Origin of the sequence: Caulobacter vibrioides OR37, from assembly GCF_000372645.1 — a bacterium.
Lineage (GTDB): Bacteria > Pseudomonadota > Alphaproteobacteria > Caulobacterales > Caulobacteraceae > Caulobacter > Caulobacter vibrioides_E.
In genome coordinates this window covers 1-57,671 of sequence record NZ_APMP01000017.1, presented here as the reverse complement: position 1 = coordinate 57,671, position 57,671 = coordinate 1, and the positions used below count along the sequence as shown (strand labels likewise).

Sequence of the window (57,671 nt, the reverse complement as noted above, 5' to 3'; positions counted from 1 at the left end):
GAGCGCGAGAGCCATCAGGGACAGCCGCCAGGTGCGCATGGAATCTCCCGCCACGATCTAGAGCAACGTGGCGGGAAGCTATTCCTCTACTTGAGCACGCCGCAAGCGGCGCGCGCGCCAGCGCCGCCGATCGGCTGGCTCTTGTAGTCGTCGGCGTTGGCGTGGACCACGATGGCCGAGCCGTCGGCGTCCAGCAGGGCGGGGCGGCCGCCCGCGCCTTTCAGCGACACCAGGGTCGAGAAGGCTTCGGCCGTGGCCGAGCCATCGGCGCCGGCGAAGACGTTGGGCAGATCGCCGGCGTCATTGGCGTCGGGATTGAGCAGACCGTGAACCGTCGTCGCGGCGGTGTGCACGTGAGCGCCGGCCGACTTGAAGTCCGGCGCCGAGCAGTCGCCCTTCTCGTGGAAATGGACCGCGTGCCAGCCCGGCGTCAGGCCTTTCAGCTCAAGTTTCAGCAGCACGCCATGCGGGGCTTCGGTGACGGTGACCGTTCCCGCGTCCTTGCCGTCGCTGGTCTTCATGGCCGCCGTCGCGGCGGTTTGGGCGAGCGCTGGAGACGCCGCCAGCAGGGCAACGAGGCTCAGGGCCGTCGTGACGGTGAGCTTACGCATGGGTTTTCCTTCTGAAACAGCCGGGTGATGGGACGCTGGCCGCTGGAAAGGTGGCGCCGTCCCTGTCGGAATGCTAACAGTTTCCGGGAGTTCCGTGTTCGATTCTGACGGCGAAAAATCCCCTTGAGCGACGATCAAAACACCGTTCCCCCTGACGCTTCGGGCGGGGATGTCGCCCCTATCAATATCGAGGACGAACTGCGTCGTTCGTATCTCGACTATGCGATGAGCGTCATCGTCAGCCGCGCCCTGCCGGACGCGCGCGACGGTCTCAAGCCGGTGCACCGCCGCGTGCTGTTCTCGATGCACGAGCAGGGGCAGACGCCGGAGCGTCCCTACGTGAAGTCGGCCCGCGTGGTCGGTGACGTGATGGGTAAGTACCACCCGCACGGCGACGCCTCGATCTACTTCACCCTGGTGCGGATGACCCAGTCGTTCTCGATGGGGCTGGTGCTGATCGACGGTCAGGGCAATTTCGGTTCGGTCGACGGCGATATGCCGGCCGCCATGCGTTACACCGAGTGCCGCATGGCTCCGCCGGCCATGGCGCTGCTGGCCGACCTGGACAAGGACACGGTCGACTTCCAGGACAACTACGACGGCAAGGAGCAGGAACCGACCGTCCTGCCGTCGCGCATCCCCAATCTGCTGGTCAACGGCGCCGGCGGCATCGCCGTCGGCATGGCCACCAATATTCCGCCACACAATCTGGGCGAAGTCATCGACGCCTGCCTGCTGCTGATCGATCAGCCGGATGTCACCACCGACCAGCTGCTGGATCTGGTGCCGGGGCCCGACTTCCCGACCGGCGGCGAGATCATCGGCCGCGCGGGTCCGCGTCAGGCGCTGCTGACGGGCCGTGGCTCGGTGGTGATGCGCGGCGTCGCCTCCGTCGAGGAACTGCGCGCCGGCCGCGAGGCCATCATCGTCACCGAGATCCCGTATCAGGTGAACAAGGCCACCCTGGTCGAGCACATCGCCGAACTGGTTCGCGAAAAGAAGATCGAGGGCGTCGCCGATATCCGCGACGAGTCGAACCGCGACGGCATGCGCATCGTGGTCGAGCTGAAGCGCGACGCCTCGGGCGAGGTGATCCTGAACCAGCTGTACCGCTTCACCGCGCTGCAGACCTCGTTCGGGGTCAACATGCTGGCCCTGAACCGTGGGCGGCCGGAGCAGATGGGCCTGCACCAGCTGATCCAGCTATTCGTCGAGTTCCGCGAGGAAGTCGTCGTCCGCCGGACCAAGTTCGAGCTGGGCAAGGCTCGCGATCGCGGCCACGTGCTGGTCGGTCTGACCATCGCCGTCGCCAATATCGACGAGTTCATCCACATTATCCGCTCGTCGAAGGACCCCACCGAGGCCCGCGAGCGCCTGGTGGCCAAGGCCTGGCCGGCCGGCGACATGCTGCCGCTGGTCGAGCTGATCGCCGACCCGCGCACCGTGCAGGAAGACGGCGGCTTCATCCGCCTGACCGACGAGCAGGCCCGCGCCATCCTGGCCCTGACGCTGTCGCGCCTGACCGGCCTGGGCCGTGACGAGATCGGCAACGAAGCCGCCGCCCTGGCCGACGCCATCCGCGGCTATCTGGAGCTGCTGTCCGACCGCGCCAATATCATGGCGGTGGTTCGCGAAGAGCTGGTCGAGGTCCGTGAGAAATTCGCCATTCCGCGTCGCAGCCAGATCGTCGACGGCGACGCCGACGTGGAGGACGAGGACCTGATCGTCCGCGAGGACATGGTGATCACCGTCACCCTGGGCGGCTATGTCAAGCGCACGCCGCTGGCCAATTACCGCACCCAGCATCGGGGCGGGAAGGGCAAGTCGGGCATGGCGACCAAGAGCGAGGACGCCGTCACCCGCGTCTTCTCGGCCTCGACCCACGCGCCGCTGCTGTTCTTCACCTCGGGCGGCAAGGTCTACAAGATGAAGGTGTGGCGCCTGCCGCTGGGCGCCGCCAACTCGCGCGGCAAGGCGTTCGTGAACCTGCTGCCGATCGAGCCGGGCGAAACCATCACCTCGATCCTGACCCTGCCGGAGGATGAGGCCACCTGGGGCGGGCTGGACGTGATGTTCGCCACCCGCTCGGGCAGCGTTCGTCGCAACAAGCTCAGCGACTTCGTGGACGTCCGCCGCAACGGCAAGATCGCCATGAAGCTGGATGAAGGCGACGGCATCGTCGGCGTCGCCGTCTGCAGCGCCGACCAGGACGTGTTGCTGACCACCGCGGCCGGCCGCTGCATCCGCTTCTCGGTCGACGAGGTGCGCGTGTTCGCCAGCCGTGACTCGACCGGCGTGCGCGGCGTCAAGCTGGCGGACGGCGACGAGGTCATCTCGATGGCGGTGCTGCGCAGCGTCGACGCCACGCCGGCCGAGCGCGCGGCCTACCTCAAGCACCAGCGCGCCATGCTGCGCGCCGCCGATGGCGAGGGCGAGGACATCCCCGTCGCGGCCGAAGAGGACGAAGAGGGCGGCGACGAAACCACGCTGACGCCCGAGCGGATCGCCGAATTGGGCGCGGCCGAGGAAATCCTGCTGACCGTGTCGTCGGAAGGCTTCGGCAAGCGCACCAGCGCCTACGACTTCCGGCGCACCGGTCGGGGCGGCCAGGGCTTGGCGGCGCAGGACCTCAGCAAGCGCGGCGGCCGTCTGGTGGGCTCGTTCCCGGTCGAGGAAAGCGACCAGATCCTGCTCGTCACCGACGCTGGCCAGCTGATCCGAGTGCCTGTTTCGCAAATTCGTGTTGCGGCGCGGAATACTCAGGGCGTAACCATCTTCCGCACCGCGCAGGACGAGCATGTCGTCAGCGTCGAACGTCTCGCCGATTCCGGCGGCGACGATAATCAGGGCGAGGACAGTGGGGCGGACGAGACCCCGTAACCCTCGACGCCAGAAGCAGGGGGTTGCATGCGGGTTGGGCTTTATCCGGGGACCTTCGACCCCGTCACCAACGGTCACCTCGATATCATCGGGCGGGCCGTCAAGCTGGTCGACAAGCTGGTGATCGGCGTGGCGGTGAACATCGGCAAGGGGCCGCTGTTCTCGCTGGAGGAGCGGGTCGAGATCCTGGAGCGCGAGACGGAGCATCTGACCAAGATCGCGCAGATCGAGGTCCGTCCGTTCGAAAGCTTGCTGATGCATTTCGCCCGACAGGTGAACGCGCAGATGATCGTGCGCGGACTGCGGGCCGTGGCCGACTTCGAATACGAATTCCAGATGACGGCGATGAACCAGCAGCTGGATCGCGAGATCGAAACCGTCTTCCTGATGGCCGATCCGCGCCACCAGGCGATCGCCTCGCGCCTGGTGAAGGAAATCGCCACCCTGGGCGGGGACATCGGCAAGTTCGTCCCGGCCGGCGTGGCTCAGCAACTGCTGGCCAAGGTGGGCAGGGGCTAGTTCCTTCGCCGTTATCCGGCCGGAATCGTGCGCTTCAACATTCGCCGCACTTGTCGGGGAGGCCGTGTCGTTCTACGCCCGGCCGCGACTGTTCTGTTCGGGGAATTCGATGAAGCTCGCCACCACCGCCGCCGCGCTGGCGCTCGCCGCCGCCGCGACCTCTTTTGGGGCGGCTTCGGCCCAGACTGTTCCGGCCGCCTCCGATTGGCGGACGCCCGACCCGAACAACGTCATCGTCGTCGAGACCAACAAGGGCCGCATCATCGCCGAACTCTACCCGGAGGCCGCGCCAAACCACGTCGAACGCGTGCGGTCGCTGGTCAAGAGCGGCTTTTATAACGGCCTGACCTTCTTCCGCGTGATTGGCGACTTCATGGCCCAGACGGGCGATCCGCAGAACACCGGCATGGGCGGTTCGGATCAGCCGAACCTGACGGCCGAGTTCACCTTCCGCCGCGGGGCCGACATGCCGCTGGCCGAGGGCTTCAAGGTCGGAACCAACGAGGCGGGATGGTGGAAGTCGCTGCCGGTGACCAGCCAGAACTCGGCGCTCGCCGTGATGACCGCCGACCGCAAGGTGGCGACCTGGGGCAATTTCTGCTCGGGCGTCCTGGGTATGGCCCGCGCCGGGGATCCCGATAGCGCCAATAGCCAGTTCTTCTTCATGCGCCAGGCCAACGCTTCGCTGGACAAGACCTACACCGCCTTTGGCCGGGTGCTTTCGGGTCTGGACGTCGTGCGCGCCATCAAGACCGGCGAGCCGGTGCCTGATCCGCAGGACAAGATGATCAGCGTCAAGCTGCTGGCCGACCTGCCGGCCGACAAGCGCCCCTCGATCCAGGTGATGGACACCCGTTCGGCCGCCTTCAAGGCCCTGGTTGTCAAACGTCAGGGCGAGATGGGCGGCGGCTTCACCAACTGCGATGTCGACGTTCCCGTACAGGTGAAATGATGACCCGTTCGCGCGCGCTTCTGGCCGGGCTTTGCCTGGCGGTCCTGGCCACGCCGGCCCTCGCGGCCAAGCCGACCCCGCCGGCCAAGCCCTCCACGCCGGCCAAACCGTCGGAACAGGACTGGCGAACCCCCGCGCCCGAGACGGTGATGGTGATCGACACCAACAAGGGGCGCGTGCTGGTCGAACTGATTCCGGAGGTCGCGCCCAACCATGCCCAGCGCCTGCGAGATCTGACCCGCGCCGGATTTTATGACGGCCGCACCTTCTTTCGAGTCATCGACCGGTTCATGGCCCAGACCGGCGATCCTCAGAACACCGGCGAAGGCGGCTCGACCAAGCCCAACCTGAAGGCGGAGTTCACGTTCCGGCGCGCCGCCGACACCGGCTTCGTGCCGATGGCCGCGCCGGCTGGCCTTGAAGTGGGCTACCTGAAATCCCTGCCCGTCGTCAGCCAGGCCTGGAGCTGGAGCGAGATGACCAGCGACAAGAAGGTCTCGGCGTGGGGAACCTACTGCCCCGGCGTGCTGGGCATGGCCCGCGACGAGGACAACAACTCGGCCAACAGCCAGTTCTTCCTGATGCGCCAGCCCTATCCGTCTCTGGACAAGCGCTACACCGCGTTCGGGCGGGTGATCAGCGGCCTGGACGTCGTCCGCGCCATCAAGGTCGGCGAACCCGTGCCGCCGCCCCAGGACGTCATGCAGAAGGCGCGCCTGCTGTCGGACATTCCCGAGAGTCAGCGCCCCAAGGTCCGCGTGATCGATCCCAAGGGGCCGTGGTTCGCCGCCGAGACCAAGCGCCTGCGCGCTCTGAAGGGCGCCGATTTCTCGGTCTGCGACATCGACCTGCCGGTCGAGGTCCGTTGACGGAGCCTTGGCGTCCCGTTCCGCCCAGCGCCGTGCGTTTCACACTTTTGGGAAAATGCTCTAGAAGCGCGGGCACATCTTTTTCACCCAAGGGAAGACCATGTCGGCCGACCTCGAAAACACCCTGATCCTGACCCTGGATACCGGTCCGGTCACCATCAAGCTGCGTCCGGATCTGGCGCCGGGCCACGTGGCGCGGATCAAGGAACTGGTGCGGGAAGGCTTCTATGACGGCGTCGTCTTCCACCGCGTGATCCCGGGCTTCATGGCGCAGGGCGGCGATCCGACGGGCACCGGCCGCGGTGGGTCGGATAAGCCGGACCTGAAGGCCGAGTTCAACGACGAGCCGCACGTGCGCGGCGTCTGCTCGATGGCCCGCACGCCGAACCCGGATTCGGCCAACAGCCAGTTCTTCATCTGCTTCGACGACGCCACCTTCCTGGACAAGCAGTACACGGTCTGGGGGCAGGTGACCGAAGGCATGGAAAACGTCGACGCCCTGCCCAAGGGCGAGCCGCCGCGCGCGCCGGGCAAGATCATCAGCGCCCAGATCGCCGCCGACGCTTAAGGCCAGGCATCATCGCGACCATCAAGACGGCCTCGGACCATGGTCCGAGGCCGTTTTCTTACGGGAGCCGCCTGAGGGTCACCACGACGGGGCGGTGATCCGAGCCCACGGCGGGGCCGCGTTCGATCTTCACGGCCCGCCACTGGCTTCCGGCATAGACATGGTCGATCGGCAGGAACGGAGCGGGGGCGGCCGCCAGACGCGAGAACTGGCCGGCCGGCCAGGAGGCCAGGGCGCGGGTCCAGCGACGCAGGCCCAAGGCCTTGTCCTGCCGCTTCAGCGAGAACGACCACGGCGTCGAGTTGAAGTCGCCGGTCAGGATCGTGTCGCGCTTGTCGAACCCGCTCAGAAACTGAACGAGCTTGCGGCTCTGCGCTTGCTGCGGGCCGGCGGGTATCGGCCAGGTATAGTGAACGGCCATCACGGTGAAGGGGCCCTTGGCGTCGGCGAGAGTCGCCCAGGCCCCGGCGAGAAAAGGCTTGTCGGTGGGGACGCCGCCGCGCGCCAGCATCGTCTTGCGCGAAAAGATCCAGGTCTCGCACTCGGCGACCCGGTCGCAGGATGAGTACGGGTACTGGGCCTTCAGAGCCTTCACGATCGGCGCGGCGCCGCCGGCGCCTTCTTCGATCAGCACGACGTCGGCGTTCTGGGCCTCGACCCAGGCCAACCCCGTTTCCGGAGAGCGGTTGTCGTGCCAGGCGTTGAATTGGACGAGCTTCAGGTCGCTCTCGACCGGCATGGCTGGCTTGAAGCGCCAGGTCGCCCAGTATTCCGGCAGCATCATCACGGCGCAGGCGAGGATGGTCGCGCCGCCCAGACCGACGATCGCCCAGCGCTCGCCGCCGCGCGCGAAGATCGCGCCCAGCGCGACCGCGCCCATGCCCATCAACAGCCACAGCGGCGCGGCGTGGGTCAGGGCGTCGAGTCGATCGCTCCAGGCGCCGCCCAGGCTGGCCAGCGCCAGGCCAAGACCCGCTAGCCCCAGCATCAAGCCGGCGCCACGAACAAGAAGGCTCAGAAGCTGGACGATCAACCGCATGGTCGGCCCTTAGCACAGGTCCTTAAAGGATGCGTCGCTGTCTCTCCCGCCCGGCGAAACCGGGGCTGACCGCATGGAAACGGCGGGGCGCGGGGCGCCATCAGCACACGGATAGGGCAGGCGTGTCTTGACCTGAGCGGCCCGTCGTGCGCTTGAAGCCCGCCCATGCGCCTTTCCGATTTCGATTTCGACCTCCCCGAGGACCGCATCGCCCTTAGGCCCGCCGAGCCGCGCGACGCCGCGCGCCTGCTCGTCGTGCGTCCGGGACACCCCCTGGCCGATCAGGTGGTCCGCCAGTTGCCGGACTTCCTAAGGCCCGGCGACGCCCTAGTCTTCAATGACACCCGCGTCATCCCCGCGCGCCTTTCAGGTCTGCGCGAGGGGCGCGCGACCGGCGGGGGCGATGGCGCGCCGGTGGCGGTCGAAGCGACCCTGCACCGCCGCCTCGCCCCGGACCGCTGGAGCGCCTTCATGCGCCCGGGCAAGCGGCTGAAGATCGGTGACCGCGTGAGCTTCGGGGCGCGCGAGGATCGCGTCCGCGCGCTCGACAGCCTGGACGCCACGATCGCCGAAAAGCACGAGGGGGGCGAGGTCGTGCTGGCCTTCGACCTGTCGGGCCCCGACCTCGATATCGGCATCGCCCGCCACGGCGACATGCCGCTGCCGCCCTATATCGCCGCCAAGCGGGGCGAGGACGAGCGCGACAGATCCGATTATCAGACCGTCTATGCGCGGGAGGACGGCTCCGTGGCCGCTCCGACGGCCGGTCTGCACTTCACGCCCGACTTGCTCGAGGCGCTGAAGCAAAAGGGCGTCTCCCTGCATTTCGTGACCTTGCACGTGGGGGCGGGCACCTTTCTGCCGGTCAAGACCGACGACGTGTCCGAGCATCGGATGCACGCCGAGTTCGGCCAGGTGACGGCCGAGGTCGCCGACGCGCTGAACGCCGTCCGCGCCGCGGGCGGGCGCATCGTCTGCGTCGGCACGACCTCGCTGCGCCTGCTGGAAAGCGCGACCGGCGAGGACGGCGTCGTGCGGCCGTTCGCGGACGAGACGGCGATCTTCATCACGCCCGGTTACCGCTTCCGCGCCGCCGATGTGCTGATGACCAACTTCCATCTGCCCAAGTCGACGCTGTTCATGCTGGTCAGCGCCTTCGCCGGCTCGGCGACCATGCGGGCGGCCTATCAGCACGCGATCGCCACCGGCTATCGCTTCTACTCCTACGGCGACGGCAGCCTGCTGTTCAAAGACGAGACCTCCTGATGGCCGCGTTCCCCTTCGAGATCAAAGCCGTCGAGGGCAAGGCGCGCACGGGCGTGCTGAAGACGCCGCGCGGCGACATCCGCACGCCGGCCTTCATGCCGGTCGGGACGGCCGCGACCGTCAAGGCCATGACCGTCGATCAGGTCAAGGCCACCGGCGCCGACATCATCCTGGGCAACACCTACCACCTGATGCTGCGGCCGTCGGCCGAGCGGGTGGCGCGCCTGGGCGGACTGCACAAGTTCATGCGCTGGGATAAGCCGATCCTCACCGACAGCGGCGGGTTCCAGGTGATGAGCCTGTCGGGGATCAGCAAGCTGACCGAGGAGGCCGTGACCTTCTCCAGCCACGTGGACGGCTCCAAGCACGTGCTGACCCCCGAGCGGTCGATCGAGATCCAGGCCGACCTGCTGGGCAGCGACATTGTCATGCAGCTGGACGAATGCGTCGCCTGGCCGGCGGAGGAGGCGAGGGCGCGGAAGGGCATGGAGCTCTCGGCCCGCTGGGCGCGGCGCTCAAAGGACGCCTTTGGGACGCGCGACACCCAGGCCCTGTTCGGCATCCAGCAGGGCTCGACCTTCGAGGCCCTGCGTCGCGAGTCGTCCGACCGCCTGCGCGAGATCGGCTTCGACGGCTACGCGATTGGCGGTCTGGCGGTGGGCGAGGGGCACGAGGCGATGTGCGAGGTTCTGGACTACGCGCCGGGCCTGCTGCCCGAGGACCGTCCGCGCTACCTGATGGGCGTGGGCAAGCCGATCGATCTGGTCGAGGCCGTGGCGCGCGGCGTCGACATGTTCGACTGCGTCCTACCCACCCGCTCGGGCCGTCACGGCCAGGCCTGGACGTGGGATGGACCCATAAACCTGAAGAACGCCAAGTATGCCGAGGACGAATCGCCGCTGGATCCCGACAGCGATTGCCCGGCCAGCCGCGACTATTCGAAGGCTTATCTGCGTCACCTCTTCAAGGCCGAGGAGATCCTGGGGCAGGTTCTCTTGTCCTGGCATAACATCGCCTTCTTCCAGGCGCTGACGGCGGCGATGCGCGCGGCGATCGCCGAAGGCCGCTTCGAGCGGTTCCGCCGCGAGTTCCGCGCCCGCCACCTGTCTCAGTAGGACGGCCCCTGGGGCAGGGCCGGCGCCTCCTCCTTGTGGATCGGAAAGCGCGGTCGGCGCGGACCGTAGGGATCGGGCGGCGGCGGCATGCCCGGATCGACGACCGGCGGCTCGGCGGGCGGCTTATGCTGGGGCGTGGCGGGGGGATTGCAGCCTCGCGCCTCGCCCAGGCCCTTCAGATAGGCGCGGCGCACGTTGCCCGAGGCGACGGCGCTCTGCACCAGACGATCGTGGCGTTCCGCGCCGGTGAGCTTGCGAACCCAGCTGCGCATCGGGATCAGATCCTGCGCCGTGCTGGCGACCGCGCCGAGCGCGGCTTCGCCAGCGGCCTTGCGCCCTCGGTCCATGAGGTCTTCGTTCGGCGCGGGCGGGTGGCGGTCGATGTCCTCGCCCAGGGCGGTGTCCAGCGGCGTGACCAGGGCGATCAGCGATTTGCAGTCGGCCTTGGCCGGTCGCTGGTACGGATCCTCCATGGCTTCGAGCAGCACACGCGGAATCTTGGTGCGCACCACGTTCACATCCCGCAGCGGCGCGGTCATCGCGCCGGCGATTCCCTCCCGATTGGCCTGGTCGGTCGACTGGATCTTTTCGTCGGGAGGCGGAACGTCCTGCTGGCGCGCGGCCGCCGCGCTGGCCAGCGCGACGCCGCAAGAGGCCCATAGAAGCAAGGTTCTACGCATGACTCACTCAGACTCGCCCACAGCTTTACCTTTATCCTACGCAAAAACGGCGAAACCGTGCTTGCGACCGGGGCGCCCCCCGACTATGGTCCGCGCCGCTTCCACCGGCCCCCGCCGGATCGAGAGCGGGCCGGTAGCTCAGTGGTAGAGCATTCGACTTTTAATCGAATGGTCCTGGGTTCGAGTCCCAGCCGGCCTACCATTCACATGCAAAACACGCATGTTTTCAAAGCCTTGCGAAAGGTTTGACAGCGAGGTTTGACACTTGCTGTTCGATAACTGTTCTCTAGCTGAACAAGAACGGCTCGGGGAGATGATCATGGCCGGTGCGGCAACCTGGTCACATTCTGACTACATCGCTTTGGCGAACGTCATTGGCTCGATCGCTGTTGGCGCGGCTGTGATCTTCGCGACGTTCTTCGGGCCGATCAAAGCGGCACGAGGAGCCGATGCGAGAGCGGCGGCTGCCGCCAGGCGAGAGGATCGCATGAGGGTATTTCGAATGCTCATGGCGCATAGGTACGACGTCACGCACCGGGATTTCGTCATGGGGCTCAACATGGTGCCCATCGAATTTCAGGACTCTGCCGACTGCAAGGCGGCGTTCTCAGCATATCTCGATGCCTATCATGCGCGTAACACCGACCGCGAGGATTGCGCCCTTATCCGCAAGAACGCCACGATCCGCCTGCTCACCGCTGTCGGTTCCGAGCTTGGCTACGAGCTAGAGCAGCTCGATTTGATGGAGCAGGTTTACGCTCCTAAGGGCTGGTCTGACGATGTCGAGAAGGGTGCGAAGATCGCCAGCCTGCTGACGGACATCGCTGACGGGAAGCGGGCGTTTCCTGTGTTCACAGTCGTTGCGCCAAACCTCCTTCAACAAGGCGCAGAGGGCGCGTTGGCGCTACGCGTCACGGCTGTTGAAAACGGCTGACGCTAGAGCTTCTGGCTCGCTGAGCCCGCGAGTTTGGCTTGTGCGGCGGACCGCGTGTAGCGCTCCACCGCCTTTAAGGACCGATAACCAGTTACGGCTGCGATTTAGTGCGGGTTGCATTGTGCTGGCGACGCCGCTGTTCGACGCGGCCCGTTTTGCCCAAGGGCTGGTCCGGGCGCTTCGGGAGATCGCCGCTTGAGCGATGCGGCGCGCTTCGCCAGTTTTTCTCCCAGGCCGACTCCGGTTTTCTCATTTGCCCCATAATTGGAGTAGGGATTTAAGCGGCTCAGGTTTCATAGCGTCGCGGGAGCCGGTCTCGGTTCCGCACGTTCAAGTTTCACTAGAGCCATGTGGCGAGCCCGGACCCAGGACGACGATCAGCCGATGACCGCCGACACCGCCGCCAGCCGGCCGTCGCCACCGCCGCCTCGACCACCGGGCAGGCGGCCCTTCTTCCGTCGCCGCTCGGCCATACCGGGCTTCGGTCTCAGCATGGGCGTCACCCTGACGATCCTGTCGCTGATCGTGTTGATCCCTTTGACCGCCGTGGCTTTGAAGGCCGCGCACCAGTCGCCGGAGGCCTTCTGGGCCGCCGCCTTCAATGATCGCAGCCTGGCGGCCTATCGCCTGACCTTCGGCGCCGCTTTCGTGGCGGCGGCGGTCAATGGCGTGTTTGGCGTTCTGACCGCCTGGGCGCTGGTCCGCTACGAGTTTCCGGGCAAGACGATCGTCAACGCCCTGGTCGACCTGCCGTTCGCCCTCCCGACCGCGGTGGCGGGTATAGCCCTGGCCACCCTTTACGCGCCGAAGGGCTGGGTGGGTCAATTTCTGACGCCGCTTGGGATAAAGGCGGCCTATAATCCGATCGGCGTGGTCATCGCCCTGACCTTCATCGGCCTTCCGTTCGTCGTCCGCACCATCGAGCCGGTGCTGCGCGACGCCGCCGAGGATGTGGAGGAGGCCGCCGCCAGTTTGGGCGCGGACCGTTTGCAGACCATCGCCCGCGTGGTGTTGCCCGCCCTGGCGCCGGCTTGGCTGACCGGCTTCGCCATGGCCTTCGCCCGCGGGGTGGGCGAGTACGGCTCGGTGATCTTCATCGCCGGCAACATGCCCTACAAGTCCGAGATCGCGCCGCTGCTGATCATCATCCAGCTGGAACAGTTCGAGTATGAGCGGGCGGCGACGATCGCGGTAGTCATGCTGGCGGTGTCCTTCACGATGCTGCTGGTCATCAACGCCATCCAGGCCTGGTCGCGGAGGTTCGACTGATGCGCGCCGTTGGTACCCATCGCCGCGCCACGGATGATCCGGCCTGGACCAAGGCGGTGATCATAGGCGTGGTGATGCTGTTCCTGGCCCTGGTGCTGGTGCTGCCCCTGGTCGCGGTGTTCGTCGAGGCGCTGCGCAAGGGCGTGGGGGCGGCCCTGGCGGCGATCAGCAACCCGGACGCCCTGGCGGCGGTGAAGCTCACCCTGCTGACCGCCTTGATCGCCGTTCCGTTCAACGCCGTGTTCGGCCTTTGCGCCGCCTGGGCGATCGCCAAGCACGACTTCCCGGGCAAGGCGTTCCTGATCACCCTGATCGACCTGCCGTTCTCGGTCTCGCCCGTGGTGGCCGGCCTGATCTACGTGCTGGTGTTCGGCCTGCAGGGCTGGTTCGGGGAATGGCTGCTTGATCATGACCTGAAGATCATCTTCGCCGTGCCGGGGATCGTGCTGGCCACGATCTTCGTGACCTTCCCGTTCGTCGCCCGCGAACTGATCCCGCTGATGCAGGAGCAGGGAACGAGCGAGGAGGAGGCGGCGGTTTCGATGGGGGCTGGCGGCCTGACGACCTTCTGGCGCGTGACCGCGCCGAACGTGCGCTGGGGCCTGCTGTATGGCGTTCTGCTGTGCAACGCCCGGGCCATGGGCGAGTTCGGCGCGGTGTCGGTGGTCAGCGGCCATATTCGCGGCCTGACCAACACCATGCCGCTGCACGTCGAGATCCTCTACAACGAGTACGATTTCGTCGGCGCCTTCGCCGTCGCGGCACTGCTTTGCCTTCTGGCCGTGGTGACGCTGGTTCTGAAGACGGCGCTGGAAGTCGCCCAGCCCGGCGTGCGCGGCCGCGGCGGACACTGAACGGACCGAAGACCATGACCATCTCCATCCGCTCGATCGAAAAGAAGTTCGGCCGCTATCCGGCCCTGAACAAGGTGGATCTCGAGATCGCCGACGGCGAGCTTCTGGCGCTGCTGGGGCCGTCGGGCTCGGGCAAGACGACCCTGCTGCGCACGATCGCTGGCCTGGAGTTCCCGGACGCGGGGCAGGTCCTGTTCGACGGCGAGGATGTCACCTTCGCCTCGGCCGCCGCGCGGCGCGTGGGCTTCGTGTTTCAGCAGTACGCGCTGTTCAAGCATATGACCGTGGCCAAGAACATCGCGTTCGGTCTGGACGTGCGTAAGGGCAAGGACAAGCCCGACAAGGCCGAGATCGCTCGCCGGGTCGAGGCGCTGCTTAAGCTGGTTGAGCTGGAGGGCTTGGGCAAGCGTTATCCCTCGCAGCTGTCGGGCGGTCAGCGCCAGCGCGTGGCCCTGTCGCGCGCCCTGGCCGTTCAGCCCAGCGTGCTGTTGCTGGACGAGCCTTTCGGCGCCCTGGACGCCACGGTTCGCAAGTCGTTGCGCAAGGAGCTGCGGCGCGTGCACGACGCCACGGGCGTCACCACGATCTTCGTCACCCATGATCAGGAGGAGGCCCTGGAGCTTGCCGATCGGGTGGCCATCCTCAACAAGGGCCAGATCGAGCAGGTTGGCACGCCCGACCAGGTGCACGAAGAGCCCGAGACGGCCTTCGTCTGCGGCTTCGTGGGGGAGGCCAACTGCTTCGACGGGCGGGTCGGCGATGGCCGTTTCAGCGCCGGAGCCTTGCAATTGCCGGCTTCGGGTCTGCGCGACGGTTCCGCGACGGCCTATGTGCGTCCGCATGACTTCGTGCTTGACGACGCGGGCTTCGAGGTGCGGGTCGATCGCGCTCACGTGCAGGGCGCCTTGACCACGGTCAACGCCACGACCTTGGACGGCAGGCCGCTGGAGATCAGCGCTTCGCGCGCCGAGGCCGCCCGTTTCGCGGGCACGGTCAGGATCAGCGCGCGTAAGGCGCACGTTTACGCCGCTTAAGGAACTTCTGCCGTTAAGCTCGCCGCGAAGGCTATCGCGGTTCGATCCCAGCACGGGGCGCGGTCGCGGCGCGGTCTTCGGTCGGCGGGAGCTCTAAAGGTCGCATGGTGATGGTCGAGCCTTCGGGCGCGGAACGCCGCGCGCATCCCCGTATGCCGGCGGCGCGCAAGATCTACGTCGTCGATGATCCGCGCTCCTGGAAATGCTCGTTGCTGGACGTGGCCGAGAAGGGCGCGCGCCTGTCGACCGCCGGAAGCGCCTCGCCGCCGGATCAGTTCGTTTTCGTCGACGCGGGCGGACGTCGCGTGCACCTGGCTCAAGTGGTGTGGCGGTCCGGCGCCGAGGTCGGCGTGCAGTTTCTGCGAACCGAGCGTATTGGTCCTCGAGCCGGCGGCGCGGCGGGAGCGCTTGAGATCGCGCGCAAGTTCGCCGCCAGCCCGGCGTCGGACGGTCCTCGGTAGGAACTACTGTTGTTGCTGTTGTTGCTGCTGATGCAGGTCTTCGCGTAGCGCCGCGTCGGGGCGACGCCGGCCGCCGGCGAAGTTGGGGCGAGCCATGCGCATGAATTCCGGCTCGGCCACGGCGGCCCTGGCGCGCCGCACCGACACGCCGACCGCCAGCTGGCTTTCGGAGTCGCCCTTGTAAACACCGCGCGACGGCGTAACGTCGGCATAGTCGCGTCCCACCGCCACGGCCACGTGGCGCTCGCCGGCCATCATGTTGTTGGTCGGGTCGAAACCGACCCAACGCAGGCTGGGCAGGAACACCTCGACCCAGGCGTGGGTCGCATCGGGATCGGAGCGGTCACCCTGGTCGCGGTCCGTGAACAGATAGCCCGAGACGTATCGGGCCGGCACGCCCCAATCGCGGCAGATGGCCAGCATGATGTGGGCGAAGTCCTGACAGACGCCGCGTCCCACGCCCAACGCCAGGTCGATCGGGCTGTCGGCGTCGGTGACGCCCGGCTGGTACTCGAACGCGCCGTAGATGGTTTCCGAAAGGACGCGGACGGCGGTCAGCGGGTCTTTCCGCTTTAAAGCGTCGAGGTCGTGGTTGGCGACGAAGGCGCGCAGGGCGTCGGTCGTCTCGACAAAGCCGTGCGGCCGCAGGAAGTCGAAGCACTCGCCCCGCACGAACTCGCTGCGCAGGCGGTCCCACTCACCCATGTCCAGATGCGCGGGCCGTTCGGGCGGCGCCTCGGTTTCAACCGCCGAGCGGGCGATGATGGTCAGCTTGTCATGCGGTTGCGGGACGTCGAAATGATAGACGGCGTTGCCGAAGCTGTCGGCGTAAGAGAACAGCTGCGCGGCCGGCTCGATGTCCAGCTCGAAGCTCACCAGGCGCTGGCGCGCGGTCTTCTGGGGCTGCATCCACAGCTCCATCAAGCTTTCCCGAACGGGACGCTCATAGTGATACTGGGTGACGTGGCGGATTTCCAAGAGCACGGGCGTATACCTTAGGCGGGCAGGCGCATTTCGAGCGGATAGGCCACGAAGGTCTCGTAGATCGCTTCGTGGATACGCGCGCATTCGTTGACGACGGTGGTCAGCAGCGGACCGGCGCCGACGGCTTCCAGCTCGTCGACATCCGCATATTCCAGGCGGGCCTTCAGGCGGCCGGCCAGGCGTTCGGGCCCGGCGCGCTCGCCGGCGGAGACCCGGCGGGCCAGCGCCGCCAGGTGCTGTTCGATCTGCGCGGTGGCGAAGCGGATCGAGCGAGGGAAGTCCTCGTCGAAGACCAGGAATTCCAGGATGTGCCGGGGCTCGATCTCGGCGGTGTAGACCCGCAGATACGGTTCCAGGGCGCAGGCCATCCGCAGCACGCTGACCAGGGCAACGTGGTCGTCGACCTGGCGGTCGGCGGGGGTCTTGGCGAAACAGACCTCCAGCAGGCGCGAGACCAGCTGCGCGCGTTCCATATGGATGCCCAGCATCATGAACCGCCAGCTTTCGCCGTGGCTCATGGTGGTGTCGGCCGCGCCCTTGAACAGATGCAGGTCGGCGATCACGTCGTGCAGGAAGGTGCTGGACGCGTCCTTGAACTCCTTGCCCGCCTGGGGATCGGTGACCTTGAGGTAAAGCAGGTTCAGCCGCTCCCAGGCCTCCGTCGTGATCTGGTCGCGGACCTGTCGGGCGTTCTCACGCGCGCGGGCCAGGGACGAGACCACCGAATTCGGGTCCTGGCGGTTCAGCACCAGAGCCCGAGCGGCCTCGTAGGAGGCCACGCCCGCGCCATCGCCCGGCTCGCCCACCGCGGCCAAGGCGATCAGCACGGCCTGCGCGCCGGACTCGGTCTGGTCCAGGGTGGCGTTCAACATCACCGAGGACAGGCGCGAGAGGTGCTCGGCGCGTTCGATGTACCGGCCCAGCCAGTAAAGGCTGTCGGCGACTCGAGCCAACATCATGAGCGCGCGCTCCCCTGACCGACGCCATTTCCGTGGGCGTGACCATTTTCCTCGGCCAGCACCCAGGTGTCCTTGCTGCCGCCGCCTTGGCTGGAATTGACGACCAGCGAGCCGCGCTTCAGCGCGACTCGGGTGAGGGCGCCGGGGGTGACGATGGTCTTTTCGCCGGACAGGATGAAGGGACGCAGGTCGACGTGGCGTGGTTCGATCCGGCCGTCGATCAGGCATGGGGCTGTCGACAGCTGGATGGTCGGCTGGGCGATGTAGTTCTCCGGATCGGCCTTGATCGCCTTGGCGAAGTCGTCGCGCTCCTTCTGGCTGGCGTGTGGCCCCACCAGCATCCCATAGCCGCCCGAGGCGCCGACGGCCTTGACCACGTACTTGTCCAGGTTGCCGAGCACGTGCTGCAGCTGCCTCGGCTCGCGGCAGAGGAAGGTCTCGATGTTGGGCAGGATCGGATCCTGGTCGAGATAGTAGCGGATGATGTCGGGGACATAGGCGTAAACGGCCTTGTCGTCGGCGACGCCCGTGCCCGGCGCGTTGCAGATGACCACGTTGCCGGCCCGATAGGCGTTGAACAGGCCCGCCGCGCCCAGGGAGCTGTCACGCCGGAAGGTGAGGGGATCGATGAAATCGTCGTCGACCCGGCGATAGATCACGTCCACCCGGCGCAGGCCCGTGGTTGTGCGCATGTGGACCATGTTCTCGTGCACCACCAGATCGCGGCCCTCGACCAGCGGTACGCCCATCAAGCGGGCGAGATAGGCGTGCTCGTAATAGGCGCTGTTATAGACACCAGGGGTCAGCACCACGACCTGAGGCTCGGCGCGCCAGCCGGCGGCCATGCTCTTAAGCGTCGACAGCAGAAGGTCCGGATAGCGTTCGACCGGCCGCACCCCGGCGGCGCGATAGGTGCCCGGGAAGGTACGCTTGGCCGCGTCGCGATTGGCCAGCATGTAGGAAACGCCGGACGGGACCCGCAGATTGTCCTCCAGCACCGCGAACTCGCCGTTCTGCTGGCGGATAAGATCGCTGCCGCAGACGTTGGCGTAGGCCTTGTGCGGCACATAGAGGTGCTGCATTTCGCGCCGGTATGATGGCGCGCCCAGGACAAGCTCGCGCGGCACGACGCCGTCCATCAGGATCTGTTGGTCGCCATAGATGTCGGCCAGGAACAGGTTCAGCGCCTGCAGCCGCTGGGTGAGGCCCGCCTCGATCTTCGACCATTCCGCGGCCGGAATGATGCGGGGAAAAAGATCCGTCGGAATGATCCGCTCGGTGGTGTTTTCCGCCCCATAGACCGTGAAGGTTATGCCTTGCAGCAGGAACGAGCGCTCCAGCGTCCGCTGGCGCCCCGCCAGTTCCTCGGCGCCCAGCGTCGACATGCGCGCGTGCAGCGGATCGTAGTGTCGCCGGACCTCCCCTTGGGGCGTGAACATTTCGTCATAGGCCACCCCCGGCAGGTAGGCCGCTTCGGTCATCGGCAGGGTCGGTGCGCCCTCTAGGGTCTGGGTCTTCGCCGCCACGTTTCTTTCCGTGTTGTCTTCGCCTTGGGCTCGTTCCGGGAGGATCGAGCCGATTCGACACTAAACGTCGCATGTTTCGGGCGCGGCGGGATTCGACCTCCGCCGCGCGGATGCGCACGACTGCCTATCATTTGGGCGCCAATCGCCCCGTTTGAGAAGCGTCGGCGTCCGTCCGCTCGTTGCATTTCCGATCGTGACACAGCGCCGACCCCGGACTACAGCAGGAACGGGGGCGCTTAGCGCGGGGAACGTGATTTGGTGCTTGGGCGGTACTCCCTGGCTTTGACGGCTGTGACTTGGCTTCTGGCGACCAGCGCCTTCGCCGACGAGCCGATGGCCCAGATCCAGGGCGTCGAGGACAAGAGCCTGCGCGAGGCGATCCAGCGCGCCCTGACGCAATCCAAGCATCCCGCTCAAAGCCGCGCCGAGGCTCGGCGTCGCGCTCGCCAGGCCGGCGAGGACGCCATCGCCGTGCTCCGCGCGGAGGGCTATTACGGCTATACCGTCGAGCCCGACGTGCTGGACGGCGATCCGCCGCGCGGCGTGGTCCGCATCACGCCCGGCCCGCTGTTCGTCATCGCCGACCCCCGCATCGATTGGGCGGGCAAGGCGCCCGACGAGGGCAGCGCCCAGCGCGCCGTTCTGGCCATGCACCTGGGCGACGGCGAGCCGGGACGTTCCGCCGACGTGGTCGGCGCCGAGGGGCGGGTGGTCGCCCAGATCCAGAAGCTGGGCTATGCGGACGCGGTCGCCCAACCGCGCGAAGTCATCGTCGACCACGCGGATCACACGGTTCGTCCAGCCTTCAAGATCGACGCCGGTCCGCTGGTCCATCTGGACGGTATCGACGTCGTGACCAAGGGGCGCACAAATCCGGCCTGGGTCAGCCATCTGGCCACCTGGCGCGCGGGCGATATCTATGATCCCGAGGACGTGGCCGAGCTGGAGCGACGCCTTCGCGACACCGGCGTCTACGACTCGATCGCGGTCTCCGTCGCCGGCGAGGACAAGGCCACGGCGGACGGCTTCCGCCCTGTGGTCGTGACCCTGGCCGATCGCAAGTCGCGGACCGTCGAACTGGGCGCGGGCTACTCGACTAGCGAGGGCGCGGGCGTCGACGCCCGATGGATTCGCTATAATCGGCTGCGCCGCGCCGACACCACGACCTACATCGCCCGGCTGGCCAAGCTGGAGCAGCGGCTGGAAGCCGACCTATCGCTGCCCCATTGGCGGCGGCCGCAACAGACGCTGAAGCTGACCAGCGCCGTCTTCCGCACCGACACGTCCGCGTATAACGAAACCGGCGCCACGATCGGGGTCGACGTGACCAAGCGTCAACAGATCACCTCCTATCGAACCTTTGGCGTTTCGCTGGATCTCTCGCAGACCAAGGAGAAGGTTAACGCCGCCGGGACCGTGGCTGGACGCAGCCTCAACCTGGCCACCTTCGCGGGTCTGGCGGCTTATGCCCTGGATTTCTCCGACAGCATCCTCGACCCCAAGCGCGGCTGGCGTCTCGAAGCCCGGGCCGAGCCCATCTATGTGGTCGGCGACACGAACCTGCCGTTCCTGAAGCTGACCACCCAGGGGACGGCCTATATCCCGTTCGGATCCCAGGCCAGCACGGTGCTGGCCTCGCGGGTGAAGCTGGGCGCCATTCTGGGCGGCGGCATTCCCGACGTGCCGGCCGCGCGGCGCTTCTACGCCGGCGGCGGCGGATCGGTGCGCGGCTATGCCTATCAGGCCATTGGTCCGCGTCTGGCCGACAACACCCCGCAAGGCGGCATCTCGCTGGTCGAGACCTCGGTCGAGTTGCGCCAGAAGGTCACGCAGCGCTGGAGCGGCGTGGTGTTCGTCGACGCCGGGGCCATCGGCACCCACACGACGCCTCAAAGAGAGGATTTCAAGGCCGGCGCCGGCTTCGGCGTGCGCTATGACCTGGGCTTCGGCCCGATCCGCGCCGACATCGCCGCCCCGCTGGGCCGCCGCAAGGGCGACCCGACCTTCCAGATCTATCTCAGCATCGGGCAAAGCTTTTGAGCCGGGAACACGACAAGCCCGATCTGACGGACACGGTCGTTCACGCCGCCGAGGCGGCGGGCGAGGCCGCGGCCGAGGTCGCTCAAGCCGCGGTGAAGAAGCTGGGCTGGGGCGGGATCGCCCTCATTGTTTCGGCCATCTTCGCGGGCGTTCTGATCATCATGGCCGGCGGTCTTCGCTACGCCCCGATCACGCCGCAGGGCCGGATGTTCCTGGAGGCCCGCGTCTCGGGTTTGAAACTGGGGCGTATCGGCGTCCTGCGCATCGAAGGCCTGTCGGGGGATATCTGGAAGGACTTCGGCGTCCGGCGCCTGACTATCTCCGATCCCAGAGGCGTCTGGTTGGAGGCGCACGATCTGCGCGTGGCCTGGCGACCGACCGAGCTGTTCGGCCGTCGGTTCCACGCCGAACAAATCGCCGCGCGCGACGTCTCGATCCTGCGGCGCCCCGTCATGGGCCCGGCGGGCAAGTCCAGCGCCGCGCCGCTCTCGATCGACCTCGACGCCTTCGCCTTCCGCCTGCTCACGCGACCGGAGTTCAGCGGTCAAGCAGGCGATTTCGATGTCTCCGGCGCCTATGACATGGCGAGGCTGGGTGGGCAGAAGGGGCAGTTGGCGGTGTCGTCGCGCCTGCACGCCGGCGATCACCTGAATCTCGACTTCGATTTGGGCCGCGGCGATACGCTGCATCTGAAGGCGGACGCTCAGGAGGCCAACGGCGGAGCGATCGCCGGCGCCCTGGGCTTGCCCGCCAATCGTCCATTCGATCTGAAGGCCAAGGCGGACGGAAAGACCAATCGCGCGACCTTCGATGTCGTCGCGCGGTCCGGCGGCGCGACGCCGCTCGAGGCTCAAGGCGCCTGGACGCCGCAAGGCGGGTCCGCGCGCGGTCGCGTGGACCTGAGCGCTTCCAGCCTGACCCAGCGTCTGCAGCGCATGTTCGGCGCCGAGGCGAACTTCACGATCGACGGCCAGAAGGCGACCGCGGACGGCCTCTCGGCCTTGGTCTTGCGGGTTCGGGCCGAGAACCTGACGCTGGACGCCCATGGCCTGGCCGATCTGGCCAAGCGTCGCACGGGACCGCAGGGGCTGGCCTTCAACGCCCGCATCGGCGCGCTAAAGCGCATCGTCTCCATTCCGCAAATGGGCCAGGGCCTGGCCGACGGCGTCTTCCGGTTGGAGGACGGCGGCTTCTCGGTGGAGGGGACCGCCGATGTCGCCGACCTGGAACTGTTGGGCTATCACCTCAAGCGCGCCAAGGGGCCGGCCAAGGTCCGTTGGGCCAAGGGCGAACTGGAGATCAAGGCCGAGGCCGCGACCTCGGGCGGCGGCGGCACGGGCCTTTTGGCCCTGCTGGGGCCCAGTCCAAAGGCCACGTTCGAGGGCGCGCGGATCAAGGGCGGCCGTTTCCTGATCAAGGCCGCGCGGATCGATGCGCCGAACCTGATCGTCACCGGCAAGGGCGAGCGCGCCATCCTGGGCGGCCTGACCTTCGACGGCGAGATGCGCGTGGCCAGCATGGGGCCGGTCCGGCCCGGCGCGAAGGGCTCTCTGCTCGCCAAGTGGACCGCGTCCAGCTTCGCCGGGCGGCCGTGGGGCTTCACGGTGGACAGCCAGGCCGCGGGCTTCGCCACCGGCTATGCCGAGATCGATCGGTTGCTGGGCGCCGCGCCGCGCTTCAACGGCAAGGCGAGCTGGAACGACGGCGTGCTGACGGTCTCGGACGCGAGACTGGACGGGACCAACGCCTCGGTGAAGTCGTCCGGCAAGCTGACGGCCCAGGGCTTGGGTTTGGACTTCAAGCTGGACTGGACCGCGGCGGGGCCGTTCGTCGCTGGTCCGGTCGAGATCGCCGGTAAGGCGGCGGGCGACGGCAAGGTCGGCGGCGCCCTGTCGACGCCCAAGGTCGATCTGAACGCCGATTTCGACTCCATCGACCTGCCGCGCCTGCCGCTGAAGAAGGCGCATCTGACCCTGACCTTCGCGCACGGCCCCAACGCCACGGACGGCGCGGCCGCGCTGCAGGCGACCAGCGACTATGGTCCGGCCCGAGGACGCGCGTCCTTCCGCTTTTCGCCAGGCGGCATCGAGCTCAGCGATGTGGATGTCGACGCCGGCGGGGCCAAGGCCAAGGGCGCGGTCTCGCTTCGCAACGCCATGCCGGCGACGGCCGATCTGACGGTGGCCATCGGGCCGGGGGCCTTTATCCCGCAAGGTCAGGTCAAGGGCTCGGCCAAGCTGGTCGACGCGCCGGGAGGCGGCGGTCCGGTCGCGACCCTGGATCTCACCGCTCAGGATGTCGCGGCGGGCGAATGGAAGCTGCGTCAGGCGCGCATCCGCGCCGATGGGCCGTTGGCGCGTCTGCCGCTGTCGATCGACGCGCGGGGCGAGGCGCCCGGCGGCTTCTGGAAGCTGGGCGGCGCGGGCGAGCTGGCGCAGAATCCCGGCGGCAAGATCTATGACCTGACCCTGAACGCCTCGGGCAAGATGGGGCGAACCGAGGTCAAGACCCGCGAGGCCGCCAAGATCCGGTTCGGCGACGGCCCGACCCAGGCCCGTCTGCGCCTGGCCATCGACAAGGGCCGCGCGGACATCGACGCCGACCTGGGCGGCGCGGTGGCCATGCTGAAGGCCGAACTGAGCGGCGTGACCCTGACGGCCTTCGATCCCGACCTGGATGGCGATATCGACGGTTCGTTCAACCTGCATGGTCAGGGAGACGTGCTCGGCGGCGACTTCACCATGCGTCTGTCCAACGCTCGCGAGCGGGGCGCCAGGATCGACCAGTCCCTGAACGCCAAGGTCCACGGTGAACTGGCCGACCGCCGGCTGACCATCGGCTTCGACGGCGACAACCGCCAGGGCTTGAAGGCCGAGGCCAATCTGGTGCTGCCGGTCGAGGCGTCGGCCAAGCCGCTGACCCTGATGATCGACAAGAAGCGCGGGGTGCAGGGGCGTTTCATGGCCCAGGGCGAGATCAAGCCGCTCTGGGACCTCTTGATGGGACCCGAACGGTCGCTGTCGGGGCGGATCAATCTGCAGGCCAGCCTGGGCGGCACCCTGGCCGACCCGCGCCTGATCGGTTCGGCGACGCTGGACAGCGGCGGCTTCGAGGATGGCCAGTCGGGTCTGCGCCTGCGCAATGTCACCTTGCGCGCGGCCCTCGCCGACAACGCCATCGATGTCAGTCAGGCCATCGGCGAGGACGGGCAGGGCGGCACGGTCTCGGGCGCGGGACGGATCAGCCTGGCCCGCGACGGCGTCGGCAGCTTCAAGCTGGACATGAAGAGCTTCCGTTTGATCGACAACGACCTGGCCTCGGCGGTCGCCACGGGCCAGGCCAGCGTCAATCGCTCCGCCGACGGCAAGATCAAGCTGACCGGGGCGGTGACGCTGGACCGCGCCGACGTCTCGGCCCAGACCAGGACGCCGGCCGGCGTCGTTGCCATGGATGTCGTCGAGCGCAACCGCCCGCTGGACCTGGACCAGGGCCTGCAGCGTCGCCCGACGACGGGCGGCATGATCCTCGATCTCGACTTGAAGGCGCCGCGCCGGGTGTTCGTGCGCGGGCGCGGTCTGGACGTGGAGTTGTCGCTCGACGCCCATGTCGGCGGCACCTCTCTCGCGCCCGCCCTGACCGGCGTGTCGCGGATGGTGCGCGGCGAATACGACTTCGCCGGCAAGCGGTTCGAGTTCGACGACGACGGGGTGGTCTATCTGTCCACCCAGCTGGATCATATTCGCCTGAACCTGTCGGCCACCCGTCAGGACACGGCGCTGACGGCGGTGGTCAAGATCCAGGGCACCGCGGCCAAGCCCGAGATCACCCTGACCTCCAAGCCCGAGCTGCCCAGCGACGAGGTGCTAAGCCAGGTGCTCTTTGGCGCCTCGGCCGCTCAGCTGACGCCGATCGAGGCCGCTCAACTGGCTTCGGCTCTGGCCGCCCTGGCCGGCGGCGGCGGCTTCGACGTGATCGGCAATCTGCGCAGCTTCGCCCGGCTGGATCGCCTGGCGTTCGCGGAGAGCGCCACGGGCATGACGGTGGCCGGCGGAAAGTACGTGACCGACGACGTCTATGTCGAAATCATCGGCGGGGGCCGCGAGGGACCGGCGGCGCAGGTCGAGTGGCGGGTTCGCCGCACGCTGTCGCTCGTCTCGCGGATCGGCAGCCAGAACGACGCCAAGCTTTCCGTTCGCTGGCGAAAGGACTACTAATCCAGCAAGGCTGTTGCGCGGGCGATCGGTTTCCTCTTGGGAGGCGACAACGATTTGCCCGCGGCCCTTGGTTATCGTGACTGAGGGAGGATCGGCGTTTCATGCGACTCAATTCGGAAGATCGCGCGGTGCTGGACCGCATCGCGCGCGACGGCGGGCGGATTATCGACCGCGCCGTGGCGTGGTGCGCCGTCAACTCGGGCAGTCGGCACTTCGAAGGGTTGGAGCGCCAGAGGCGGATCTTGCTGGACGCCGCCGCGGTTCTGCCCGCCGCGCCGATCGATATCCCGCTATCGGCGTCTCGCGAAATCACCGCCGAGGGACGCGAGAGCGAATTCCACCATCCGCCGTCGCTCGCCGTGATCGTCCGACCCGAGGCGCCGGTGCAGGTCGTGCTGACCGGCCACTACGACACCGTCTATCCGCAGACGAGCCCCTTCCAGGTCGTCCGCACGCGCCCCGACGGCGCGCTGCATGGCCCGGGCATCGCCGACATGAAGGGCGGCATCTCGGTCATGCTGGCGGCGCTGGAAGCCTTCGAAGGCTGCCCGGACGCGGCGAATGTCGGCTATCGCCTGTTGCTGTCGCCCGACGAGGAGATCGGCTCGATCGCCTCCGGGCCGGTGCTGGCCCGGTTCGCGCGGGAAGGGCATGTGGGCTTGACCTACGAGCCGGCCTTGGCGGACGGGGCCCTGGCCTCGGCGCGGAAGGGATCGGGCAATTTCCACATCGTGGTTCGAGGCCGCGCGGCCCACGCCGGCCGCGATTTCGCCGCCGGCCGTAACGCCGTGATCGGCGCTGCGCGGATGGCCGAGAAGCTGCACGCCCTCAATGGCCAGCGCGACGGAGTCACCGTCAATGTCGCGCGGATCGACGGCGGGGCGCCGCTGAACATGGTGCCGGACGTCGCCGTGGTTCGCTTCAATGTCCGCTTCCCGGAGGCGGAGGCCGCCACGTGGTTCGAGGCCGAGGTCGCCCGCATCGTCGCCGAGGCCGGCGAGGACCTGCACGCGCATCTACACGGCATGATCACCCGGGGCGCCAAGCCTTTCAACGCGGCTCAGCAGCGCCTGTTCGGGGCGGTGAAGGACGTCGGCGCCCTGCTAGGTCAGGACATTGCCTGGAAGCCGTCCGGCGGCGTATGCGAGGGCAACAACCTGTTCGCCTCGGGCCTGCCGAACGTCGACACCCTGGGGGTGCGCGGCGGCGACATCCACAGCGAGGCCGAGCACGCCTGGCCGGAGAGCTTCGTCGAGCGCGCGCAGCTTTCGGCCCTGATCCTGATGAAGCTGGCCAGCGGCGAGATCGACGCCCGGGCCATCCATAGCGCGATGGAGACTCACTGAATGCTCGTTGTCCGTCCCGCCGGCCCCGCCGACTTCGATGCTTTGATGGAGCTGGCCGTGCTGTCGGGGCGCGGTTTCACCAGCCTGCCCGAGGACGAGCCGACGCTGCGCGCGCGCCTTGATCTCTCGGAAGCCAGCTTTCAGGCCGGCGTGGCGCCGCCCGAGGCCTGGTACACCTTGATGCTGGAAGATCTGGAGACGGGCTCGATCGAGGGCGTGGCCGGGGTGAAGGCGGGCGTCGGCCTGAAGCGCCCCCACTTCTCGTTCCGGGTCGTGACCCTGGCCCAGTCGTCGCCGGTGCTGGACATGCGGTTCGACCACAAGGCCCTGGTGCTGGTGAACGAATGCGCCGGTTGGTCTGAGGTCGGCTCGCTGTTCCTGCGCCCCGAGAAGCGCAAGGGCGGCGCGGGGCGTCTGCTGGCCCAGTCGCGCTACATGCTGATCGGCATCGAGCCGCAGCGCTTCGCGGAGATGGTGCTGGCCGAGCTGCGCGGCTGGTTCGACGAAGACGGTCGCTGTCCGTTCTGGGAGCACGTCTCGCACAAGTTCTTCCGTCTCGACTTCGATCAGGCCGACCGAATGAGCGCCTCGACCGATGGGCAGTTCATTCTCGACCTGGCGCCGCGACACCCGATCTATACCGAGCTGATGCCTGTCGAGGCGCGGGACGTTATCGGCCGCGTCCACCGCGATGGCGAGGCCGCCCGCGCCATGCTGGAGCGCGAGGGCTTCCGCTACCAGGGCCTGGTGGACCTGTTCGACGCGGGTCCGACCGTGGCCTGTCCGCGCGACGACATCCGGACGGTTCGCGATTCCCGGCGGTTGCGGGTCAGGCTGGGCGAAGACGCCTTCGGCGAGGAGGCGCTGGTCTCGACCGGCGAGGTCGCGCGGTTCCGGGCCGTGCGGACCCCGGTGCTGATCGACGGCGAGGCGGCGATCCTGGGCCGCGAGGCGCTGGACGCGCTGGGAATTTCCGAAGGCGAAATGGTGCGGGTGAAGGCATGAGCGGCGGACTGTTCATCGACGGCAAGTGGCGTTCGGGCCAGGGCGCGGAGCTGGTCTCCACCGATCCGGCGACCGAGGAGGCCGTCTGGCGCGGCGCGACCGCCAGCCAGGGCGACGTGGCCGAGGCCGTGGCCGCCGCGCGCCGCGCCTTCCCCGGCTGGGCGGACCGGTCCCGCGAGGAACGGATCGCGATCCTGCGCCGCTACAAGGAGATCCTGACCGAGCGGGCGCCCGCCTTCGCCGAGGCCTTGAGCCGCGAGACCGGCAAGGCGCTGTGGGAGACCAAGGCCGAGCTGGGCTCGATGACCGGCAAGGTCGATCTCTCGATCCGCGCGTATGATGAGCGCACGGGGGTCACCGAAAACACCATGCCGTTCGGCCGCGCCGTGCTGCGCCACCGCGCCCATGGGGTGATGGCCGTGCTGGGGCCGTACAATTTCCCCGGTCACCTGCCTAACGGCCACATCGTGCCGGCCCTGCTGGCGGGCGACACCGTTGTCTTCAAGCCGTCCGAGGAAACGCCCCTGGCCGGCCAACTGATGGTCGAGGCGCTGGAGGCCGCCGGCGTTCCGGCGGGCGTCGTCAATCTGGTTCAGGGCGGTCGCGAGACGGGCCAGGCGTTGATCAATCAGGAGATCGACGGCCTGCTGTTCACCGGCTCGGCCGCGGCCGGAGCCTTCTTCCGCCGCCACTTCGCCGACCGGCCCGACGTGATCCTGGCCCTGGAGCTGGGGGGCAACAATCCGCTCGTGGTCTGGGACGCCGAAGACGCGGACGCCGTGGCGGCCTTGGTCGCGCAGTCGGCCTTCATCACCACCGGCCAGCGCTGCTCGTGCGCGCGGCGGCTGATCGTTCCGGACGACGCCTTTGGCCAGGCCGTAATCGACGCCACGGCCGCTCTGGCCGACCGCCTGTCGATCGGTGCGTGGAACGGCCAGGACGAAGTCTTCATGGGCCCGCTGATTTCGGCCCGCGCCGCCAACGCCGCGCGCGCGACGGCCAGCGCGATGGGCGGCAAGCCCATTCGATCGCTGGGCGCGGTCGAGGGGCTGAGCGAGGCCTTCGTGACGCCCGGTCTGATCGACGTCACCGGCGTCGACATCCCGGATGAGGAGCTGTTCGCCCCTTGGCTGCAGGTGCGCCGCGTGAAGGACTTCGACGCGGCGCTGAAGGCCGCCAACGCCACGCGCTACGGGTTGTCGGCCGGATTGATCTCCAACGAAGCCGGGCGGTGGGACCAGTTCCTCAAGCACATCCGGGCGGGCGTGGTGAACTGGAACAGGCCCACCACCGGCGCGGCGGGTTCGATGCCGTTCGGCGGGCTGGGCGCTTCGGGCAACCATCGGCCCAGCGCCTACTACGCCGCCGACTACTGCGCCTATCCGGTGGCCAGTTTCGAGGCCGAGGCGGTGGTGGATACGTTCAAGGATATCAAGGGGCTGCGAGGATGACCTTCGCCGTCGAGGCCAATTGCGACGGCCTGGTCGGGCCCACCCACTCCTTCGTCGGCCTGTCGCCCGGCAACCTCGCCAGCCAGAAGAACGCCGGCGAGGTGTCCAACCCGCGCGCGGCCGCGCTGGAGGGGCTCGGGAAGATGCGCCGCCTTCACGACCTGGGCGTGCCCCAGTTCGTGCTGCCGCCGCATGAGCGTCCCGCCGTAAGCCTTTTGAGAGCGCTGGGTTTTTCCGGGAACGACGGCGCCGTTATCGAGAGCGCCTGGAAGGTCGCGCCGGCCCTGGCGGCGGCGTCCTGCTCGGCCTCGCCGATGTGGGCCGCCAACGCGGCGACCGTGACCCCCAGCGCCGACGCCGCCGACGGTCGCGTTCACTTCACGCCCGCCAACCTGTTGACCAACCTGCATCGCAGCCTGGAGGGGCCGCAGACCCGTCGGTCCCTGCGTCGCCTGTTCGCGGACGAGACGCGTTTCGCCGTCCACGAGCCTCTGCCGGCTCAGCCGCACTTCGCCGACGAGGGCGCGGCCAACCACGTTCGTCTTTGCGCCGAGCACGGCGCGCCGGGCGTGAACCTGTTCGTCTGGGGGCGCGAGGCCTGGGAGCGATGGGACGGCGCGTTTCCGGCGCGTCAGACCCGCGAGGCCTTCGAGGCGGTTCAGCGGCGCCACGGCGCGGCGCGGGCGGTCTTTCTCCGGCAGGGCAGGGCGGCGATCGCGGGCGGGGCGTTCCACAACGACGTGGTCTGCGTCGGCACGCGCGAGTGCCTGTTCTTCCACGAGCGCGCCTTCGAGGATCGCGCCGGGATGGAGCGTCAGGTTCGCGCGGCCGCCGAGGGACTGTTCGAACCGGTCTTCGTCGAGGTGTCCGAGGCCGAACTGCCGATGGCCGATCTGGTGGCCAGCTATCTGTTCAATTCGCAGCTGCTGGTGGTTCCTGGCGAGGATCGTCTGGTGCTGTTGGCGCCGGTCGAGACGCGCGACAATCCGCGCGCCCATGCCGTGGCCGAGAGCCTGGCGTCATCCAATGGACCGATCGGAAGGGTCGACTACATCGACGTGCGTCAGAGCATGCGCAATGGCGGTGGTCCGGCCTGCCTTCGACTGCGGGTGGTGTTGACCGACGAAGAGCTCGCGGCGGCCAACCCGGCCCAGCGGTTCACTCCGGGCTTGCACGCGACCCTGGCCGACTGGGTCGAGCGGCGCTACCGCGACCGCCTGGCCCCCGCCGACCTGGCCGATCCCAATCTGCTGACCGAGAGCCGCGAGGCGCTGGACGAGCTCGTCGGCATCCTGGACCTGGGCGCCGATTTCTATCCCTTCCAGCGGAACGGGACTTAGATCGCCCCCGCGGTGGAGCTAGTGGCCGACGCGCCATCCTTGCGCAGCGCGGCCAGGGCCTCGGGAAAGCGGCGCGACAGCGGCGCCGTCACCGCGCCGAGTTCGACGGCATAGTCGCCCGAGCCTTCCGATCTAAGCGCGGTCATCCTGGTCGTATTGATCCCCCACGACTTGTGGCAGCGGACAAAGCCGTGAGGGGCGAGGTCCCCCAGCACCGCCGTCAGGGACGCGCGCATCAGCGGACGGCGGCCGTCCGCCAGCACGAACTCGACATAGTTCCCGGCCGAGCGAACCGCGAGAATCTCGGCGACCGGAACGCGGAGCCGCCGCGCGCCATCCTGAATGTCGAACGTGGGCGGCGCGGCCGGGAGAGGGAGCTCCCGCGGCTTATGGGCGCTGCGCTGCAGCGCCAGCCAGAAGATGATCATGGCCAGCGCGTAGGACATCATGTCCTTGCGGAATTCGTAGGGGAATTCCGTCGACAGGGGGCCGAACACGTAGCGTTCGTGGAGCAGCGCTGAATGGCATAGCTTGCGAATGGCGACGAAGCTGGCGACGTGAAGCGCCGAATAAAGCAGGACGGCGATGAGGTGGGCCGGCGCGGCCCGCCACCATCGTGGGCGGCGTTTCACCATCCAAAGCGCCATGGCGCCGGGGATCAGGAAAACGAAGATCGTGACGAGCGTGCTGCTCGTCTCCCAGATCGCTGGGCGGACAAGACCAAGACGCGGCGCGTCATGCTGGATCGTCAGCACGTTCACCAGCGCGATCGCCCAGACGAGCGCGACGCCTAGAAGCCAAGCGCGGCCCATCCACAGACGGTCCTCGCCGGTCATCCCGAAAAGCGCGCCGATCGTCCCGGATAGCTTTCCGGTCGTCCCACCCAGGGTCCGTTGATCCCGAGGCGCTTGGCGGTCGGCGACCCCGCGACGCAGGTCCTTGGCGTCGTTTTTCAAGCCGGACGCCCCCTCATGACCCAAACCGCCCCGCCTCTCGATCGGCGCCATGACCTCGACTGGATTCGGGTCTGCGCGTTCTTTCTGCTGATCCTCTACCACACGGGCATGTTCTATGTGCCGTGGGATTGGCATGTGAAGTCGCCGCGCATCGTGGAGGGGCTGATCCCCTTCATGCTGATGACCAACCCCTGGCGGCTGACTCTGCTGTTTCTGGTCTCGGGCGCGGCGACGCGGTTCATGGCCGACAGGACCACGATCGGGAAGCTGGCCGCCGCGCGGGTCGCTCGGCTATTGCCGCCGCTGCTGTTCGCCATGATCGTGGTCGTGCCGCCACAGTCCTACTATCAGGTTGTCGAGTACATCGCCGCCCATCCCGGGACGTCTCTGAGCGTCGACAATTTCTGGGGTCGCTACATGACCGCCCAAGGTCACTGGTGCGGGGTAGACGGCCACTGCCTGACCACGCCGACTTGGAACCACATGTGGTTCGTGGCCTATCTGTTGTTCTACACCCTCGTGCTGGCCTTGATGCTTCTGGTCTGGAGGCGAGAACACGTTCAAGGCGGCGCCGAGCGCGTCCTGACGCGTTGGGGGCTGTTCGTTTGGCCGATCGCCTTTCTGGGTTTGGCCCGCGCATTGCTGATCCGGTTTGGAGAGACCCACGCCCTGATCGGCGACCACTATGTCCACGCGGTGTCGTTCAGCGCCTTCCTGCTCGGCTTTGGTCTGGCCAAGTCAGAGGTTCTGAAGCAGCGAATGATCGCCGCTCGCTGGCCGGCGCTGATCATGGCGGTCGCGGCGTGGGCGGGGTGGGCCAGCTATGTCTGGACCTATCGCCATGACGCGCCCATTCCGCCGCCTCATCTGGTCGAGGCGATGCGCTTCGTCTACGCGACCGACACCTGGTGCGCGATCGTGGCCATTCTGGGCTTTGGGGCCAAGCATCTGACCCGAGGCGGTCCCGTTTTGCGCTATCTGACGGTCGGCGTTTTCCCATTCTACCTGGTCCATCAGACGATCATCGTCGTCCTCGCCCATCATCTGGCCAAGCTGAGGTTGCCGCTGGGATTGGAGGCGGCGATCCTGGTGGCCGCCACCTTCGCCGGCTGCTTTGTCACCTACGAGGTCGCGCGGCGGCTTCCGGGCGCGCGGATTCTGTTCGGCTTGAAAGGTCAGCCGGCGACCGACAGCCGACCGCCGGCCTTCGCATAGGCCTGGGTGCCCCGCGTGAGAATGGCGTCGCCGGGCACGAGCTCGGCGACGCCGATGTCGGTGGCGTCGGCCAGATTCTGGTAGAGCGCGCCGAAGTCGCGCAGCGTGACCTCTTGCAGGGTCTGGATCGAGTCGATCACGAAATAGACCTGCTGGAAGTCGTCGATCCGGTAGTTCGTCCGCATCACCCGCTCAAGGTCGAAGCCGATGCGGTTCGGCGAGGGATCGTCCAGGGCGAAGATCGACTCGGCGCGCGAGGAGACGATGCCGGCGCCGTAGATGCGAAGGCCCGCCGGGGTGTTCATCAGGCCGAACTCCACCGTGTACCAGTAAAGGCGGGCGAGGTTGGCCAGGCGGCCGAGGCCGAGCGCGCGCTGGCCGCCCTGGCCATAGGCCTGCATGTAGTCGGCGAAGACCGGGTCGGTCAGCATCGGCACGTGCCCGAAGACATCATGGAAGATGTCCGGCTCCTGCAGGTAGTCCAGCTCGTGCGGCTTGCGGATGAACTGGCCGGCGGGGAAGCGGCGGTTGGCCAAATGATCGAAGAAGACGTCGTCGGGAACCAGGCCCGGCACGGCGACGACGCTCCAGCCCGTCAGGCGCTGAAGTTCCTCGTTGATACGGGCGAAGTCGGGGATGCCCGCGCGGTGCAGGTCCAGCGCGTCGAGGCCGCGCATGAACTCGTCGCAGGCCCGGCCGTGCAGCATGGCGGCCTGACGCTCGTACAGCGTGATCCAGACGTCGTGCTCGGCCTGGGAATAGGTTTCCCAGCCTTGATCGATCGTCCAGTCGGGGCGGGCGCCCGGGGGCGGCCCGTTGCTAAAGCCATCTCCGCTCATGGAACGACGCTACGCCCTGAATTTCGCAAAAGCTGTTCGGAGTTTGCGCTGAATACGCGGATCGGCGGATAGACTTTGCGGGCTAGTGCGAGATCCGGGGGCGAAGCTTGTACTGCCCGTGGTCGAACGACTCGAAGATCACCGAGGTCTGCGGGTGCCCCACCGGCTCCCCCGTATCGTCGGGTAACAGGTTCTGTTCGGACACGTAGGCGACGTAGCTGTTGTCCCCGTTTTCGGCCAGCAGATGGTAAAAGGGCTGATCCTTGGTCGGCCGGATGTCTTCCGGGATCGATTGCCACCATTCCTCGGTATTGGCGAAAACCGGATCGACGTCGAACACCACGCCTCGGAACGGGAAGATCCGGTGCCTGACGACCTGTCCAATCGCGAATTTGGCGAGTCTCAAGTTCATGCGGAAACGATAGTGCGCGGGACCTGACTGAAACCTGAACGGTGAGACTTCCGAACCCGGAATACAAGCGGGCGCCTTCCGACAGGCGAGCGGCGTGCTATGGTCGACTCGAAGTGAGGCGTCGCGTTGTTGGCGACGCCTGCGAGACAGGTGGTTTGAACCATGTCGGAGGCGCCGCGCGCGCCCGGCGCCCCGAACGGGCGGCGCCGGCGGTCGCCGGTCGAGACGCCGTGCTACGCGGCGCTCGATCTCGGGACCAATAACTGCCGCCTTTTGGTGGCCACGCCCACGCCGCGCGGCTTTCGCGTGGTCGAGGCCTATTCCCGCATCGTGCGTCTGGGCGAGGGGCTGTCGCAGAGCGGTCAGCTCTCCGACGTGGCCATGGACCGCTCGCTGGCGGCCCTGAAGGTCTGCGCCGAGAAGATTCGCCGTCGCAAGGTGGTGCGGGTGAAGGCCGTGGCCACCCAGGCCTGCCGGGGTGCGACCAATGGTCCCGCCTTCGTGCGCCGAGTGCACGAGGAGACCGGTCTCAAGCTGCAGATCATCAGCCCGCGCGAGGAAGCCCAGCTGTCGGTGGCCGGCTGCATGAGCCTGTTCGACCGCGAGCAGGACGCGGCCCTGGTGGTCGACGTCGGCGGCGGATCGACCGAGCTGTCCTGGGTCGATCTGAAGGGCGACGGTCTCGACGCCAAGCCGCGCCAATTCGCGGCCTGGAAGCTGCCGATCAAGGCCTGGCTGTCGATTCCCGTCGGGGTCGTCACCCTGGCCGAACGCTTTCCCGAGGGCGAGCGCGCCAATCCGGACTGGTTCCGGGCGATGGTCGACGACGTGAAGGCTCGAATCGAGGCCTTTCCGCACGCCGAGCCGATGCGCGAGATCTTCGCGCGGGGCAGGGCGCATCTGGTCGGCACGTCGGGCGCCATCACCAGCCTGGCGGGGCTGCATCTGGGCCTGCCGCGTTACGATCGCAACATCGTCGATGGGCTCTGGATGGATCGGACCGATTGCGACGCCGCCGCCCATCGCCTGCTGGCCTTGACCTCGGCCGAGCGCGCCGCCGAGCCCTGTATCGGTTCCGATCGGGCGGATCTGGTCCTTGCGGGGGCCGCGATCCTGCAGGCCGTTCAAGAGCTTTGGCCCTGTTCGCGCGTGCGTGTCGCCGATCGAGGGCTTAGAGAGGGCCTCCTGATGTCCCTGATGTCCGACCAGCAGAAGCGCCCGCGCCGGCGCCGTCGCGGCGGCGCATCCAAGAAGCCGGAAGCCGCATGAGCGACGAAGAGCCGCCCCGCAAACGCATGGTCAAACCGCCAGTTGGCGGAACCGAAGGTGGTCGCGGCAAGCCCGCGCGGCTGAAGACCGCCTACGGTCGCACCCCCAGCCAGCAGGCCTGGCTGGAGCGCCAGATCAACGACCCGTTCTCGGCCAAGGCACGGGCCTTGGGCTATCGCAGCCGCGCGGCGTTCAAGATCAGCGAGATCGACGAGAAGTTCCACTTCTTCCGCAAGGGCGCGAAGGTCATCGACCTGGGGTGCGCGCCGGGCGGCTGGCTGCAGATCGCCGTCGAGCGGGGCGTGACCAGCCTAGTGGGCATCGACCTGCTGCCCGTCGATCCGGTAGCCCCAGCTCATCTGCTGGAAATGGACTTCACCGCCCCCGACGCGCCGGCCAAGCTGCTGGCGCTCTTGGGCGGCGAGCCAGATCTCGTGATGTCGGACATGGCGCCCAATACCGTCGGGCATCGCGAGACCGACCACCTGCGCATCGTCGGCCTGATCGAGATCGCCGCCGAGTTCGCCATCGACGTGCTCAAGCCAGGCGGCGCCTTCGTCGCCAAGGCTTTCCAGGGGGGCGAGACGGCCGATGTGATCGCCCGGCTCAAGCGCCATTTCGACAAGGTCCAGCACTTCAAGCCCAAGGCCAGCCGGCAGGACAGCTCCGAGGTGTTCCTGGTCGCGACGGGCTTCAAGGGACGCGGGGATTAGGGCCCGGCGGACGCGGCTCTATCGAACTGCCCTTGAGGCCGCGCGCGGCCTTTCATCAGGCGATGTCTGTCGTGGGCGCTTCACAATCTTTGCGGGTGTGTCCTAGCTTTTTGTATTCTTAAAATTGAGTATTTGCGGAGTCTCGCCTTTCGCGAAAGTTATCGGAGTAAGGATATTCAATCTTGAATTGATTAAATTTCTGAAATGCTACTTTTAGTCTTTAGAATTCACTGGCCATTTAACAATTAGAACTCTTGCGATGGACGCCGAATGAGCGTGAGCATCCGGTGTGCGTGCTTCCACGCGTCGCCATCAGAGGCTTCCCATGTCCAAAACCCTAAGTATCGCCATCGCGCTGGCCTTTGGTCTCACGGCCGCCAGCGGCGCCTTCGCCGAAACCTGCCGAGACGCCAAGGGCCGCTTCGCCAAATGCCCGACCGCGGTCTCCGCGCCCGCCAAGACGGCGCAGTGCAAGGACGCCAAGGGCAAGTTCACCAAGTGCCCGGCCTCGGCTGAAACGGCGGCGACGCCGGCCGTGGCGACGACTCCGCCCGCCGCGCCGATGAGCAAGGCGCCGGCCGCCACGGCCGCTCCGGCGGCCAAGCCCGCCCAGTGCAAGGACGCCAAGGGCAAGTTCATCAAGTGCCCGGCGCCGGCCGCGGCGGCGACCGCCAAGCCCGCCAGCTGCAAGGACGGCAAGGGCAAGTTCGTGAAGTGCGGCACGCCGGGCGCCAAGCCGGCCTAAATCGTGTTCTAGACGCGGCGTCGGCGGAGGAAGCCGGCGCCGCGATCCTCGATCGGGCGAAAATTCATCTCCATTTTAGCGATCCGGCGGGTCGACAACCGCCGGCCTCGCGGCTATATCCGCGCCGCAAAATGGAGACTCCGATGGAGATTCGCGAAGGCCTGACCTTCGACGACGTTTTGCTCGAACCCGGCCCGTCCGACGTCATGCCTACCCAGGTGACGACCGAGACCCGGTTCACGCGTGAAATCAGTCTGAATATTCCGCTCGTGTCCGCCGCGATGGACACGGTGACCGAAAGCCGCCTCGCCATCGCCATGGCGCAAGCCGGCGGCCTGGGCATCCTGCACCGCAACCTCACCAACGAGGAGCAGGCGGACCAGGTGCGCGAGGTCAAGCGCTACGAAAGCGGCATGGTCATCAATCCGCTGACCATCCACCCCGACACCACCTTGGCCGAGATCCGCGAGATCACGGCCCGCCGCAAGATCTCGGGCTTCCCGGTGGTCGAGCGCGGCTCGGGCAAGTTGGTCGGCATCGTCACCAATCGCGACATGCGCTTCGAGGGCGACGCCAGCGTCCCCGCCTCGGCGATCATGACCCGCGACAACCTGATCACCGTCCCCGAAGGCGTCGATCAGGCCGAGGCGCGCGAGCTGCTGCGCCGGCACAAGATCGAACGTCTGATCGTTGTCGACGAGGCCTATCGCGCCGTCGGCCTGATCACCGTCAAGGACATCGAGAAGGCCCAGGCCCACCCGCTGGCCGCCAAGGACGACAAGGGCCGCCTGTTGGTCGGCGCGGCCTCGACCGTCGGCGACGCCGGTTTCGAGCGCTCGATGGGGCTGGTGGACGCCGGCGTCGACGTTGTGGTCATCGACACCGCCCACGGCCACTCCAGCCAGGTCGCTCAAGCGGTCTCGCGTCTGAAGCGCGAAGCCAACCGCGTTCAGATCGTGGCCGGCAACATCGCCACCTACGACGCCGCGCGCGCCCTGATCGACGCCGGCGCAGACGCGGTGAAGGTCGGCATCGGTCCGGGCTCGATCTGCACCACCCGCATCGTCGCGGGCGTGGGCGTGCCGCAGCTGACCGCGATCATGGAAGCCGTGCGCGCCGGTCGCGAGAGCAACACGCCGATTATCGCCGACGGTGGCATCAAGTACTCGGGCGACTTGGCCAAGGCCATCGCCGCCGGAGCCTCGACCGCCATGATGGGCTCGATGTTCGCCGGCACCGAGGAGGCGCCCGGCGAGGTGTTCCTGTATCAGGGCCGCTCGTACAAGAGCTATCGCGGCATGGGTTCGGTGGGCGCCATGGCCCGGGGCTCGGCCGACCGCTACTTCCAGAAGGAAGTGACGGACAACTTCAAGCTCGTGCCGGAAGGCATCGAGGGGCAGACCCCGTTCAAGGGCCCGATCTCACCGGTGCTGCACCAACTGGTCGGCGGCCTGCGCGCGGCCATGGGCTATGTCGGCGCGCCGAACATCCCCGAGCTCCAGAAACGGGCCAAGTTCGTCCGGATCACCGGCGCGGGCCTGCGCGAGAGCCACGTCCACGACGTGATGATCACGCGGGAAGCCCCGAACTATCCGAGCGCGGTCTAGCCGATGCGCATGGCGTTCGAGCTGCAGATGGTGGCGGCGGCGGTCCTGATCGGGCTGGTCCACCTGGTCTGGGCGGCCGCGGCCGCCCAGCCGCAGCGCGGTCTGAAGTGGAACGCCGGTCCCCGCGACGAGCCCATCGTGCTGACGGGCGTCGCGGGGCGTCTCGAGCGGGCCTTCGCCAATTTCCGCGAGACCTTCCCGTTCTTCGCGGCCCTGGTGGTGGTCGACTATCTGGGCGGACGCCTCGGCGATCTGACCGCCTATGGCGCGGCGCTCTATGTCGCCGCGCGCGCTCTTTATATTCCGCTGTACGCCTTTGGCGTTCCCTACCTGCGCAGCCTGGTCTGGGTCGCCTCCATGGTCGGGATCCTGGCGCTCCTCTCGGCCCTGGTGGTCTGATGCGGGATGGAGGACGGGTTTCGGCGGCGATCGAGGTTCTGACCGAGATCGAGACGCGGCATTTTCCGGCCAAGATGGCGCTGAAGCGCTGGGGGGAGGCCGCCCGCTACGCGGGTTCCAAGGACCGCGCCTTCGTGTCGGGCCTGCTGCTGGACGCCCTGCGTCGAAAGCGGTCCCTGGGTTGGATGATGGGCGACGCCAGCCCGCGCGGCGTCATGTTGGGCGTGCTGGCCTTCGTATGGTCCTGGAGCCCCGAGCGCATCGCCGAGGCGGCGGCCGAGGAACACGGCTTTGGTCCGCTGACCGACGCCGAGCGCGAACGTCTCTCCGATCCCGTTTCGCTGGTCGGCGCGCCGGCGCCCGTGGCGGGCGATTATCCCGACTGGCTGGAGAAGCATCTGGCGCGCGCCCTCGGCGCCGACCAGGCCGCCGAGATGCGCGCCTTGTCCGAGCGCGCCCCCGTGGACCTGCGGGTTAACACGCTGAAGACAGACGCCGAGCGCGCCGCCAAGGCCCTGGCGCCGATCCACGCCGTCCCGGCCGGCATTCTGCCCAACGCTTTCCGTATACCGGCCCCGGCCGCCGCCGACCGAACGCCATCGGTCGAGGCGGTGCCAGCCTTTTCCAAGGGCTGGTTCGAAGTGCAGGACCTGGGCTCGCAGATCGCCGCCGCCGTCGCGGGGGAGGTCAGGGGCAAGCAGGTGCTGGACTTCTGCGCGGGCGGGGGCGGCAAGACGCTGGCCCTGGCCGCCGCCATGGGCAACAGCGGCCAGATCTTCGCCCACGACGCCGACGCGCGTCGCCTGGCCGACACGATCCGGCGGGGGCAGAGGGCGGGGGTCCGCAACCTGCAGATCCGCTCGCCGATCGAAGCCACGCCGCTGAAGGGGCTGGAGGGCAAGATCGACGTCGTCTTCGTCGACGCCCCCTGCACGGGCGCGGGCACCTGGCGCCGCCACCCCGACGCCAAGTGGCGCCTGTCGCCCGACCAACTGGCCAAGCGCCAGATCGAGCAGGATAGCGTTCTGGAGGATGCGTCGACCTTCGTGAAGGCGGGCGGCCGGATGGTCTATGTGACCTGCTCGCTGCTGGCCGAGGAGAACGAGGACCGCGTCGCTGCCTTCCTCGAGCGCCATCCCGAATTCACGGTCAAGCCGATCGCCCTGAATGGCGTCACGCACGTCACGCCCGAAGGCTATCTGCGCCTGACCCCTTACCGCGCCGGGACGGACGGCTTCTTCGCCGCCGTGCTGGAGCGATCGTCCTATACGCCCTGACCGCAACCGACTGACCGCGACAGAGACCGCTGGAGACCCGCCGATGACCACCGAACCGAACCACCAGCGCGTCCTGATCGTCGATTTCGGCAGCCAGGTGACCCAGCTGATCGCCCGTCGGGTGCGCGAGGCCGGCGTCTATTGCGAGATCCACCCGTTCGACAAGGCCGAGGCCATCGTCGACGCGTACAAGCCCAGCGCCATCATCCTGTCGGGCGGGCCGTCCAGCGTACTGGAGGCCGACAGCCCCCGCATCGGTCGCAAGCTCTTTGATCTCGGCCTGCCGATGCTGGCCATCTGCTATGGCCAGCAACTGCTGTGCGACGTGCTGGGCGGCAAGGTCGAGGGCGGTCACGCCGGCGAGTTCGGCCGCGCCGAGCTGACGATCGGCAAGGTCAGTCCGCTGTTCGAAGGCTTGGCCGGCGTCGGCGAGCTGGAAACCGTCTGGATGAGCCACGGCGACCGCGTCACCGCCATCCCGGATGGCTTCGAGGTCGTCGCCACCTCGACCGGCGCGCCGTTCGCGGCGATCGCCAATGACGAGAAGAAGATCTACGCCCTGCAGTTCCACCCCGAAGTGTACCACACCGTCAACGGGGCTAGGATGTACCGGAACTTCCTGTTCAACATCGCCGGCCTGAAAGGCGACTGGACGATGGCGGCCTTCCGCCAGGAGATGGTTCAGAAGATCCGCGACCAGGTCGGTTCGGGCAAGGTGATCTGCGGTCTGTCGGGCGGTGTTGACAGCTCGGTGGCTGCGGTCCTGATCCACGAGGCGATCGGCGACCAGCTGACCTGCGTGTTCGTCGACACGGGTCTGCTCCGCAAGAACGAGGCCGACCAGGTCGTCACCCTGTTCCGCGACCACTACAACATCCCGCTGGTCCACGTGGACGCCGGCGAGCTGTTCCTAGGCGAACTGGCGGGCGTCAGCGACCCGGAGACCAAGCGCAAGACCATCGGCAAGCTCTTTATCGACGTCTTCGACAAGGAGGCGGCCAAGATCGACGGGGCCGAGTTCCTGGCCCAGGGCACGCTCTATCCGGACGTCGTCGAGAGCGTCTCGGCGCGCGGCGGTCCCTCGGCGGTGATCAAGAGCCACCACAATGTTGGCGGCCTGCCGGACTACATGAAGCTGAAGCTGGTCGAGCCGCTGCGCGAGCTGTTCAAGGACGAGGTCCGCGCCTTGGGCGTCGAGCTGGGCCTGGCGCCGGCCTTCGTGGGCCGTCACCCGTTCCCCGGCCCGGGCCTGGCTATCCGCATTCCCGGCGAGATCACGCCCGAGAAGGTCAAGGTGCTGCAGGACGCCGACGCCATCTATCTCGAGGAAATCCGCAACGCCGGGCTCTACGACAAGATCTGGCAGGCCTTCGCCGTGCTGCTGCCGGTCAAGACCGTGGGCGTCATGGGCGACGCCCGGACCTACGAGAACGTCCTGGCGCTGCGCGCGGTGACCTCGACCGACGGCATGACCGCCGACTTCTTCGAGTTTCCCTGGCCCGTGCTCGGCAAGACCGCCACGCGCATCATCAACGAGGTCCGAGGGGTCAATCGGGTCGTCTACGACGTGACAAGCAAGCCGCCCGGCACGATCGAGTGGGAATGATTTGAGCCTGTCCAGCTTGGCCGCTCGTCCAAGCGCATAGGGTATTTCAGAAGCCACAATTTGGGGCGCTTTCCGCGACCCGGCGTTTGCTTTCGCCGGAAAGCGCCATGACCAACCGGCGCGTGCTTCGCCGGAAATGCTCCAGCCGACGAGGATAAGGTCCTTGGCGGGCGAATCCGCGCGCTTGGAAGCCTTCACGCGCCAAGGTCGTATACGGATCAGTCACGGGCGCCTCGGCGCGTGTTGGTGGCGGTCGGTTCTCGTTGGCCGGGTATTCGCGAGGGAATGTGCGGGTCCTTGTTTGCAAGATTTTACAATTCAGCTCGGAATTTTACGTTCCTCTTCCGGAATATTCAGAGTTTCAACCTTAGTATTAGGACTGTCGAATGAGATCGTAAAAGCTCGAAGGGCGACAGGGCCTCACCGCTTATGACTGACAAACGCGAAAAAATGCGATTGCTTGGGCTGGCCTTCGCGGGCGCGGACCTTGTCTTCGAGATAGACGACGCGGGCGTGATCACTTTCGTGCTTGGGGCGGTCGAGCAGATTACCGGCAAGAGCGATGCCGACCTCGTTGGTCAGGGGTGGGGCAAGCTGTTCGCGTCCAGCGAGGAGCCGACCTTGCGGGCGGCGCTGGAAGCCTTGCGGCCGGGCAAGCGCAACGGACCTGTTCGCATGGCGCTGGCCTCCGGCGAAGGGCGGCGGCTTCAGCGCTTCGCGGATCTTTCGTTGTTTCGGCTGCCACAGAATCCCCCACGGGTTTCCTGCTCCCTCTCCATCGGCGGGGCGGGACATGGGCGTCCCGCGCGCGACGCGCGCGGGCTTGTTCCGGCTAACGATTTCAACGCCGTGGCCGAGGCGTCTATCAACCAGGGGGAGCTGGGGCCGTTGGACCTGATCGAACTCAAGGGACTGGCGCGGGTGCTGTCGCAACTTGACCCGTCGGCGGCGGGCGATCTGCAGCAACGCCTGTCGAGCCTCCTCAGGCTGGCGTCTCGGGATGGCGTCGGCGCCGTCGAGGTGGCCGACGAGAAGTTCGCCATGCTCGGCCAATCCGCCGTCTCGCTGGAGGAACTGGGCGATCGGCTCGCCGCGGCGGCGGGACCCGGCGTTTCGTCGGAACACGCGCGTCTGGACTTCTCGACCGGCGAGCCGCAGACGGCCTTGAAGGCCATGCGTTTCGCCCTGGACCGGTTCTTGACGGCGGGGCCCACGGTCGTGGCCCAAGGCTTCGCGGCGGTGATGTCGGATACGGTCCGCCAGGTGACCGAGTTCCGCCGCACGCTCGACGAGCGGTCGTTCAAGCTGGTCTATCAGCCGATCGTGGCGATCGGTTCGGACCGGCTCCACCATTTCGAAGCCCTGGCCCGGTTCGACGGCGAGAGCAGCCCAGCCGATAGCATACGTCTGGCCGAAGAGCTGGATCTGATCATCGAGTTCGACATGGCCGTCATCGACACCGTGTGCGATGTCCTGGCGCGCGCCGCCAAGCCGGTGATGATCGCGGCCAATATCAGCGCGATCTCGCTGCTGCAGCCGGCGGTGAGGGCGCATCTTCAACGCGCGGCGCATATGGGACAGAAGATCCGTCGAGGCCTGCTGCTCGAGATCACCGAGACCAAGGCCTTCTCCGACCTGGCCCTGGCTAGCCGCGCGATCGGCGCGCTCAGGGACATGGGCTTCGCCGTCTGTATCGACGATTTCGGCGCCGGATCGGCCTCCTTGGACTATCTGCGTCACTTCGAGGTCGATTTCGTCAAGATCGATGGCCGCTTCATCTCCCAGCTCGGCGAGCGTCGAGACGCGGCGGTGTTGCGCCACGTGGTGGCGCTGTGCGCCGACCTCGGCGTCAAGACGATCGCGGAGGGCGTGGAGACCAAGGAAGTCGCCGAGGCCGCGCGCGCCCTAGGGGTCGATTACGGGCAGGGTTGGCACTTCGGCAAGCCGACCGCGACGCCGGAGTGGACATCCGCCAGCGCTGCCTCTTCGGGGCCGCTTCTCGCCAGACGGCGGGGCGAAGTGGAGCAGTGGGGCTAGGGCCTGTCCGCTTCAAATGGAATCATTTGAAGCGGATAAAAAGAGCTTAAATTCAAATATTTAGATCGATTTCGAGCGGTTTGTCCGCTCACGCTTAAACCTACGCGCTTTAGGGCCTTCCGCTCCTTAGAGGCTAGGCCCGCGCCAGTCGGGCCAGCATCCGTTCCCAGGTGTTCAGCTTGATCGGCTCGCCTCGGCGCAGCTTGGTCCAGGTGGTCTCGCTGATGCCGTAGACGCGCGTCAGGTGCTCGCGGGTGACGGCTGGCAGGGCGTCCTTGAGCGTCTCGAAGCGCTCGCGGCTGATGGTGACGGTCTGGGTCACGCCAAACTCCGAGGGATGAAAGAGGGCGCGGCCGGCGCCGTGGAGGGCATGCGCCGGCCGCTGAGGATCGCCGGGGAAGGGAGCGATCCTTATTCGCGACCCGCCGCGGGCTTGCGGTAGTCGAGGGCCGGCGGGCGATCACCCAGCATGGCCTTGTAGGTGAAGTTCGGGCCGCGACGCTGCTCCAGCTCGGCCTTGGCCTTCTTGACGACGTCGGGATTGGAGAACAGGTCCGCGCCGGTCAGGGCCAGGGTCTTGGCGGCGTTGACCGCGCCCTTGACGCCGATCGACATCCCGGCGGCGGCGACGTTTTGCCAGCTATGGCCCGCCGAGCCCGGTACGAAGGTCGCGGTGCCCAGACCGACCGTGGGGGTCACCCAGCTGATGTCCGACACATCGGTCGAGCCGCCGCCGCCTTCCATCTCGATCTTGTAGGGCGCGATCGTCTTGACGGTGTCGACGGACGGCGGATTGACGAGGGTGGTCTGGATTTTCTTGGCGAAGGCGATCTCTTCCGGCGTCCAGGTGATGCCGCCCACCTTGCGCAGATTGGCGTCCATCACCCGGCCCAGGGTGTCGTTGGGGAGCAGGGCGTAGACGCCCCCGGTGATCTCGGTGTCGACCGTCGTGCCGGTGGCCAGGGCGGCGCCCTTGGCGGCGTTCTCAACGCGGCCCCACACTTCCTTGACCACGGTCGGATCCGGGTGGCGGACGTAGTAATAGACCTCCGCGAAGTCGGGGACGACATTCGGGGCCGAGCCGCCGGACGTGATCACGTAGTGGATGCGGGTCTGCTCGGGGATATGCTCGCGCAGGAAGTTGGTCGCGACGTCCATGATCTCGACGCCGTCCAGCGCCGAGCGGCCCTTTTCGGGCGCGGCGGCGGCGTGGGCCGAGACGCCGTGGAAGCGGAACTTGCCGCTGATATTCGCCAGGGACACGCTCTGGACGGCGGTGTTCTCGCTGTTGGGGTGCCAGTGCAGCGTGGCGTCGACGTCGTTGAACAGGCCCGCGCGCACCAGATAGACCTTGCCCGAGCCGCCTTCCTCGGCGGGCGTGCCGTAGACGCGCAGTTCGCCCTTGATGTTGTTCTTGACCATCCAGGCCTTCAGCGAGACGGCCGCGCCCACCGAGGCGGCGCCGAACAGGTTGTGGCCGCAGCCATGGCCAGCGGCCTGGCCCGGAATGGGGGTTTTCACCGGATCGGCGGTCTGGGCCAGGCCGGGCAAGGCGTCGAACTCCGCCAGGATGGCGATGACGGGGCCTGCGCCATTCTTGAAGCTGGCGACGAAGGCCGTCGGCTCACCCGCCACGCCGGCCTTCACGTCGAAGCCCGCGTCCTTCAACTGGCCCTGCAGCAGGGCCGAGCTCTTGGTCTCCTGGTAGCCCACCTCGGCGAAGCCCCAGATCTTCAGGGCCGCGTCCTGGATTTGCGGCGCGTCGGCGTCGACGGTCTTCAAGATCTGGACGCGATCGGCCTCGGTGATCGGCTTGGCGAAGGCCTGGGGCGCGAACATGCCCGCCGCCATGCTGGCGGACAGCAGAGCGAGCTTCAGGGTGGAAGGCTTCATCGAACGGTTCCCCGAGGTATCGAATGGGCGCCGCTCCGAACCTCTTGATCGCGGGCGGCTATCCTATCGACGCAAGCGGTCGCTCCAACCTCACCCTGTCGGCGGAAATTTTTTCCGATCGCCGCCGCGATCAGGCGGGGGGACGCACCAGTTCGACTCGATTGGCGTCGGCGTGGCCCACCTCGGCCAAGCCGTAGGTCTTCAGCGCGGCGACGAAGGCGTCGATCTGACCGGTCTTGAAGACCCCGCTGACCGGGGTCGCCGCCAGCGCGGGATCGGCCACGGACAGCTTGCGCTCGGAAAATCGGTTCATCTCCGCCACAACCGCCGACAGCGGCTCGCCGTCGAAGACCAGTCGCCCACCCAGCCAGGCCGACTCCTTGGCGGTGTCGACGGGCTGGATCGACCAGTCGGCGCGATCGGCGGCCACGAAGCGCGAGCCGGCGCTCATTTCGACCCTGCGCTGGCCGCTGGGCGAGGCGCCGGCGATCCGCACGCGGCCTTCGACCAGGGTGACCGACAGCTTGCCCGGATCCATGCGCACATCGAAGGCCGTGCCGACCGCCGTCACGCTCTTGTCGGCGACGGCGACGATGAACGGACGCGACGGGTCCTTGGCCACCTGGAAGAAGGCTTGGCCGCGCAGCAGGGTGAGCCGGCGCTCCTGGCCCCAATGGTTGACGCGCAGGGCGGAGTCGGTGCCCAGGGTGACGACCGAATTATCGGCCAGGCGGAAGGTCGAGCGCTCGCCGATCCCCGTCGAGAAGACAGGTTCGTCTGGCGCGGTCGTCTTTTCGCCGCCCAGCCAGCGCCGGCCCAGAACCGCGCCGCCCGCCAGGGCGACGATGCTGGCGGCCGCCAGGCCCAGGGCGCGGCGGTCGAGCCGTCGCGGTCGATGGTCGGCGGCGGAAAGAGCGTCGGCGCGCAGGGCGGCGAGGCGGGGATCGCGCTCAAGGCTCGCGAGGCTGTTCCACGAGCCGCGAACGCCGTCCCAGGCGTCGGCGTGGCGCGGATCGGCTTCGAGCCATCGCTGGAAGTCCAGCCGGTCTCTTGAGGAGACGTCGTCGCCGTGCAGGCGCGCGAACCAAGTCGCCGCGGCGCTATCCGGGTCGCCGTGTGTCTCTGTGCCCGACGTGGTCGACCTCATCCTCGTCCCGCAGACGCGCGTGCAGTTGACGCAGCGCCTTCATCACATGTTTCTCGACAGCGCTGACGGAAATCCCCAGGCGCTGGGCGACGAGCTTGTAGCTCATCTCCTCGAAGCGCACGAGAATGAAAACCCGCCGCGTGCGTTCCGGCAGCGCCTCCAGCGTCGCCAGAACCCGCGCTATCTGTTCGCGTCCCTGTAAGACGCGCTCCGGAGACATTTCATCAACGGGGTGATGAAAATCTTGTAGCTCGCAATGGTCGGACCTTCTGCGGGTCCGATCACGGCGGCTCCGATCGATCAGCACATTGGCGGCGACCTCGAAGAGATAGCCTTCGACATTGTTCACGATCGGCGCGGGCTTGCGCTTCTGGATGCGCAGGAGGACCTCCTGCACCAGATCCTCGACGTCGCTGACCGGGGCGCGGCGGGAGAAGAAGGCGCGCAGGGCGGGCGTGAAGCGCGCGCCGCTGTCGGCGAGCGCGCTATCGTCCGACGGCTCGATCTTCCGGCCGCCCCCAATCATCGTTCACGCCCCAACATCATGACAGCGAGGTGAAATCGCCCTTTCCCTCGTGTCAAGCCGCGTGTTCGCGCAAGAACTCACCGCGATCGAAGAAGCAACGGTTGCCTAGTCCCTATGCAACAAGCGATCTTGAGGGGCCGGAACGGCGAACCCACGAAGGGGCGAACGGCGAAATAAGGCATGGTCATCGCCTTCGACGGCGTTGTTTCAGGCCATCGGGGAGGTTGGATTCGCGTGTGGTCAGGTCCAGAGGCTCGGGAGCGCCCGTGAGGCGCCGCGTCGTCTCGGCCCTGTTCTGCGCCGCCGCCGTCGGCGCGCTCGCGCCTTCGATTACGCGGGCGGAGGCGCGGCGAGGGGAGGCCGTTCTCCGGTTCGACATTCCCGCCCAGCCGCTGGGACAGGCGCTGAACCAGCTGGCGTTGCGCAGCGATCGCGAAATCCTTTTCAGTCCCGCGCTCACTCAAGGGCGGCGAAGCCCGGCGCTCAGCGGCGTGTTCACGGCCGAGGCGGCCTTGGCGCGGCTCTTGGACGGCTCGGGGCTCACGGTTCGACTGCAAGGACGCGGATTCCTGATCGTACCGGAGACGAAGGCGGCGCCGACAACGGAGCCCGCGTCGCCACCCCCGCCTCCGCCGCCGGTCGATCTGGATCTTGTCGTCGTCACGGCCTTGAAACGCTCCAGCCTGGCCCAGCGGACGCCGGTCAGCATGGTGGTGGTCGGCGGCGAGCAACTCTCGCGCCTGGGCGCGACCCAGATCGAGCAGGCCGCGCCGCTGCTGCCGGGGTTGAAGCTGGTCTCGACCTCGTTCGGCGCGCGCCTGGTGCTGCGGGGCGTCTATGGGGCCGGGGAGGCGACGACTGGCCTCTATTATGACGAGACGCCGATGACCGGACCGGTCGGCACCACGGCCGACCCAGGGGTGATGTCGCCTGAGCTGGCCTTGGTCGATGTCGATCGCATCGAACTGCTGCGCGGCCCGCAGGGAACCTTATATGGCTCTGGCGCGATGGGCGGGGCGCTGCGGATCCTGTTCAAGCACCCCGATCCGACCCAGACCGCGAGCGCCATCGACGTCTCGGCCTCCACCGAGGCGCACGGCGGGCAGGGGGCTGGCGGCGCGGCGATCTTCAACGCCGCGATCATTCCCGACAGGCTCGCCGTGCGCCTGACGGCCTATGACGAGCGCCGCCCGGGGGCGATCGACAACACGCGGCTTGGCATAAAGGACGTCGATGTCGCGCGGGTCGGCGGCGCGCGCCTGGCGGCCTTCTGGGCGCCGACCGAGGCGGTTTCACTGCTGGTTTCGGCGACCCATCAGTCCAATCATCGCGCCGACATCTCCGGCTGGAACGATACCGCTGGACCCTGGCGCACCGTCCATGCGGGCCGCGCGCCTTTCGACGGCGATATCGACCTCGCCTCGGCCACGCTGAAGTGGCGAGGTTCCACCGTCGATGTCACGGCCGTCTCGTCCTGGTACCGTTGGCGTTTGACGCGACGCTCCGACTACAGCGGCGTGTTGCTGGGCGAGCGGACCAATCCCGCCGGCTGCGCCCGCCTGTTCGCGGTGGCCAATGCGTGCGATGACGACCAGATGCGGCGCTACGCGGCCTATGTCGACAGCGTCTATCCGGCGATCCTGAACCAGCCGGCCGAGCTGACCGCCCAGATCCACGAGGCGCGGGCCTCCTCGACCGGCGCGGGGCCCCTGAGCTGGACGCTGGGCGTCTACCGCGAAGTGCGTTTCGACCGCATCGACAGTCAGGTCCGCCACGTCGATCCGCTGACCGGCGCTTTGATCGAGCCGGCGGTCCTGATCGGGCGGCGCGACATCGAAAACCACCTGTCCCAGAGCGCGGTCTTCGGCGAGGTCTCCTACGCGGTCGCCGCCGACACCGACGTGACCCTGGGCGCGCGCCGCTTCGACTACGTCAAGCGCGACCGGGGCGGGGTGCAGACGCCCAATGTGGTTTCCGGCACCTGGGCGGGCTATGCGATCGACGCGCGCGGCCAGGAGCGTGGGTGGAGCCTGAAGGCGCTGGCCAGCCATCAGCTTTCGCCGGGTCTTTTCAGCTATGTCCAGGTTTCGCAGGGCTTTCGGCCGGGCGGCGTCAATGTGGTGCCGGGCTTGCCGGATGGGCTGGCGGTCTATCGGTCCGATCGCTTGAACAACTACGAACTGGGGCTGAAGGCCCAGTCGGCCGATCGCCGCCTGACCGCCAATCTCGCTCTCTACCAGATCGACTGGCGCGACATGCAGTACGCGGCCCAGACGCAGAACCGCGCCTTCAACTACGTCACCAATATCGGCGCGGCGCGCATTCGCGGTCTGGAGTTCGAGGCGAGCGCGCAGCGTGTCGAGGGCTGGGACTTCGCCGCCAGCCTGACCCTGACCGACGCGCGCCTGACCGCCGACCAGATCACCAACACGGCCATCGGCCTTGGATTGGCGGGCGACCGCCTGCCGGTCGTGCCCCAACTGGCCGCCACCGCCTCGATGGAGCGACGCTGGAGGCTCGCGACGGGACTCGATGGACGCCTGCGTCTGGACGGCGCCTATAGCGGCTTGGCGCGCTCATCGTTCAATCCGGGCAACGCCGACTACATCAAGATGGGCGGCTTCGCGGTCTTCGGCGTCAGCGCGGGGCTGGCGGGCGGCGCCTGGTCGGTCGACGCCGGGGTCGAGAACCTGCTGGATCGCGCGGGCCGAGCGTCGGCCGCTCGCAACACCTCCGGGCCCATCGAATATTTCGGGGTCGCTCCCCGCACGCTGCGCCTGACGTTCCAGCGCCGCTTCTGATCCGGACGCCGCCTTTTTCGCGTCGGGCGGTGAGGGACCCGCACCCGCTTGCGTCTGATCCTTCAGGCCGCCGTCGAGCGGACCGACAAGAGGGGATCAAGAAAAATGAAAGTGCAGCTTCGAGGGCTTCGGGCCGCGGCCATGGGCGCCAGCGCCTTGACCAGCCTGGTCGCGGGCCACGCGTTCGCCCAGCAGGCGGCCAGCACGCCGGCCGACAACGGTACGATCGAGGAAGTGGTCGTCACCGCGCTGAAGCGCTCGACTACCGTCCAGACCACCCCGATCAGCATCAGCGCGGTGACCGAGAAGTCGCTGCAGGCCATCGGCGCCTCGGGCATTCAGGACTATTTCCGCACGGTGCCGAACCTGCAGGTCGACGGCAATTCGCCGACCAGCCGCCGCCTGACCTTGCGCGGCGTGCGCAGCGCCGGCGAGGCCACGGTGGGCCTCTATTACGATGAGACCCCGTTGACCGGTCCGGCCGGCACGACCGCCGACGCCAGCTCGACCAGCGCCGACGTCAACCTGTTCGACGCCGCGCGCGTCGAGGTGCTGCGCGGGCCGCAAGGCACGCTGTACGGCTCGGGCTCGATGGGCGGCACCCTGCGGGTGATCCTGAACAAGCCCGACTCCAGCCGCTATGCCGGCGCCGTCGAGGCGCAGGGGACGATCCAGAAGGACGGCGCGCCCGGCTATTCGGTCAAGGGCATGGTCAACGTGCCGCTGATCCAGGACAAGCTGGCCGCCCGCCTGGTGCTCTATAAGGCCGAACAGGGCGGCTACATCGACGACATCACGCTGAACAAGAAGGACATCAACGGCCAACACTCGAACGGCGGCCGCCTGATGCTGGGTTTCACGCCCACGGACAAGCTGACCTTCACCGCGACGGGCCTGTTCCAGAAGACCACACTGGATGGCCAGAACAGCTGGTATCCGGCCCTGGGGGCCAAATCCTATTCGACCAACGCCCGCGTCATCGCCCCGACCAGCGATAACCTGCGGATGTACAACGTCACGGGCAAGTGGGACCTGGGCTTCGCGACCCTGACCGGGACCTCGTCGTACTACAAGTGGACGCTGCTGCGGAACTCGGACTACAGCCCGACGCTTTCGGCCAGTCGCGCCAACGCTACCTCGTGCCGAAACTATATCGCCGGCGGCGCGCCGGCGGCCGGCACGACCAACCCGGCTTGCACCAGCGCCCAGATGGCCCAGTACACGGCCTATGCCGACAGCCGCATTCCGGGGGCGCTCTACCAGCCGATGGGCCTGACCTCGTGGAACCACGAACTGCGGTTGAACGGGTCGCTGTTCGACAGCAAGGTCGACTGGACCGGGGGGGTCTATTACGAGGACCGCTCCGACTATATCGAGAGCCGGGTGGCCAAGGCCGACGCCGCCACCGGGGTGATCAACCCCAACGACCTGACGGCCTGGCGGCACGTCGGCACCGACACCAAGCAGACGGCCTTCTTCGGCGAAGTCGCCTATAAGCCGATCGAGAAGCTGACCCTGACGGCCGGCGTGCGGCGGTTCAACTACGACAAGACCGTTTCGGGTCAGGTCCTGATCAGCAACTTCATCACCCAGTCCTATGTCGGACCGCCGGCGCAGGTCGACGCCAGCGCCAGCGGCTGGGTCAGCAAGTTCAACGTCTCCTACCAGGTGACGTCGGACGTGATGGTCTACGCCCTGGCGGCCAAGGGCTTCCGGCCCGGCGGCGCGAACAATGTGCCGGGACTGGCCAGCGCGCTGTTGGCCTATGGACCCGACAGCCTGTGGAACTACGAAGCCGGCGTCAAAAGCCAGTGGTTCGACCGCCGCCTGACCCTGAACGCGGCGGCCTACCAGATCGACTGGTCGAACATGCAGATCTCGGCGACCAGCGCGAACGGCGCCTTCAGCTACCTGACCAACGCCGGCACCGCCAAGATCAAGGGGCTTGAGATCGAGGCCACGGCCCGTCCGGTCACCGGCCTGACGCTGAACGCCACCGCGGCCTTCGTCGACGCCAAGCTGACCCAGAAACAAGCCAACTCCGATGTCCTGATCACCGGCTCGACCGGCCTGATCGGCGACAAGTTCCCCAACGTCGCCGACTTCAGCGGTTCGGCCTCGGCCGAATACACCTGGCCGTTGAAGGGCGAGCTGAACGGTCTGATCCGCGCAGACTACGCCTATGTCGGCGAGTCCGCGTCGCAATTCCGGCCGACCTACGTCTACTACGAGAAGCAGGGCGACTACGGTTACGCCAATCTCCGCGCGGGCGTCGAAGGGCCTGACTGGGGCGCGTATCTGTTCGTCAACAACATCACCAACGAGGTCGGCCTGATGAGCGTGACCTCGGCGCTGAACAACCCCAAGCAGGCCGTCAGCATCAACCCGCGCACGGCCGGCTTCTCGGTTCGCAAGCGCTTCTAGAGAAAGGGGCGGGCGGACTGTGTGTCCGCCCGTTCGCCTTCGGGCGCATCGGCCCTCAACAGTTTGTCCGAAAACCGCTACACCGACCCGGCGAGGCGTCCCGCCGCGCGCCGCGTCCGCGCGGCTTCGATCAAGCGCCCTGGGCCATGCGGAACGAAGACCCTCCCGTCAGCACCTCGGTCACGATCGTCGATATCGCCAGACAGGCCGGCGTCTCGATCAAGACGGTCTCGCGCGTCATCAACCGCGAGGAGGGGGTCGGGGCGGAAACGCGGGCGCGGGTTCAGGCTATCATTGACCGACTGCGTTACCGGCCCAACGCCTCGGCCCGGTCGCTATCCAGCCGGCGTAGCTATCTGATCGGGGTCATCTTCCTGGAGGTGGGCGCCTACTACTATGTCGGCCAGGTTCAGGTCGGCGCCATGCGGGCCTGTCGGCGGGCCGGCTATCACCTCGTTGTCGAACAGGTTCGAACGCCCGGCGCGATGGGCGGCGTTCAGGCCTTCGCCCAGAGCCTGCGGGAGGCGCGATTCGATGGCGTGGTGCTGACGCCGCCCACCTGCGACGACCCGGAGGTCCTCGCCGCGATCGAGACGGCCGGGCTGCCTTACGTTCGCATCGCGCCCGATAGGGATTTCGATCGCTCCCCCTATGTCTTCATGGACGACCGAGCGGCCGCGCGCGAACAGACCCTGAGACTATGGGACATGGGCCATCGGCGCATCGCCTTCATCGACGGTCCCGCCGACCACGGCTCGGCCGCGCGGCGTCGGCAGGGTTATGTCGAGGCCCTGCGCGAGCGAGGCGCCGAACCCCGGCCGGAATGGATCGTACAAGGCGCGTTCCGGAGTCTCTCGGGCTTCGAAGCCGCCGAAGGCCTGCTGGGACTGCCCGAACCACCGACCGCGATCTTCGCCGCCAATGACGAGATGGCCATGGGCGTTCTGGCCGCCGCCGCCAAGCACGGTCTGTCGCTGCCCGGAGACCTGTCCGTGGTCGGCTTCGACGACACCCCGGCCGCCGAGGCGGCCTGGCCGCGCCTGACCACGATCCACCAGCCCACCGCCGAGATGGCCGAGGCCGCCGTCGATATCCTGATCGACGGTTTCGGCGACGAACGATTCCGCGGCCGGACCGCCATTCGGCAGTTGGACTACACGCCGATGATCAGAGACTCGGCGGCGCCGCCCAGGCGCTGATTTGGCGCGGAAGGGTGGGGAACGCGCCTGAATATTGCTGCCGCGCTTAGTCCCAGGGTTCAATTTACGTCTGGCTCGGCTTGTCGAGCATTTAGGCTCCTCGCGCCGGAAGGGGCGGACAGCGTTGTCATGAATTTCTCCATAGACAACGTTGTCGTACCGTGATGACTAGATAAGACAACGTTGTCGTAAGCCGCTCGGGAGACCCCTCAGCGTATACGGCGGCGGAGTTACAAGGCCCCGGAACAGGGGTCGGAGGAAACGCAACAGCGTCGCGAAAGCGGCGCGGGGACTGGACGCCACGACGTTCCGGCCAAGCGCCGACGTGGCGGGTGTCCAGGCAGGATAAGGGGAAAGATCATGCGGAATCTGTTGTTAGCGTCGGCCGCCACGGCGGCCGTGAGCCTTCATGCGCCCGTCGCCATGGCCCAGGAGGCCGCCGGCGTGAAGCTCGATGAAGTCGTCGTCACGGCCCAGCGCCGCTCCGAAAATCTGCAGAAGACGCCGCTGACGGTGTCGGCCGTCACCGGCGACAAGCTGGAATCTCAAGGCATCAAGACCGTGGTCGATCTGTCGGCCCAGGTGCCGGCCCTGCAGATCAGCTCCAGCGGTTCCGGCGCGGCCGTCGTGTTCCTGCGCGGCATCGGCAGCACCAACACCACCGAGGTCGGCGATCCGGCCGTGGCCTATCATATCGACGGCATTTACATCGCTCGCTCCACCTCGGTGGGCGCGCTGTTCTACGACATCGACCGGGTGGAAGTGCTGCGGGGGCCGCAAGGCACGCTGTACGGACGCAACGCCACGGCGGGCGCCATCAACGTCATCACCAAGCAGCCGAAGTTCGACTACGAGGGCTCCGGCTCGGTGGACGTCGGCAACTATGGCGCCCTGACGACCTCGGGCATGTTCAACGCGCCGATCAGCGACACCTTGGCCGTGCGCGCCGCGTTCCAGCAGTCGCGCCACGACGGCTATGTGAAGGCGATCAATAAAGGGCCCGGCACCGGCGGCAACGATCGCTACGACCAGGACGACAAGTCCGCCCGAATCCAGCTGCTTTGGAAGCCCAGCGACAACTTCCAGGTCCATCTGGGCGCGGACTACCTGCACCAGGGCGGCGCCGGCGGCGGCGACCAGACCTACGGGACAAGCCTGGTCACCGGCGATCCCTGGACCTGCAACTGCGCCACCAACCTCTATCGCAACAACAAATTCTTCGGTTCGCATGGTCAGGTCGACTGGAACCTGGGCTTCGCGACGCTGACCTATCTGACCGGCTACAACTTCTCGCGCCTGGACCGATCGGGCGAGAACGCCAGCACGGGAGCGCCCAACTACTTCAAGGGAAAGGACTATACCTGGTCGCATGAACTGCGCCTGGGCGGCGACACGGGCAAGCTGAAGTGGGTGGTCGGCGCCTATCGCTTCAGCGAAAACAACAATGTCGACTTCCGCGTTTTCCTGGCCACGAACTCGTACCTGTCATTCATCCAGCCGGAGGTCACGGCCAAGTCGACCGCCGCCTTCGGCCAGGGCACCTATTCGGTCACCGACCGCTTCCGCGTCACGGCGGGCCTGCGCTATACCGAGGATCACAAGGCGCGCGACGGCGGCACCTTCCTGACCAACGGGGCGGGGGCGATCACCGCGACCGTGGTCAAGAACCTGGCCGACGCCAAGTGGAGCGCGACGAACTGGAAGCTGGGCGCCGACTTCGACCTGACCAGCGCCTCGATGGTCTACGCGAACGTCGCCACGGGCTATAAGGCGGGCGGCTATTTCGATGGCGTCGGCGCCAACACCTATAAGCCCGAGAAGATCACCTCTTATGAGGCGGGCGTGAAGAACCGCTTCCTCGACAACCGCCTGCAACTCAACGCCTCGGGCTTCCTTTACGACTACAAGGACTTCCAGGTCTCGGCGATCGGCGTGATCGCCGGCCAGAACGCCACGGTCACGCTCAACGCCAAGAAGGCCCAAGTCTACGGCGTCGAGTTCGAAAGCAACCTGGTGATCACCGACAGCGACCGCGTGGACGCGACGCTTGGCTGGTTGCACGCGCGGTACAAGGATTTCCTGCTGCCGTTGGGGGACTCGTTCTCTAACAACAACGCCAACGCGACCGTGCCCGCCTGCTTCAAGGCCAACTGGGCGTCGGCCGCCCCGCGCGCGGCGGACTTCTCGGGCTGCCGCATGGCGCGCACGCCCGAGTGGACGCTCAATGTCGGCTATCAGCACACCTGGGAGATCGCGTCGGGGGGCAAGCTGGTGGGCCGGGCGCAGACCCACTACGAGAGCGGCAAGAACCTCGAGTACCACGGCTTCGCCCAGAACAGGCAGGACGGCTTCACCAAGACCGACCTGAGCCTGACCTACACCAATGCCGACGATCGCTGGTCGCTGCAGGGCTATGTCCGTAATCTCGAGAACGACGATGTTCGCACGGCCTCGTCGCCGAACTCGACCACGGGCTTGGCGACCAATGGCAACGGCGAGTTCTACGCGCCGCCGCGTACCTATGGTCTGCGGTTGGGCGTGACCTTCTAGCGCTTCCAAGGCGCCGCTTGCCCCCCGGCGGTCCTGCCCGCCGGGGGCGCTTCTTGTTCAAGGTTGGAGAGTTCCGCGTGGGTCTTCTGAAAAGGGTTCTGATCTCGACCGCGGCCTTCGCCGTCGTGGGGACGGCGGCCCAGGCCGCCGATCAGCCGACGCTGGGCGCCCGTAACGTCAAGATCATCACCGTCGACGGCTTGAAATTCCGCGACCTGGACCGCGACGGAAAGCTGAGCCCCTACGAGGATTGGCGGCTGTCGCCCGATCGCCGCGCCGCCGATCTGGCGGCCCGCATGACGCTGGAAGAGAAGGCCGGCGAGATGATGCACGGGACCTTGCCGGCCGTCGGCGGCATGGTCCCGGGGCGCGGACAGGGCTACGACCTCGAAAAGCTGAAGCCGCTGATCCTGGAGCGTCACGTCACCACCTTCATCACCCGCCTGGCCGGCGACCCGGCCTGGCTGGCCGAGCAGAACAACGCGGTTCAGGCGGTCGCGGAGCAGGGGCGGCTGGGTGTGCCGGCCACGATCAGCACCGACCCGCGCCATCACTTCCAATTCGTGGCGGGCGCCAGCGTCGCCGGAGGCGGCTTCTCCCAGTGGCCCGAGGCCACGGGCTTGGCGGCCATAGGCGACCCGGCCCTGGTCCGGCGCTTTGGCGACATCGCCCGCCAGGAGTACCGCGCCGTCGGCATCCATCAGGCCCTGTCGCCGATGGCCGATCTCGCCACGGAGCCCCGCTGGTCACGGATCAGCGGCACGTTCGGCGAGGATCCCGAACAGGTCGGCGTGTTGGTCAAGGCCTATATCCAGGGCTTTCAAGGCGGAGCGACCGGTCTCGCGTCCAACGGGGTCTCGGCCGTGGTCAAGCACTGGGTCGGCTATGGCGCTTCGGCCAAGGGCTTCGACGGCCACAACAGCTACGGCCGCTACGCCGTGTTTCCCGCTGGCCAGTTTGATCTCCACGTCAAGCCGTTCGACCAGGCCTTCGCCGCCGGCGTCGTGGGCGTGATGCCGACCTATGCGATCCTCAAGGACCTCAGCCTGGACGGCCAGCCGCTAGAGCAGGTCGGCTCGGGCTTTTCCCGGCGGTTGCTGACCGACCAACTGCGCGTCAAGCACGGCTTCAAGGGGATCGTCATCTCGGACTGGGCGATCACCAACGACTGTTCAGCGATCTGCCGCAATGGGTTCCCGCCGGGCGTCAAGCCCAACTTCGAGGGCCTCTCGACCGCCTGGGGCGTTGAGGACCTGGCCAAGGTCGACCGCTACGCCAAGGGCGTCAACGCCGGGCTCGACCAGTTCGGGGGCGTCGAGGACACGGCCGAGTTGGTGGCGGCCGTCAAGGCCGGCAAGATCGCGCCGGCCCGCATCGATGACGCCGCCCGCCGCATCCTGGCGATCAAGTTCCAGCAGGGCCTGTTCGAGAATCCCTATGTCGACCCCAAGGCCGCGTCGGAGGTCGTCGGCGCCAAGGCGTTCGTTGCCGAGGGCCGCGCGGCCCAGAGCGCGGCCCTGACCCTGCTGGAGAACCGCAACGGCCTGCTGCCGCTGAAACCGGCGGGGCGCAGGGTCTGGCTGAAGGGCGTCTCGCCGGCGGTCGCGCGCGCCCACGGGCTGGTTCCGGTCGAGGATCTGGCCCAGGCGGATCTGGCGATCATACGGACGTCGACGCCGTTCCAAACCCTGCACCCGAACTTCATCTTCGGCACGCTGCAACACGAGGGCGACCTGTCGTTCCACGACGGCGCGGCCGACTACGAGGCGATCAAGGCCGCCTCCGCCAAGGTGCCGACCATTGTCTCGGTCTATCTGGATCGACCGGCGATCCTGACCAATGTGCGCGACAAGGCCTCGGCGCTGATTGGCGACTTCGGGGCCGGCGACGACGCCTTCCTCGACGCGCTGACCGGCGTCGCCCCGCCGCGCGGCAAGCTGCCGTTCGAGCTGCCATCGTCCATGGCCGCCGTAGAGGCCCAGGCCGAGGACGCGCCCCACGACAGCAAGGACCCGCTCTATCCTATCCATTTTGGCCTGAACTACTGAGGATGTTCGCCTTGAACCGGACGCTGAAAGTCGCCTCGAGCCTGGCCGTGCTGGCCTTCGCCACCGCTTCGTTTGGCCAGACGCCGTCGAGG

47 protein-coding genes and 1 tRNA gene (1 of these 48 running past the window's edge) are annotated in these 57,671 nt (G+C 67.4%); 33 read left to right on the top strand and 15 right to left on the bottom strand.

Annotated elements, in window-relative coordinates; translation table 11 throughout:
* Both OR37_RS13340 and sodC read right to left on the bottom strand, forming a co-directional pair.
* Positions 1-39, bottom strand: partial view of a hypothetical protein gene (locus OR37_RS13340; protein WP_004620685.1) — the 5' end (the start) only. The gene continues 483 nt to the left of window position 1, outside the view; 39 of the gene's 522 nt are visible here — the first part of the coding sequence; it begins with the start codon at positions 37-39; the stop codon falls past the left edge of the window.
* A gap of 47 nt (positions 40-86) precedes the next feature.
* Complete coding sequence (gene sodC, locus OR37_RS13335) at positions 87-611, bottom strand: superoxide dismutase[Cu-Zn] (RefSeq protein ID WP_004620684.1); 525 nt, start codon at positions 609-611, stop codon at positions 87-89.
* A 123-nt stretch (positions 612-734) separates the two neighbouring features.
* Between sodC and gyrA the strand changes: the two genes are divergently transcribed.
* From gyrA to OR37_RS13310, 5 genes are all read left to right on the top strand, one after another.
* Entirely contained in the window at positions 735-3,491 is a 2,757-nt protein-coding gene (gene gyrA, locus OR37_RS13330; protein ID WP_004620683.1) for a DNA gyrase subunit A, read from the top strand.
* A 27-nt stretch (positions 3,492-3,518) separates the two neighbouring features.
* Positions 3,519-4,010: a pantetheine-phosphate adenylyltransferase gene (coaD, locus tag OR37_RS13325; RefSeq protein WP_004620681.1), complete on the top strand. Its 492-nt coding sequence runs from the start codon at positions 3,519-3,521 to the stop codon at positions 4,008-4,010.
* Positions 4,011-4,119: 109 nt separating this feature from the next.
* Positions 4,120-4,962 (top strand): peptidylprolyl isomerase, encoded by an 843-nt coding sequence (locus OR37_RS13320; RefSeq protein ID WP_004620680.1) that lies wholly within the window; start codon positions 4,120-4,122, stop codon positions 4,960-4,962.
* Positions 4,962-5,831 (top strand): peptidylprolyl isomerase, encoded by an 870-nt coding sequence (locus OR37_RS13315; protein WP_004620678.1) that lies wholly within the window; start codon positions 4,962-4,964, stop codon positions 5,829-5,831. Before OR37_RS13320 ends, OR37_RS13315 begins: the two co-directional genes overlap by 1 nt.
* Positions 5,832-5,931: 100 nt before the next feature.
* A complete protein-coding gene (locus OR37_RS13310) occupies positions 5,932-6,399 on the top strand; it encodes a peptidylprolyl isomerase (RefSeq protein WP_004620676.1) in 468 nt (155 codons plus the stop codon).
* A gap of 58 nt (positions 6,400-6,457) precedes the next feature.
* Here the strand turns inward: OR37_RS13310 and OR37_RS13305 are convergent, their stop codons facing one another.
* Entirely contained in the window at positions 6,458-7,438 is a 981-nt protein-coding gene (locus OR37_RS13305) for an endonuclease/exonuclease/phosphatase family protein (protein WP_004620674.1), read from the bottom strand.
* 165 nt (positions 7,439-7,603) lie between these two features.
* On the opposite strand from OR37_RS13305, the gene queA reads away from it, so the two are divergent.
* Entirely contained in the window at positions 7,604-8,704 is a 1,101-nt protein-coding gene (queA, locus tag OR37_RS13300) for a tRNA preQ1(34) S-adenosylmethionine ribosyltransferase-isomerase QueA (protein WP_004620673.1), read from the top strand.
* A complete protein-coding gene (tgt, locus tag OR37_RS13295; RefSeq protein WP_004620671.1) occupies positions 8,704-9,819 on the top strand; it encodes a tRNA guanosine(34) transglycosylase Tgt in 1,116 nt (371 codons plus the stop codon). Before queA ends, tgt begins: the two co-directional genes overlap by 1 nt.
* On the opposite strand, the gene OR37_RS13290 is transcribed toward tgt, so the two are convergent.
* Positions 9,813-10,499: a hypothetical protein gene (locus OR37_RS13290; RefSeq protein ID WP_004620670.1), complete on the bottom strand. Its 687-nt coding sequence runs from the start codon at positions 10,497-10,499 to the stop codon at positions 9,813-9,815. The genes tgt and OR37_RS13290 overlap by 7 nt on opposite strands.
* A 127-nt stretch (positions 10,500-10,626) precedes the next feature.
* Between OR37_RS13290 and OR37_RS13285 the strand changes: the two genes are divergently transcribed.
* The 6 genes from OR37_RS13285 to OR37_RS13260 all read left to right on the top strand — a co-directional run bounded on the left by OR37_RS13285 (position 10,627) and on the right by OR37_RS13260 (position 15,051).
* A tRNA-Lys gene (locus tag OR37_RS13285) sits at positions 10,627-10,701 on the top strand.
* Between the two features lie 63 nt (positions 10,702-10,764).
* Positions 10,765-11,433 carry a DUF6680 family protein gene (locus OR37_RS13280; RefSeq protein WP_131368827.1) on the top strand — a complete coding sequence of 223 codons (669 nt, stop codon included), beginning with the start codon at positions 10,765-10,767 and terminating at the stop codon, positions 11,431-11,433.
* A gap of 384 nt (positions 11,434-11,817) precedes the next feature.
* Positions 11,818-12,702, top strand: a complete 885-nt coding sequence (gene cysT / locus OR37_RS13275; protein ID WP_035017408.1) for a sulfate ABC transporter permease subunit CysT — start codon at positions 11,818-11,820, stop codon at positions 12,700-12,702.
* Positions 12,702-13,556, top strand: coding sequence for a sulfate ABC transporter permease subunit CysW (gene cysW / locus OR37_RS13270; protein WP_004620667.1), 855 nt, complete (start codon positions 12,702-12,704; stop codon positions 13,554-13,556). The genes cysT and cysW overlap by 1 nt, the downstream gene beginning before the upstream one ends.
* A gap of 14 nt (positions 13,557-13,570) precedes the next feature.
* Positions 13,571-14,590 carry a sulfate/molybdate ABC transporter ATP-binding protein gene (locus OR37_RS13265; RefSeq protein ID WP_004620666.1) on the top strand — a complete coding sequence of 340 codons (1,020 nt, stop codon included), beginning with the start codon at positions 13,571-13,573 and terminating at the stop codon, positions 14,588-14,590.
* Positions 14,591-14,694: 104 nt separating this feature from the next.
* Positions 14,695-15,051: a PilZ domain-containing protein gene (locus OR37_RS13260; RefSeq protein ID WP_035017400.1), complete on the top strand. Its 357-nt coding sequence runs from the start codon at positions 14,695-14,697 to the stop codon at positions 15,049-15,051.
* 3 nt (positions 15,052-15,054) lie between these two features.
* Here the strand turns inward: OR37_RS13260 and OR37_RS13255 are convergent, their stop codons facing one another.
* From OR37_RS13255 to OR37_RS13245, 3 genes are read right to left on the bottom strand one after another with little or no spacing between them, the layout of a single operon-like run.
* Positions 15,055-16,035, bottom strand: coding sequence for a transglutaminase family protein (locus tag OR37_RS13255; RefSeq protein WP_004620664.1), 981 nt, complete (start codon positions 16,033-16,035; stop codon positions 15,055-15,057).
* An 11-nt stretch (positions 16,036-16,046) separates the two neighbouring features.
* Positions 16,047-16,994, bottom strand: a complete 948-nt coding sequence (locus OR37_RS13250; protein ID WP_004620663.1) for an alpha-E domain-containing protein — start codon at positions 16,992-16,994, stop codon at positions 16,047-16,049.
* Positions 16,991-18,520, bottom strand: a complete 1,530-nt coding sequence (locus OR37_RS13245; protein ID WP_004620662.1) for a circularly permuted type 2 ATP-grasp protein — start codon at positions 18,518-18,520, stop codon at positions 16,991-16,993. Before OR37_RS13245 ends, OR37_RS13250 begins: the two co-directional genes overlap by 4 nt.
* Positions 18,521-18,775: 255 nt before the next feature.
* On the opposite strand from OR37_RS13245, the gene OR37_RS13240 reads away from it, so the two are divergent.
* The 6 genes from OR37_RS13240 (at position 18,776) to astB (ending at position 29,916) form a co-directional block, all read left to right on the top strand.
* A complete protein-coding gene (locus OR37_RS13240) occupies positions 18,776-20,560 on the top strand; it encodes an autotransporter assembly complex protein TamA (protein ID WP_035017399.1) in 1,785 nt (594 codons plus the stop codon).
* A gap of 92 nt (positions 20,561-20,652) precedes the next feature.
* Positions 20,653-24,774 (top strand): translocation/assembly module TamB domain-containing protein, encoded by a 4,122-nt coding sequence (locus OR37_RS13235; RefSeq protein WP_165570615.1) that lies wholly within the window; start codon positions 20,653-20,655, stop codon positions 24,772-24,774.
* 101 nt (positions 24,775-24,875) lie between these two features.
* Entirely contained in the window at positions 24,876-26,120 is a 1,245-nt protein-coding gene (locus OR37_RS13230; RefSeq protein WP_004620659.1) for a hydrolase, read from the top strand.
* Positions 26,121-27,125 carry an arginine N-succinyltransferase gene (locus tag OR37_RS13225; RefSeq protein WP_004620658.1) on the top strand — a complete coding sequence of 335 codons (1,005 nt, stop codon included), beginning with the start codon at positions 26,121-26,123 and terminating at the stop codon, positions 27,123-27,125.
* Positions 27,122-28,576 (top strand): succinylglutamate-semialdehyde dehydrogenase, encoded by a 1,455-nt coding sequence (gene astD, locus OR37_RS13220; protein WP_004620655.1) that lies wholly within the window; start codon positions 27,122-27,124, stop codon positions 28,574-28,576. The genes OR37_RS13225 and astD overlap by 4 nt, the downstream gene beginning before the upstream one ends.
* Positions 28,573-29,916 (top strand): N-succinylarginine dihydrolase, encoded by a 1,344-nt coding sequence (gene astB / locus OR37_RS13215; protein ID WP_004620652.1) that lies wholly within the window; start codon positions 28,573-28,575, stop codon positions 29,914-29,916. The genes astD and astB overlap by 4 nt, the downstream gene beginning before the upstream one ends.
* On the opposite strand, the gene OR37_RS13210 is transcribed toward astB, so the two are convergent.
* Positions 29,913-30,872, bottom strand: coding sequence for a LytTR family DNA-binding domain-containing protein (locus OR37_RS13210; protein WP_004620650.1), 960 nt, complete (start codon positions 30,870-30,872; stop codon positions 29,913-29,915). The genes astB and OR37_RS13210 overlap by 4 nt on opposite strands.
* A gap of 15 nt (positions 30,873-30,887) precedes the next feature.
* Here OR37_RS13210 and OR37_RS13205 point away from each other — a divergent pair, with 15 nt between their 5' ends.
* Positions 30,888-32,087, top strand: coding sequence for an acyltransferase family protein (locus OR37_RS13205; protein WP_004620649.1), 1,200 nt, complete (start codon positions 30,888-30,890; stop codon positions 32,085-32,087).
* Here the strand turns inward: OR37_RS13205 and phhA are convergent.
* Together phhA and hspQ are read right to left on the bottom strand one after the other, a co-directional pair.
* Entirely contained in the window at positions 32,048-32,926 is an 879-nt protein-coding gene (gene phhA / locus OR37_RS13200; protein WP_004620646.1) for a phenylalanine 4-monooxygenase, read from the bottom strand. The two genes, OR37_RS13205 and phhA, sit on opposite strands and share 40 nt — an antisense overlap.
* Before the next feature lie 82 nt (positions 32,927-33,008).
* Complete coding sequence (hspQ, locus tag OR37_RS13195; protein WP_004620645.1) at positions 33,009-33,338, bottom strand: heat shock protein HspQ; 330 nt, start codon at positions 33,336-33,338, stop codon at positions 33,009-33,011.
* 162 nt (positions 33,339-33,500) lie between these two features.
* Between hspQ and OR37_RS13190 the strand changes: the two genes are divergently transcribed.
* From OR37_RS13190 to guaA, 7 genes are all read left to right on the top strand, one after another.
* A complete protein-coding gene (locus tag OR37_RS13190; RefSeq protein ID WP_004620643.1) occupies positions 33,501-34,607 on the top strand; it encodes a Ppx/GppA phosphatase family protein in 1,107 nt (368 codons plus the stop codon).
* The gene (locus OR37_RS13185) at positions 34,604-35,320 is read left to right on the top strand and encodes an RlmE family RNA methyltransferase (protein ID WP_004620642.1); all 717 of its coding nucleotides are present in this window, start codon (positions 34,604-34,606) and stop codon (positions 35,318-35,320) included. Before OR37_RS13190 ends, OR37_RS13185 begins: the two co-directional genes overlap by 4 nt.
* A gap of 325 nt (positions 35,321-35,645) precedes the next feature.
* Positions 35,646-36,065, top strand: coding sequence for a hypothetical protein (locus tag OR37_RS22160; protein ID WP_004620640.1), 420 nt, complete (start codon positions 35,646-35,648; stop codon positions 36,063-36,065).
* 143 nt (positions 36,066-36,208) lie between these two features.
* Positions 36,209-37,672 carry an IMP dehydrogenase gene (gene guaB / locus OR37_RS13170; RefSeq protein ID WP_004620639.1) on the top strand — a complete coding sequence of 488 codons (1,464 nt, stop codon included), beginning with the start codon at positions 36,209-36,211 and terminating at the stop codon, positions 37,670-37,672.
* Positions 37,673-37,675: 3 nt separating this feature from the next.
* Entirely contained in the window at positions 37,676-38,071 is a 396-nt protein-coding gene (locus tag OR37_RS13165; protein ID WP_004620636.1) for an MAPEG family protein, read from the top strand.
* Complete coding sequence (locus OR37_RS13160; protein ID WP_004620634.1) at positions 38,071-39,348, top strand: RsmB/NOP family class I SAM-dependent RNA methyltransferase; 1,278 nt, start codon at positions 38,071-38,073, stop codon at positions 39,346-39,348. The genes OR37_RS13165 and OR37_RS13160 overlap by 1 nt, the downstream gene beginning before the upstream one ends.
* A 43-nt stretch (positions 39,349-39,391) precedes the next feature.
* Positions 39,392-40,954: a glutamine-hydrolyzing GMP synthase gene (gene guaA, locus OR37_RS13155; RefSeq protein ID WP_004620632.1), complete on the top strand. Its 1,563-nt coding sequence runs from the start codon at positions 39,392-39,394 to the stop codon at positions 40,952-40,954.
* A gap of 420 nt (positions 40,955-41,374) precedes the next feature.
* Here the strand turns inward: guaA and OR37_RS21845 are convergent, their stop codons facing one another.
* Positions 41,375-41,749, bottom strand: a complete 375-nt coding sequence (locus OR37_RS21845; protein WP_165570614.1) for a hypothetical protein — start codon at positions 41,747-41,749, stop codon at positions 41,375-41,377.
* A 54-nt stretch (positions 41,750-41,803) separates the two neighbouring features.
* Here OR37_RS21845 and OR37_RS13150 point away from each other — a divergent pair, with 54 nt between their 5' ends.
* Positions 41,804-42,991, top strand: coding sequence for an EAL domain-containing protein (locus OR37_RS13150; RefSeq protein WP_165570613.1), 1,188 nt, complete (start codon positions 41,804-41,806; stop codon positions 42,989-42,991).
* Between the two features lie 133 nt (positions 42,992-43,124).
* On the opposite strand, the gene OR37_RS13145 is transcribed toward OR37_RS13150, so the two are convergent.
* The 4 genes from OR37_RS13145 to OR37_RS13130 all read right to left on the bottom strand — a co-directional run bounded on the left by OR37_RS13145 (position 43,125) and on the right by OR37_RS13130 (position 46,557).
* Complete coding sequence (locus OR37_RS13145; RefSeq protein ID WP_004620628.1) at positions 43,125-43,313, bottom strand: hypothetical protein; 189 nt, start codon at positions 43,311-43,313, stop codon at positions 43,125-43,127.
* 89 nt (positions 43,314-43,402) lie between these two features.
* Entirely contained in the window at positions 43,403-44,884 is a 1,482-nt protein-coding gene (locus OR37_RS13140) for an amidohydrolase (RefSeq protein WP_004620627.1), read from the bottom strand.
* 130 nt (positions 44,885-45,014) lie between these two features.
* Positions 45,015-46,031, bottom strand: a complete 1,017-nt coding sequence (locus tag OR37_RS13135) for a FecR family protein (RefSeq protein ID WP_004620625.1) — start codon at positions 46,029-46,031, stop codon at positions 45,015-45,017.
* On the bottom strand, positions 45,985-46,557 hold the full coding sequence (locus OR37_RS13130; RefSeq protein ID WP_004620623.1) for an RNA polymerase sigma factor: 573 nt from the start codon (positions 46,555-46,557) through the stop codon (positions 45,985-45,987). Before OR37_RS13130 ends, OR37_RS13135 begins: the two co-directional genes overlap by 47 nt.
* Before the next feature lie 266 nt (positions 46,558-46,823).
* Here OR37_RS13130 and OR37_RS13125 point away from each other — a divergent pair, with 266 nt between their 5' ends.
* The 5 genes from OR37_RS13125 to OR37_RS13105 all read left to right on the top strand — a co-directional run bounded on the left by OR37_RS13125 (position 46,824) and on the right by OR37_RS13105 (position 57,579).
* Positions 46,824-49,358 (top strand): TonB-dependent receptor domain-containing protein, encoded by a 2,535-nt coding sequence (locus tag OR37_RS13125; protein ID WP_004620621.1) that lies wholly within the window; start codon positions 46,824-46,826, stop codon positions 49,356-49,358.
* Between the two features lie 105 nt (positions 49,359-49,463).
* A complete protein-coding gene (locus OR37_RS13120) occupies positions 49,464-51,782 on the top strand; it encodes a TonB-dependent receptor (protein ID WP_004620619.1) in 2,319 nt (772 codons plus the stop codon).
* A gap of 146 nt (positions 51,783-51,928) precedes the next feature.
* Complete coding sequence (locus tag OR37_RS13115) at positions 51,929-52,981, top strand: LacI family DNA-binding transcriptional regulator (RefSeq protein ID WP_004620617.1); 1,053 nt, start codon at positions 51,929-51,931, stop codon at positions 52,979-52,981.
* 360 nt (positions 52,982-53,341) lie between these two features.
* On the top strand, positions 53,342-55,531 hold the full coding sequence (locus OR37_RS13110; RefSeq protein ID WP_004620615.1) for a TonB-dependent receptor: 2,190 nt from the start codon (positions 53,342-53,344) through the stop codon (positions 55,529-55,531).
* 77 nt (positions 55,532-55,608) lie between these two features.
* Positions 55,609-57,579 (top strand): glycoside hydrolase family 3 protein, encoded by a 1,971-nt coding sequence (locus OR37_RS13105; RefSeq protein WP_106404383.1) that lies wholly within the window; start codon positions 55,609-55,611, stop codon positions 57,577-57,579.
* Positions 57,580-57,671: the final 92 nt, after the last annotated feature.

Excerpts from the sequence above, each read along its gene's own strand:
- sodC (WP_004620684.1), bottom strand. The coding sequence starts at position 611 with ATGCGTAAGCTCACCGTCACGACGGCCCTGAGCCTCGTTGCCCTGCTG.
- coaD (WP_004620681.1), top strand. The coding sequence starts at position 3,519 with ATGCGGGTTGGGCTTTATCCGGGGACCTTCGACCCCGTCACCAACGGT.
- OR37_RS13320 (WP_004620680.1), top strand. The coding sequence starts at position 4,120 with ATGAAGCTCGCCACCACCGCCGCCGCGCTGGCGCTCGCCGCCGCCGCG.
- OR37_RS13315 (WP_004620678.1), top strand. The coding sequence starts at position 4,962 with ATGACCCGTTCGCGCGCGCTTCTGGCCGGGCTTTGCCTGGCGGTCCTG.
- OR37_RS13310 (WP_004620676.1), top strand. The coding sequence starts at position 5,932 with ATGTCGGCCGACCTCGAAAACACCCTGATCCTGACCCTGGATACCGGT.
- OR37_RS13305 (WP_004620674.1), bottom strand. The coding sequence starts at position 7,438 with ATGCGGTTGATCGTCCAGCTTCTGAGCCTTCTTGTTCGTGGCGCCGGC.
- queA (WP_004620673.1), top strand. The coding sequence starts at position 7,604 with ATGCGCCTTTCCGATTTCGATTTCGACCTCCCCGAGGACCGCATCGCC.
- tgt (WP_004620671.1), top strand. The coding sequence starts at position 8,704 with ATGGCCGCGTTCCCCTTCGAGATCAAAGCCGTCGAGGGCAAGGCGCGC.
- OR37_RS13290 (WP_004620670.1), bottom strand. The coding sequence starts at position 10,499 with ATGCGTAGAACCTTGCTTCTATGGGCCTCTTGCGGCGTCGCGCTGGCC.
- cysT (WP_035017408.1), top strand. The coding sequence starts at position 11,818 with ATGACCGCCGACACCGCCGCCAGCCGGCCGTCGCCACCGCCGCCTCGA.
- cysW (WP_004620667.1), top strand. The coding sequence starts at position 12,702 with ATGCGCGCCGTTGGTACCCATCGCCGCGCCACGGATGATCCGGCCTGG.
- OR37_RS13265 (WP_004620666.1), top strand. The coding sequence starts at position 13,571 with ATGACCATCTCCATCCGCTCGATCGAAAAGAAGTTCGGCCGCTATCCG.
- OR37_RS13260 (WP_035017400.1), top strand. The coding sequence starts at position 14,695 with ATGGTGATGGTCGAGCCTTCGGGCGCGGAACGCCGCGCGCATCCCCGT.
- OR37_RS13250 (WP_004620663.1), bottom strand. The coding sequence starts at position 16,994 with ATGATGTTGGCTCGAGTCGCCGACAGCCTTTACTGGCTGGGCCGGTAC.
- OR37_RS13230 (WP_004620659.1), top strand. The coding sequence starts at position 24,876 with ATGCGACTCAATTCGGAAGATCGCGCGGTGCTGGACCGCATCGCGCGC.
- OR37_RS13225 (WP_004620658.1), top strand. The coding sequence starts at position 26,121 with ATGCTCGTTGTCCGTCCCGCCGGCCCCGCCGACTTCGATGCTTTGATG.
- astD (WP_004620655.1), top strand. The coding sequence starts at position 27,122 with ATGAGCGGCGGACTGTTCATCGACGGCAAGTGGCGTTCGGGCCAGGGC.
- astB (WP_004620652.1), top strand. The coding sequence starts at position 28,573 with ATGACCTTCGCCGTCGAGGCCAATTGCGACGGCCTGGTCGGGCCCACC.
- OR37_RS13205 (WP_004620649.1), top strand. The coding sequence starts at position 30,888 with ATGACCCAAACCGCCCCGCCTCTCGATCGGCGCCATGACCTCGACTGG.
- phhA (WP_004620646.1), bottom strand. The coding sequence starts at position 32,926 with ATGAGCGGAGATGGCTTTAGCAACGGGCCGCCCCCGGGCGCCCGCCCC.
- hspQ (WP_004620645.1), bottom strand. The coding sequence starts at position 33,338 with ATGAACTTGAGACTCGCCAAATTCGCGATTGGACAGGTCGTCAGGCAC.
- OR37_RS13190 (WP_004620643.1), top strand. The coding sequence starts at position 33,501 with ATGTCGGAGGCGCCGCGCGCGCCCGGCGCCCCGAACGGGCGGCGCCGG.
- OR37_RS13185 (WP_004620642.1), top strand. The coding sequence starts at position 34,604 with ATGAGCGACGAAGAGCCGCCCCGCAAACGCATGGTCAAACCGCCAGTT.
- OR37_RS22160 (WP_004620640.1), top strand. The coding sequence starts at position 35,646 with ATGTCCAAAACCCTAAGTATCGCCATCGCGCTGGCCTTTGGTCTCACG.
- guaB (WP_004620639.1), top strand. The coding sequence starts at position 36,209 with ATGGAGATTCGCGAAGGCCTGACCTTCGACGACGTTTTGCTCGAACCC.
- OR37_RS13165 (WP_004620636.1), top strand. The coding sequence starts at position 37,676 with ATGCGCATGGCGTTCGAGCTGCAGATGGTGGCGGCGGCGGTCCTGATC.
- OR37_RS13160 (WP_004620634.1), top strand. The coding sequence starts at position 38,071 with ATGCGGGATGGAGGACGGGTTTCGGCGGCGATCGAGGTTCTGACCGAG.
- guaA (WP_004620632.1), top strand. The coding sequence starts at position 39,392 with ATGACCACCGAACCGAACCACCAGCGCGTCCTGATCGTCGATTTCGGC.
- OR37_RS21845 (WP_165570614.1), bottom strand. The coding sequence starts at position 41,749 with ATGTCCCGCCCCGCCGATGGAGAGGGAGCAGGAAACCCGTGGGGGATT.
- OR37_RS13140 (WP_004620627.1), bottom strand. The coding sequence starts at position 44,884 with ATGAAGCCTTCCACCCTGAAGCTCGCTCTGCTGTCCGCCAGCATGGCG.
- OR37_RS13135 (WP_004620625.1), bottom strand. The coding sequence starts at position 46,031 with ATGAGGTCGACCACGTCGGGCACAGAGACACACGGCGACCCGGATAGC.
- OR37_RS13130 (WP_004620623.1), bottom strand. The coding sequence starts at position 46,557 with ATGATTGGGGGCGGCCGGAAGATCGAGCCGTCGGACGATAGCGCGCTC.
- OR37_RS13120 (WP_004620619.1), top strand. The coding sequence starts at position 49,464 with ATGAAAGTGCAGCTTCGAGGGCTTCGGGCCGCGGCCATGGGCGCCAGC.
- OR37_RS13115 (WP_004620617.1), top strand. The coding sequence starts at position 51,929 with ATGCGGAACGAAGACCCTCCCGTCAGCACCTCGGTCACGATCGTCGAT.
- OR37_RS13110 (WP_004620615.1), top strand. The coding sequence starts at position 53,342 with ATGCGGAATCTGTTGTTAGCGTCGGCCGCCACGGCGGCCGTGAGCCTT.